The organism is Pseudomonas sp. TE9122 (assembly GCF_056278925.1).
On the sequence record NZ_JBWBQI010000001.1, the window covers coordinates 2,557,263 to 2,614,933 of the forward strand.

Genomic DNA, 57,671 nt, shown 5'->3' on the forward strand with positions numbered 1-57,671 from the left:
AGCGGACTGAGCAATTCGAGTCCGCTGCAGTTATGGGCCAAACCTGAGCTAATCGCCACCGCAGCCATCGCCTAAAACGCTGTAAGTGGCGACATGCCGCTGACCGTGGCTGTCTTCATAAACGACCTCCACCGGAACAATTCCGCAGGCGGCGCTGGTGTCGGTGATGCTGATGGTTTTGGCGATATCCAGCGGCACGCCAGTCTGTGCAGGTTCGGTGGCAGCGAACACGTTGCCGGCGAGGATGGCCAGGGTCAAAGCAATAAACGTTTTCATCGTGTGATCTCTCTATAAAGGGGAAGGAATTCAGGCCTGACGTTCAGTCAGCAATTGGCGCGCGGAATCGGCCATGACCGGCAGCGCTCCGGCGAGCATCAGGACGTCCTTGAGCACCAGGCGTCCGGCACCGGACAGATAGGGAAAGCCATGCTGACCATCGCCCAGCGCAGCGACCCAGGCTTCAGGCGTGGTAACCAGAAAGCTCAGGGTCACCAGCGGCGTAACGAACGCCAGCGCGCCACCGAGCAGGCCGGTGCGGCGGGAAAGCGGGTTGGACAGGACCAGCAGACCGATGAGAATTTCCACCACGCCAAGCCCGGTGGAAAAGCCGTAGGTGTTGTTCGCGGTCTGCCAGGCGCGCTTGTCGGCGTTCAGCTCGCCCTCATGGGTCAGGTGCGCCTTGTATTCCTGCGGGTGCTCGTAGAAGAACGACATCACCGGGCTGTTGGCGACGAAGGGCGTGATGCTGTCGGCTTCGTACGGGACGAATTTCAGCGCGCCGATCCACAGGAACACGATGGCGATGGCCACGCGCATCAGCGGGATACCGAGGCGATCGAGTTTGCCGAGCTGTTGTAGTCCGGCGTTGATTGAGGTGAACATGCGACGTCTCCAGATCAATGAAAGTGGAGTCAGTCTGCGGTGCTATCGAATCGCGCTTTTGTCGGTCATGCTCAACGTCTTGCTCAATCGTCTCAACTTTGGGGATTCCTTCGTGATGGGTGCCAATGAACTCGCTCGATAAGCTCATCAGCCTGGCCAACGTGCGCGGCAGTCTTGATCTGCGCTGCCAGTTCCAGGGCGACTGGGCGCGCGATCATCAACAGGAAGCCTTGGGCAAGGCGCCCTATCACGTCGTGCTCAAAGGTGAGTGCCGGGTAGAACTGGCCAGCGGACAACGCCTGGCGATGCGCGCCGGCGATATTCTGTTGTTGCCACGGGGCACGCCGCATGTGCTGCACAGCGGCGGTAAAGATGTAGCGCCAATGCTGCCAACGCTGATTCCCGGCGGGGTGTTGCCGATCTATCGGCTGGGTGGCGCGAGCGCCGATCTGGACATGCTTTGCGGTGGCTTTCATTACAACCGCGCATCGATGCTGTTCGCCGCCCTCCCCGATTACCTGTTGATTGCCAACGATGGCCTGCCGGTCGATCAGCCGCTGACCGCCCTGATTGCGCTGTTGCGCAGCGAAGCCGACAGCGAACAGCCGGGTGCACGGTTCCTCCTCGACTCACTGTCCCAAGCCTTGTTCACCTTGATTCTGCGGGCGCACCTGGCCCGTGCGGAGCAGGACAAAAGCACCCTGGCGCTGCTCGGCGACCAGCGCCTGGGCCGCACCTGTCAGGCGATACTGGCCGACCCGGCGCACGAATGGACCATCGAAGCCATGGCCGACACCGCGAACATGTCCCGCGCGACGTTCATGCGCACCTTCGCCCGGGTCGCTGGCGTGTCGCCGTGGGTGCTGCTGACTCAATTGCGCATGGAGCTGGCGTTCAGTCTGCTCAGCCATTCGCATCTGGGCCTGAATGACATTGCCGTGCAGGTCGGCTACCAGTCGCAAGCTGCATTCAGCAAGAAATTCAAGGAAATCTACGGCGAGGCCCCGGGCAAAGTCCGCCGCGCGATCTGATTGAATGGATCGTTTTGTATCAGCGTGTAGCATTTGCCGACACAGATACATACGCATGCGAAGTTCGGCCGTGCGCACACACAACTGACACATTTAGCGCGCTAAATACCACTGTCGCTTCCATTTCTACCTTAATCAATCGACAGGACATCACGATGAACAAAGTCTTCGCTACCCTCGCCCTTACCGCCGCCATGTTTGGTGCCACTGCCGCCTTCGCCGCCCCCGTTAAACCGACCGTGGTACTGGTGCACGGCGCCTTTGCCGATTCGAGCAGCTGGAACGGCGTGGTCAAGATTCTCGAGAAGGATGGCTATCCGGTGATCGCCGCCGCGAACCCGCTGCGCTCGGTCAAGGGTGATGCGCAATCGGTGGCGGATGTGCTGGCCAGCGTGAAAACCCCGGTGGTACTGGTCGGCCACTCCTACGGTGGCCCGGTGATCAGTGAAGCCGCTTACGGCAATGCCAATGTCAAAGCGCTGGTGTACGTCGCAGCTTTTGCACCGGAAAAGGGTGAAACCGCCGCTGAGCTGTCCGGGCGTTTCCCTGGCAGCACCCTTGGCCCGACCCTGTCGGCCCCGGTTGAGCTGGCCGATGGTGGCAAGGATTTGTACATCCAGCAGGACAAATTCCACGATCAGTTCGCTGCCGATGTGTCTCAGGCAGATGCGAAGTTGATGGCCGCCACGCAACGCCCGGTGACCGTCGCCGCGCTCAACGAAGCCGCCACCGAGCCTGCATGGAAAACCGTGCCGTCGTACTTCGTCTACGGTGACCAGGACAAGAACATCCCGGCGCAAGCCTTGGCGTTCATGGCCGAGCGCGCGCACTCCAAGCAGACCGTCGTGGTCAAAGGCGCTTCGCACGTGGTGATGGTGTCCAACCCGAAAGCCGTTGCCAGCCTGATCGAAACCGCTGCGGCCGGGAAGTGATCAAGCGCTGAGTTGAACCTTGAAGCCTTAGCCGTGAACCCTGTTCACGGCTTTCAGCGCTGGGTGGTGTTGCAGCCGCTCGCTGAGGAAATCGACAAACGTGCGCACCTTCGCCGGTACGCGCGGATGTTTCAGATAGACCAGTTGCACCGGTAACGCCGGCGGCTCAAAGGCCTCCAGCACCAATTCCAGTTCACCGGCCGCGACCTGGCTGGCGACTTGATAGGACAGCACCCGGGTAATGCCCCAACCGGAGCTGGCGATGTTGATCGCCGCCTGATTCGCTGTGACCACCAGACGCGGCTCGAAGCGAAAACTCAACGGGCCATCGGCATGGGCGAATTGCCAATCGCTGAGCAAATGACTGGCGGACGACATGACGATATTGGCGCAGCTCAGCTCGTTCGGATGTTGCGGTCGGCCATAGCGGGCGAAGTAATCGGGGGTGCCGCAGATCACCTGACGGACCTCGCCGACCTTGATTGCATGCTGATTGTTCTCGTGCAAATGGCCGATGCGCACGGCGACATCGATACCCTCTTCCGCCATATTCACCACGCGATCAACCAGCAAAGCCTTCAGATGCACCGAAGGAAACGCATCGACGTATTGCGCCAGCAACGGCGCGATGAACAACTCGCCAAACAATACCGACGCGGTCACGCTCAAGTGCCCGCACGGCACCCGGTAACTGCCGGCGGCCGCCTCTTCGGCTTCGTCGACGTCGCACAGAATTCTTCGGCAATCGTCCAGATAACGATGCCCGGCTTCGGTCAGGTGCAGGCTGCGCGTGGTGCGCGACAACAGACGCGTGCCGATGCGTTGTTCCAGCGCGGCAATGGCGCGGGTGACGCTGGGGGGCGAGGTGTTCAAACGCCGGGCCGCCGCCGCAAAGCCACCCTCCTCGGCCACGGCCAGGAACATGCGCATTTCCTGAAAACGATCCATAGCTGGGGACCTGTAAAAAACCTCGAAAACACAGTGAAATCATGTGGGAGCGAGCCTGCTCGCGAAAGCTTTCCGTCAGTCAACATCACCGTTGCATGACACACCGCTTTCGCGAGCAGGCTCGCTCCCACAGGGTTTGGTGTACACAGTTAAATTTGGGCAATGCTTCAACTCCCGCCAGTACGCCCGCACATTCGGATATTCCTCCAGCGAGACAGTGTCTTCCAATGCATGGATGGGACAGCTGACGCCAAACCCGTGGGAGCGAGCCTGCTCGCGAAGGCATTCTGTCAGTCAACATCACCGTTGAATGACCCACCGCTATCGCGGGCAAGCCTGCTCCCACAAGGTTTTTTGGCGTGTGCTGATATCAAGCGCTTTGCAGGCCCACCGCTGTGCGCTGCATGCCGACGAATTTCGGCAGCGCCTCGACCCGTTCCAGCCACGCCCGCACATTCGGATATTCGTCCAGCGAGACATTGCCTTCCGGTGCGTGGGCGACGTAAGTGTAGGCGGCCACATCGGCAACGGTTGCCTTGTCGCCGGCAAGGAATGCGCTGTTGGCCAACTCGTCTTCCATCACCTGCAACAACGCATGGGAACGCTTGATCGCATCAGCCGCGTCGTAACCGGCGCCGAATACCGTGATCAAGCGCGCAGTGGCCGGGCCGGAGCTGATCTGCCCGGCGGCCACCGATAACCAGCGTTGCACCTTGGCTTGCTCGACCGGATCGCTCGGCAGCCACTGGCCGTTGCCGTATTTGCTCGCCAGATAAACCAGAATGCCGTTGGAATCCGCGAGCACCGTGCCGTTGTCATCAATCACCGGCACCTGGCCGAAACGGTTGAGGGCGAGGAATTCAGGGGTTTTGTGTGCGCCCTTCATCAGGTCGACGAACACCAGTTCGGTCGGAACATTCAGCAGGGACAGCATCAACTCGACGCGATGCGAGTGGCCGGACAACGGATGGCGGTACAGTTTGACGGCTGACTGGGACATGACGTGCTCCTGGATTATTTGAGGTCGACCCGCTGATCGTGTCGATGGGTCTCATCCTGCTCCCCTGCCGCAAATCGCGGAATCCTCAGCAAATACAATCGAGCATTTCAGCCAGTGAAATAATCATTCTCGTCCTTAGGCGCGCGTAGGGATCATTTCACCGCGTGAAACAGTGGATTGCAGTTTCTGGCCATTCCCTCGCAACCGGCCGAGGGCGAACATGAGCCCACTTGAGCTTCAGCCCCTGGCGGCTCACCGGCCCGTTTGCACCCGAGGAGAATCGAAATGGACACAGCGTCGAAACCGCAGCCCTCGCCCTGGCATGAAGGTGAGCTGACCCTGCAACGTGCCGTCGGCGCGGTAGAAATGATGGTCGGTGTCGGCCAGCGGCAATTGGCCCGCGACTGGATGCCGGATCAGCACCGCGAGTTCTACGCGCAACTGCCCTTCGTCGTGCTCGGCTCCGTTGATGGCCAGGGCGACCCGTGGGCGACGCTGCGCACCGGTCAACCGGGGTTCATGGATTCGCCGTCACCACAGGTTCTGAAGATCAAACTTGACGCCCAGCCCAATGACCCGGCCAATCAAGGCCTGCAGCCCGGCGACGCGATCGGCATGCTCGGCATCGAGCTGCACACCCGTCGGCGCAATCGCATGAACGGCAATATCAGCCGCCGCGAGGACGACAGCCTCGAGATCAGCGTGACCCAGGCTTACGGCAACTGCCCGCGCTACATCAACCTGCGCCACTACGCGTTCGTCGACGAAACCACCGACACCGCGCTCGACCTGCCTGTCAGCGAACCCTTGGTGCGCGACATGATCACCGCCGCCGATTCGTTCTACGTGGCCACTTACGTGGTGCGCGACGGTGAGCGGCAAGTCGATGTGTCCCATCGCGGCGGCAAATCCGGTTTCGTCCATATTGACGAGGACGGCACCCTGACCATCCCGGATTTCTCCGGCAATCTGTTCTTCAACACCTTGGGCAACATCCTGCTCAACCCGCGCGCCGGGCTGACCTTCATCGATTTTGAAAGCGGCGATCTGTTGCAGATGACCGGTAGCGCGGAAGTGCTGCTCGATGATCCGCAAATCGCCGCGTTCCAGGGTGCCGAACGTCTGTGGCGCTTCAGGCCGCAGCGCATCGTTTACCGTCAGGCCGCGCTGCCGCTGCGCTGGGCCGAGCAGCCGCAAGGCGATTCGCCCAATTCGCAAATGACCGGCAGCTGGGAACAGACCCGCGAGCGTTTGCAGGCCGAGGCGCTGCGCAATCAATGGCGCGCGCTGCACGTCACGCGGGTGGTCGATGAGAGTCCGCAGATCCGTTCTTTTTACCTGCAAGCCAACGACGGCTTCGGCCTGCCGCGCTTCGAACCCGGCCAGCACTTGCCGATCAAGGTCTTGCTCGACGGCCAGGATGCCGCGTCGATCCGCACCTACAGCGTGTCCAGCGCGCCGTCGGACGAGTTTCTGCGTATCAGCGTCAAACGCGATGGCTCGGTGTCTTCGCATCTGCATGATCGGGTTCAGGCACTGGATTTGATCGAAGCCCGCGCGCCGCAAGGCGATTTCACCGTCGACGCCACCGAACGCCGGCCACTGGTGCTGTTGGCCGCAGGGGTTGGGGTGACGCCGTTGCTGTCGATGCTGCGCGAGGTGGTCTATCAGGGCAAACGCATCAGCCGCATGCGCCCGACCTGGGTCGTGCAAAGCAGTCGCACCGTCGAGGATCTGGCCTTTCGCGAAGAAATCGACGCCTTGGCTGCGCGCGCCGGTGACAAGGTCAAGGTTCTGCGCGTGGTCAGCCAGCCGCCGCTGGACGCGACAGCGCAGGGTTACGATCACGCCGGGCGCATCGACATCGCCTTGCTGAAAAGCCTGCTGCCGCTGGATGACTACGATTTCTACCTGTGCGGCCCGGGCAGTTTTACCCAGGCGCTGTACGACGGCCTGCGCAAAATGCGCATCCCGGACGATCGCATCCACGCCGAAACCTTCGGCCCGTCGACGCTGATCCGCGATGTCGAAATCAGCACCCCGGCGCCGCCGCAAGTACCGGTCGCCGAAGAACCGGTCAAGGTGTTGTTTGCCACGTCCGGCAAGGAAGCACGCTGGGAACCGGGCAGCGGCACCTTGCTCGAACTGGCCGAGGCGCGTGGCTTGAATCCGGAGTTCAGCTGTCGCGGCGGGTCCTGCGGCACCTGCAAAACCCGCCTTACCAGCGGCCAGGTGCATTACCTCACCCCGCCGGCCATGCGCCTGGCGGACGACGAAGTGCTGATCTGCTGCGCCGCCCCGGCGCAGGGCAGCGACACCCTGGTGCTGGATGTTTGAATTTTGAGGAGGTGTGCCATGAAGCCGTTTGCCGAAACCAGCGTCGTTTGGCCGCAAGAGAAAACCGGACTGTCCGCCAGCGAATGCGAACGCAGTTTTTTGCTGCCGCAACTGATGGGCTCGCTCGCCGGTGAAACCTGCGCGTTGACGGGCTCATTCAATCAACGTGAGCATCTGCCTTCGAGCCCGAACGGCTGGTTTTCCCGTGGGCTCAAGGCGTTGTTTGCTTAGGCTTTGCTAACAGCCGCCACCCTGCCCGCCGGCCCGTGCTGGCGGCTGGTGATCAATCCGACGAAGGAAATCAGCAGCGCCAAGCCAATGGTCGAGGTCACTTCCAAGCGGTGTTCAGGGGTGATCATCATCACCGCCAAAGCCGCGCAGATGAAGGCGATGACCAGCCAGGTGAGCCAGGGAAACAGCCACATGCGCAGGGTCATTTCGACCTTTTCCCGTTCCAGTCGGCGGCGCATGCGCAACTGCGAAATGGCGATCACCAGATACACCAGCAAGGCAATCGCGCCGGAGCTGGCGAGCAGGAACTGGAACAGCCCGGCCGGCATGAAATAGCTGAGCAAGGTAACGCCCGCACCAATCACCGTGCTGGCAATGACCGCCGCGCGTGGCACGCCGGCCGCCGAAGTCACCTTCAATGCCGGCGGCGCATCGCCGCGTCGGCCCAGCGAATAGAGCATGCGCGAGGAAATGTAGATCGAGGAGTTCATGCAACTGGCCACCGCGATCAACACGACCACGTCGACGAGGAATTTGGCGTTGGGGATGTTCATCAGTTCCAGTGCGCGCTGGTAGGAACCGACCGAGGCAAGTTGCGGGTCATTCCACGGCACCACGGAAATCACCACGAAGATCGACAGCAGATAGAAAATGCCGATGCGCCAGATCACCGAACGGGTGGCCTTGGCGATGTTCTGCGCCGGATTGTTCGATTCCGCAGCGGCAATGGTCACCGCTTCGGTGCCGATGAAACTGAACATGATGGTGATGAACGCGCCGACCACCGCCGACATGCCGTTCGGCGCAAAGCCGCCGTGCTCGGCCATCAGCGTGCTCAAGCCACTCGCTTCGCGCTCGGGAATCCAGCCCATCAGCACCGCAAAACCCAGGCCGATGAAACCGATGATCGCGATGACCTTGGCCATGGCGAACCAGAATTCGAACTCACCGTATTTCGACACGCTGAACAGGTTGGTGATCACCAGCAGCACGATCGACAGCAAGGCGAACAACCAGGCATCGACCTGGGGAAACCACTGATTGAGCACGTGACCGGCGGCCAGTGCTTCGATGGGAATCACCAGCACCCAGAACCACCAATACAGCCAGCCGATGGTGAACCCGGCCCAGCGGCCAATGGCTTGATCGGCGTAGGTGGAAAACGAGCCGGTGTCGGGATGCGCCACGGCCATTTCACCGAGCATGCGCATCACCAGCACGACCAGCAGACCGGAGAACAGATAAGCGAGCAGCACCGCAGGTCCTGCGGCGGCGATGGCGTGGCCTGAGCCAACGAAAAGTCCTGCGCCGATGATGCCGGCAATGGAAAGCATGGTGACGTGACGCGGTTTGAAACCTTGCGCCAACTGACCGTTGGAGTCCTTGGGGTTCAGGCTGTTCATGGGTTCTTATTGTTCTCATGATCGACGTTTGGGCCACTGACTGTGCGTCAGGCGATCATCATTTCCTTGAGTCGACTCAGGCGAAAGCAGCGACGCAGACGCTTTGCCGACGAAATGATGCTTCACCTTACGTGGCCCGACCGCCGCGCAACTAGCCTGAGTGCGGCATGCCGATGTCTGATTTCGACATGCCACTCTCAGGCCACTATGGGTCGGCGGCAACCGCTGCGGCAATTTACAGCGTGTAGGAAATCCCTACCTGCACGGTTCGCGGCGCGCCCGGGTAGGCGTAAACGTTGCCGAAGGCGCCTTCTTCGTAGTCGCGATCGAAGATGTTTTTCACATCGAGGTTGAGCCGCACTTTGTCGTTGACCTTGTAGAAGCTCAGCAGGTCGACCACGGTGTAACTGCCCATGGAAAACGCGGTGTTGGCGGTCTGCCCGGCGCGCTCGTCGACGTATTTCAGGCCGGTGCCAAGGCCAAGACCTTTGAGCGCGCCGTCCTGAAACTCGTACATGTTGAGCAGGCTGAAGCTGTTCTTCGGGATGTTCAGCAGTCGGGTGCCGGAGCGCAGCGTGTTGTCCTTGGTCACCTCGGCGTCGACGTAGGCGTAACCGCCGACCACTCGCCACTCAGGGGTGAGGTTGCCGGTGACGTTGACGTCGAAACCACGGCTGCGCACTTCGCCGGCGGCGACGCTGAAGGTCGAATCCACCGGGTCGGTGGTCAGCACGTTGCGTTTTTCGATCTGGTAGATCGCCGCGTCGACGCTCAACTGCTGATCCAGCGCTTCCCACTTCACGCCCATCTCGTAGGACTTGCCTTTCTCCGGGGCGAAACCGCCGCCTTCGCGGCTGGCGCCGGTGTTGGGCTTGAACGAGCGCGCGGTGTTGGCGTAGACCGCCAGGGTATCGGTCAAATCGTAGATGACGCCGATACGCGGGGTGACGGCGTTGTCGCTGGCCTGCCAGCTCTTGCCGCCGGGCACGTAGGTTTCGTAATCGTGCTCGAAGCGCTCGAAACGCGCGCCGGCCAGGACTTTGAGCTTGTCGGTCAGGGCGACCTGATCCTGCACGAACGCGGCGTAGGTCTTGAGGTTTTCTTTGTCGTGGGTCGGCGTGCGGGTCAGCGCCGGGCGTGGCTGGCCGTAAACCGGATTGAAGATGTCGATCGGGTAGGCACTGACCGCGCCGCTGGAGCGCTGGATGATCGACTTGTAGTCGTAATCTTCGTACTCGATGCCGGTGAGCAAGGTGTGCTGCAGACCGCCAGTGTCGAAATGCCCGGTGAGGTTGAGCTGGGTGTCCTTGTCGGTCCATTCCAGCTTGCGGTAGTTGAAGTTGCGCCCCAGCGTGCGGCCGTCAGCGGCAATGCCGTTGGCCTCGATCGCATTGCCCTTGAGCGAGCCGTCGAGCCACTGGAAACCACCGCCGAGGGTCCAGTCATCGTTGAGCATGTGCTCGAAACGCAACTGCGCCATGTTGTTGTCGTTGTGCAGCTTGCCGACGTCCTTCTCGCCAAAGAAGGTATCGCGCGAGGCGGTGCCGATCTGCGCCGGGTAGCGCGTGACGCCACGATCGAGCGGCGCGTTGTTGCGCATGAAGTCGCCTTCGAAAATCAGCTTGGTCGCATCGGTGGCCTGCCAGGTCAGCACCGGCGTGATGCCGTAGCGCTCGTTCTCGACATGATCGCGGAAGGTGTCACCGCCCTCGCCCACCACATTCAAGCGATAGGCCAGACGCCCTTCTTCGTCGAGTGGCCCGGAAGCGTCGAGGGTGCCGCGCTTCATGCCTTGGTCGTTCAACTGGCTGCCTAACGTAACGGTGCGCTCGGGCAACGGCTGTTTCGACACCACGTTGAAGGTACCGCCTGGGTCGCCACGGCCATAGAGCATGGTCGCCGGGCCGCGCAGCACTTCCAGACGCTCGATGGTGTTGGCGTCGGGCATGTTCGGGTAGCCACGGTTAATCGGGAAACCGTTGCGGTAGAACTCACCGGTGGTGAAACCGCGCACGGTGAAGGTGGTCAGGCCCTGCCCGCCGAAATTGTTCGCCCGACCGACGCCACCGGCGTAATCCAGCGCATCCTGCAAACGCGTGGCGCCGAGGTCTTCGACGGCGTCCTTGGTGACCACGCTGATTGACTGCGGGGTTTCATGAATCGAAGTGTCGGTGCGCGTGGCGCTGGCCGAACGCGTCGCGCGGTAGCCCTGCACCGGGCCGTCTGCCCGTTCGTAATCCGCTGTGCCGACTACGTCGGTGGCTTCCAGCTCAAGCGTTGAAGAAGTCGGTTCGGCTGACTCAGCCCACGAGGAAGAAGACAACGCCTGCAGCACACAAATGGAAAGCAGAGTTCGACGCATGAGGTAAAAACCTTTACGAATAGGCCAGAACGAAGGGCAAAACCGCCAGTGAAAACGTCGCGCATGGTATACGGTCGCATTAGTAATTGAAACGTATTCCTATTTGTCACATTGATCTGGATTGGTGAGCGAGATTCATCACTCCATCCTGAATCCGCGCATTATCAGTGGTGCGTCGATGGCCTAGGCTCGTAGAGATCCGACGTCAACCGATGGCTGCGCCGCGCTACGTGTGCGTCGCCAGCCTGTCTGGAAGGAATTTGCAGATGAAATTCGACACCCCGGCCGGCTCCAATCCGATCGACCAGCTGAAGGTGATCGGCCAACCTGCCGACCGCATCGACGGCAAGCTGAAAACCACCGGCACCGCCCCCTACGCCTACGAGCAAAACGCAGCGGTGCCGGACGCCGCCTACGGCTATATCGTCGGCGCCGGGATCGGCAAGGGGCGTATCGCCTCGATTGATTCGACGCAAGCGCGGGAAGCGTCCGGGGTGATTGCCATCGTCACTTACGAAAACGCCGGGGCATTGGCCAAAGGCGAGTTTTACGTAGCCAGGGCCTTGGCCGGGCCGCAGGTCGATCACTATCACCAGGCCGTGGCGATTGTCGTCGCAGACACCTTTGAACAGGCCCGCGCGGCCGCCGGCTTGCTCGACATCCGCTACGTGGCCGAAGCGGGTTCATTCGATCTGGCGGCGGCAAAAGACTCCGCCACTCCACCGCCACCGGCCGGTTTCGGCCCGCCGCCGCAAACCAGCGTCGGTGACTTCGAAGGCGCCTTCAACGCTGCGCCAGTGCAAATCGATCAGCACTACAGCACGCCTGACCAGGCCCACGCGATGATGGAACCGCACGCAACCATTGCCCGTTGGAGTGGCACGCAGTTGACCTTGTGGACATCGATCCAACAGATCAACTGGGGCGTGCGCGATCTGGCGAAAACCCTCGGCATCGCCAAGGAAGATGTGCGCCTGATCTCGCCGTATATCGGCGGTGGTTTCGGCGGTAAGGGCACGATTCTTTGCGACGCTGTGTTGGCATCCCTGGCCGCTCGACATGCCGGGCGACCGGTGAAAGTCGCGCTGCCGCGGCCGCTGATGTTCAACAACCTGACCCATCGTCCGGCGACGATTCAGCGCCTGCGCATCGGTGCCAACCGTGACGGCGTGATCACCGCGATCGGCCACGAGAGCTGGTCGGGCAATCTGCGCGGCGGACGCACCGAAGCGGCTACCGCGTCAACCCGATTGCTTTACGCCGGTGCCAATCGCATGACCCGTTTGAATCTCGCCGTGCTCGATCTCGCCGAGGGTTCGGCGATGCGCGCGCCGGGCGAGGCACCGGGGATGATGGCGCTGGAAATCGCCATGGATGAACTGGCCGAAAAGCTGCAGATGGATCCGCTGCAACTGCGCATCCTCAACGACTCGCAGGTCGATCCGGAGCAACCGGCGCGGCCGTTCTCCAAACGGCAGTTGGTGGAATGCCTGAACACTGGCGCCGAACGCTTTGGCTGGCGTCAGCGCAACCCTCAACCCGCTCAGCGCCGTGAGGATGGCTGGCTGATCGGCATCGGGCTGGCCTCGGCGATTCGCGGCGCACCGACCACCGCTTCGGCGGCACGCGTGCGTCTCGATCGTCAAGGCGTCATCACCGTGGAAACCGACATGACCGACATCGGCACCGGCAGTTACACCATCATCGCCCAGACCGCTGCCGAAATGATGGGCGTGCCGCTGGAGCGTGTCGTGGTGCACTTGGGCGATTCGCGGTTTCCGGAATCGTCGGGCTCCGGCGGCCAGTGGGGCGCCGCCTCCTCCACTGCCGGCGTGTATGCCGCGTGCGTGAAACTGCGTGAGGCCGCCGCTCGCGCCGTCGGGATTGACCCGCAGCAAGCCGAGTTTGTCGATGCACAGATTCGCGCAGGCTCGCAGCAGGTTGGCTTGGCTCAGGCCGCAGCCAATGGCGAGCTGACCGGCGAGGACCGCATGGAATACGGCGATCTGGCCGAACGTTTTGCCCAGCAGACTTTCGGCGCGCATTTCGCCGAGGTCGCGGTCAATGCGGCGACCGGCGAAATTCGCCTGCGTCGGCAACTGGCCGTGTGCGCCGCCGGGCGCATCCTCAACCCGAAAACTGCGCGCAGCCAGATCATCGGCGGCATGACCATGGGCGCCGGCGCGGCATTGATGGAAGAGCTGGCGGTGGATCATCGAATCGGCTTTTTCGTCAATCACGATCTGGCCGGATACGAGGTGCCGGTGCACGCCGACATTCCCCATCAGGAAGTGATCTTTCTCGATGAAGTCGACCCGTATGCCACCCCGCTGAAGGCCAAAGGCGTTGGCGAGTTGGGTATCAGCGGCGCGGCGGCGGCGATCGCCAATGCGATCTATAACGCTTGCGGCGTGCGGGTGCGCGATTATCCGATTACGCTGGATAAACTCATCGGCGAGTTGTCCTACCCGGTCTGAGACTGGATCACGCAGGATATCGCCCATGTACCCCACCACCCCCGATGGCCGCTATTTTGTGGTCAAGCAACAGCTATGGCGTTGCAGCAATCCATCGCTGCCAGCCGCCGAGCGTGAGGCATTTGTAGCCGAACTCATGTCAGCGCGGCGTTCGGTCAAAGAGGCAAAGCGTGCGGAGGATGCACAGGCGTTGAAGTCAGCGAGAGCTCGCGTCAACGAGGCCAAAGTCGCGCTGGGTGAACGCGGGCCGGTGTGGTGGGATGACGGCAGCCCGGACTACAACCGTTTCAAGGTGAGCAATACACCGTATGCGCAGTGGTTTGCCCAACTGCCTGAAGAGGACAGCAGTTCTGCCTGAGTTTTGAATGATCTCCAATCTCACCAATCAACACAGATCTCCTGTGGGAGCGAGCCTGCTCGCGAATGCATTGGGTCAGTTAAAGAAGATGTTGGATGTGCCGCCGCCATCGCGAGCAGGCTTGCTCCCACAGGGATCTGCGGCGAGGCTCAGACTCGCAACAACTGCCGGGTCATCGCCATTGAGGTCTCCAGCGACTGCCCGGTGCGCTGCAGTTTGTTCAGCAGACTCGCGCCGAGCCAGAGCTGATACAGCGTCTCTGCCAACTTCCGCGCATCGCCCTCGGGCAGGCTTTTGTCATTTTGGCCTTGTTCGATGCATTCGGTGATGCGCGCGACGATGCGTTCGGCGCCGTCGCGCAAGGTCAGGCGCATTGATTCGGACAGGTCGGCGACTTCGGCGCTGAGTTTCACCACCAGGCATTCATCGCCGTGGCCTTCGAGGGTGCAGCGGTTCTGCCAGCCCTGCCAGTAATCCATCAAACGCTCGAAAGCAGTCAGCCCCGGCAGCGTCAGGCGGCGCTCCATGTCGGCGAGGTAGTCGACGAAGTAATCCTCGAGCAGCGCCTGGCCATACAACTCCTTGGATTTGAAGTAGTGATAGAACGAGCCTTTGGGCACGCCGGCGGTCTGCAGGATCTCATTGAGGCCGACGCTGGTGAAGCCCTTCTCGGCCATCATCCGGTGGCCGGTGTCGAGCAAGTGTTGGCGGGTGTCGTCAAAGGTCGGCTTCATGGTGCGCAAAATTCCAGACAATAGACCAGTCGTATACTTTTCAGGACCGGGAGTTTGCCATAACCGACGAGCAAAAACATTTTCTGAAAAAATTACTAGACGACTGGTCTAATTGGAACCTATGCTGCGCCCCGAGACACAAATTCATGCGGTGCCGACGCTGAGCGAATTCCTCGCCCTGTGCCGATGCCTGACCAAACCAAGGGTGCTCTATGAAAATCTTGATGGTTCTGACTTCCCACGATCAACTCGGCAACACCGGCAAGAAAACCGGCTTCTGGCTGGAAGAGTTCGCCGCGCCCTACTACGCCTTCAAGGACGCCGGCGCCGACGTCACGCTGGTATCGCCTGCCGGCGGCCAGCCACCGCTCGATCCGAAAAGCGATGAGCCAAGCGCGCAGACTGCCGAAACCGATCGCTTCCGCGCTGATTCGGCTGCACAACAGGCACTCGCCACCACTGGCCGTTTGGCTGACGTGAAGGCCGAAGATTTCGACGCCGTGTTCTACCCAGGCGGCCACGGCCCGTTGTGGGATCTGGCCGAAGACAAGGCCTCGATTGCACTGATCGAAGCCTTCGACCGCGCCAACAAACCTCACGGTTTTGTCTGCCACGCACCCGGCGTGTTGCGTCATGTGGTGCGCGCTGACGGCCAGCCGATCGTCAAAGATCGCGACGTCACCGGTTTCACCAACGCCGAAGAAGCTGCTGTTGGTCTGACTGACGTGGTGCCGTTCCTCATCGAAGACGAATTCCAGCGTCTGGGCGGGCGCTATTCGAAAGTCGCCGATTGGCAGGTGCATGTGGTGGCTGACGGTCAACTGGTCACCGGCCAGAACCCGGCCAGCTCTGCCGCCGTTGCCGAAAAGCTGTTGAAGATGCTCGGCTGAATCCCTCGCTCTACCCCGATCAACGCCGCGTGCGTACCGCCCGGCGTTGTTTTTTTGCCCAGTCACTAGTCGACTGGTCTAATCAGATTCAAGGCTTACTCCATGAAAAACGCTTTCTTCACGCCTGCCAAATTGGGCGCACACACCCTGAAAAACCGCATCGTCCTGCCACCTCTCACCCGCCAGCGCAGCACGCAACCGGGCAATGTCGCCAACGAGTTGATGGCCGAGTATTACCAGCAGCGCGCCGGTGCCGGTTTGCTGGTCACCGAAGGCACGCAGATCGAACCGCGCGGCCAGGGTTATGCGTGGACGCCGGGCATTCACACGCCGGAGCAGATCGCCGGTTGGCGCAAAGTCACAGAGGCGGTGCACGCTGTGGATGGTGTGATCTTCGCCCAGCTCTGGCATGTCGGTCGGGTCTCGCACACGGCGTTGCAGCCTAATGGTGATGCGCCGGTGTCGGCCTCTGCGGTCGCTACGGACCGCGTCAGCGTGTTCATCGAAACCGCGCCAGGCGCCGGTGAACTGGTGCCGCCATCGGCGCCGCGCGCGTTGAGCACCGATGAAGTGCAGGAACTGATTCAGCTGTACATCCAGGCCGCGCGCAACGCGATGGATGCGGGTTTCGACGGCATCGAACTGCACTGCGCCAACGGTTATCTGGTCAACCAGTTCATCTCCGCCCACAGCAACCTGCGCACCGACCAGTACGGCGGCTCACTGGACAATCGCTTGCGCTTCTTGCACGAAGTGGTGGCCGGCGTCGCCGAATGCATCGGCAAGGACAAGGTCGGTGTGCGTTTCGCGCCGTTGTTCACTACAACCGATGAAGCGCGGACGTATCTGGGCCTGGTCGAGGAAGATCCGCACACAACTTACATTGCGGCGATCAAGATTCTTGAAGACGTCGGCATCGCCTACCTGTCGATCGCCGAAGCCGACTGGGACAACGCGCCAGCGATGCCGCAGACCTTTCGCCAGGCCGTGCGCGACACGTTCAGCGGCGCGATCATTTATGCCGGTCGCTACACCGCCAAAACCGGCGTGCAATTGCTTGAGTCGGGGCTGGCCGATCTCGTTGCGTTTGGCCGACCGTTCTTGGCCAACCCGGACCTGCCGGCGCGGATTGCCAATGACTGGCCGTTGAACCAATTGAATCCGGCGACGGTGTATGGCGGTGGTGCCGAGGGTTATATCGATTACCCGACCTACCCCGCCTAAGAACCCAAAACAAGTTCCTGTGGGAGCGAGCCTGCTCGCGAAGGCGGTGGGTCAGTCAGCACTTGTATTGACTGACAGGACGCTTTCGCGAGCAGGCTCGCTCCCACAATAGGATGTCAGTGGCCGCTAAAACCTATACATAACAAACAATCTGTATAACTATTGGAGTTCGAATCGTTCACCGGACTTAGCTCCATGCCCCCTGCCCACCGCTTGCTCCTGATCCTCGGCGACCAGCTGTCTTTCGACCTGGCCTCCCTGCAGCCACTCGATCCCCAGCAAGACCTGCTGCTGATGGTCGAGGTCATGGAGGAAGCGACTCACGTCGCCCATCATCCGCAAAAAATCGCCCTGATCTTCAGCGCCATGCGCCACTTTGCCGAGGCGTTGCGCGATAAAGGCTACCGCGTCCAATACGTCCGCCTCGACGACCCGGATAACAGCGGCTCTATCCCCGGCGAACTGCAGCGCTGGCAAACCCTCACCGGCGCCGAACAGATTCATATCACCGAATGCGGCGACTGGCGCCTTGAGCAGTCAATCAAAGATTCGGGCTTGCCCGTGCACTGGCATTCAGACAGCCGCTTCCTCTGCTCCCGCGAAGAGTTCTCCCATTGGGCCAGCGCCAAGAAACAGCTGCGCATGGAGTTTTTCTACCGCGAGATGCGGCGCAAGAGTCGGCTGCTGCTCAATGGCGACGGCACGCCGGTCGGGGGTGCGTGGAATTTCGATGCGGAGAATCGCAAAGCGCTGCCCAAACGCGCTAAACCGCCCTACCCGGCACGTTTCGCCAATGACGCAATCACCCAAGAGGTGCTGGCGTTGGTCGGCGAGCGCTTTGCCACGCATTACGGCACGCTGGATGACTTCAACTACCCGGTGACCCACGCCGATGCCCTGGCCTTGTGGCAATACTTTCTCGACTATGCGCTGGCCGGCTTCGGTGATTACCAGGACGCCATGGCCAGCGACGAACCGTTCCTGTTTCACGCGCGGATCAGTGCCGCGCTGAACATCGGCCTACTCGATTTGCGCCAGCTGTGCAGCGATGTCGAGGCGGCCTACTGGTCGGGGAGCATCGGCCTCAACGCTGCCGAAGGCTTCATTCGGCAACTGATCGGCTGGCGCGAATACGTGCGCGGTGTGTACTGGCTGAAGATGCCGGATTACGCCGAGGGCAATGTGTTTGGCAACACGCGCCCGCTGCCGGAGTTCTACTGGACCGGGCAGACACAGATGAACTGCATGCGCCAGGCCATCGGCCAAAGCCTGCAACATGCCTACGCCCACCACATCCAGCGGCTGATGGTCACCGGCAACTTTGCCTTGCTCGCCGGGATTGCGCCGAAGGAAATCTGTGAATGGTATCTGGCGATCTACATGGACGCCTTCGACTGGGTCGAACTGCCCAACACCCTGGGCATGGTCATGCATGCCGACGGCGGTTATCTCGGCTCCAAGCCTTACTGTGCCAGCGGCCAGTACATCAATCGGATGTCGGATTACTGCGGCGACTGCGCCTACAAGGTCAAGGAAAGCAGCGCGGACGATGCCTGCCCGTTTAACGCGCTGTACTGGCATTTCCTCATGCGCCACGGCGATATCCTGCGTGGCAATCAGCGCATGGGCATGATGTACAAGAACCTCGACCGCATGCCGCTGGCCAAGCAGGATGCGCTGTGGCAACGCGGGCAGATGCTGTTGGCGAAACTGGATAGCGGCGAAGCTTTCTAGTGCGCCTCAGGCCTGCCCGGCCATCCCGTTGCGCCCCGCCGCTTTGGCGCGGTACAGCGCCTGATCGGCGGTCTGGATCAACGCCGGCAGCGAATCCAGCTGAGCGCCCGTCCCTACCGCCATACCGATACTCACCGTGATCCGAGCAAACGGACTGCCCGGGTGGGCGATGTTCGCCTGCTGCAAACGCTCGAGCATCAGTTGCGCCACCACCGTCGCACCGGCGCTGTCGGTGGCCGGCATGATCACCGCCATTTCCTCGCCACCGTAGCGCGCGACCAGATCCGAGGGGCGGCGCACGCAGCCTTCAAGAATCTTGCTGACCGCTTGCAGGCAGGCATCGCCGGCGACGTGGCCCAAGGCATCGTTGAACAATTTGAAATGATCAATATCAATCATCAGCAAGGCCAGCGAAGTCCCGTCACGCTGCGCGCGCCGCGCTTCCACCGTCAGGGTTTCATCGAAACAGCGGCGGTTGGCCAGGCCGGTCAGCGCGTCCTTCAGCGCCAGTAATTCCAGCTGGCGATTGGACGCGAGCAATTGCTGCTGGGCATCGCGCAAGGCTTCTTCGGCCTCGGTGCGGCGGCGGATATCAAGGATCAGGAACCAGCCGATCAACCCGGTCAGCCCCAGCAGCCCGATCACCACCACCGCCGACAGCGCCGCTTCGATGCGCCACGCCGCCAGCGCTTCGTCCTTGCCCAGAGCCACGGTGGTGATCAGCGGCAGCGTTTCGCTTTTGCGGAACGCGTACAGCCGCTCGACACCGTCGAGGCTGGAGGTGTAGGAGGCAGTGCCGACCGAGCGGTCAACGAGGTATTTGGCGTAGATCGGCGATTTGGAGAAGTTGCGGCCCATGTCCTGCTCACGGAACGGGTAACGCACCAGCAGAGTGCCATCGGTGTACGACAGGCCGATCGCGCCGTCCTGGCCAACGTCGAGTTTGCCGAACACTCGCAGAAAGTTTTCCACCCCCAGCGTCACTGCTACAACGCCAGCGAACTGGCCACCGGCGTCATTGAAGCGCCGACTGATGGTCACCACCCATTCATGATTGGCACGGCTCTGGATCGGCGGGCCAATGAACGGCTCGCGGCTCCGGTTTTCACGGTGGTGAATGAAATAGGCGCGGTCGCTGCTGTTGGCGCCCTCCGGAATCGGCCGATTGGAGGACATCAGCCAATGCCCGTTCCGGTCATAGATGATGATGCCGCTGAGCTGTGGCATCAGCGGCTGCTGGCGGTCGATCAGGCTCTGGATGCGCTGAATCTGCGCCGGGCCGTTGCCCTCGGTTTCCAGACGCTCGACCAGCCCGAGCAAGAGCAGCGAGCTTTGCCGGACGATGCCTTCGGTGTAGGTGTTGAGCGCCTGGGTCAGGTTCAGGCCATGCACGTCGACCTCGGCCAGCGCACGCTCGCGCGAAGACCAGACTTTCCAGATCGTCAGCGAAGTCAGGGAACAGCCAATCACCAGCAGCAGGAGCATTACAAGGCGAGTATCACGCTTCACGTCAGTACCTTAAGGAAGTCCGGGATCCATTCCAGCCATCATTCGAACGTCGGCACTCACGGCGGCCACGTGTTCCGGGGCGCAAGCATACAAGCAGTGTGCAGCGGCTGCAGCAACAGAGTGTGCAGCGCTAAGCGGCAGGTGCGGCGGGTTTGAGGATTTCCACGAGAAAATCGATGAACACGTTGATCCGGCTCGAACCACGGTGGTTGGGCAAGTACAGCGCGTTGATGCAACTGCTGGCACTGCCGGGATTGACCTCGTAGTGCTCAAGCAAGCGCGTCAGGCGCCCGGCGGCGACGTCGTCGCGCACCAGCCAGTCGGCCAGCAGCGCCACCCCGCCATCGCCAATCGCCGCTTCGCGCAGAATGTCGGCGTTATTGCTCTGCAGTCGGCCCGCAACGTTGAGCTGAATCGGCTCTTCGTCGCCCTGAAAGGTCCAGTGGTGATGGCTGCCGCCGTAATCGAAACGCAGGCATTGGTGCTCTAGCAGATCCCGCGGATGTTCGAGCACGGCGCTGCGCGCCAGATAATCCGGGCTGGCGACAATCCAACGCTGAAACTGCCCGACGCGTTTGCTGACGATGTCTTCGCTGACCACCGTCGAGCCGAGCCGCACTGAAACGTCGATCTGCTCGCTGAGCAGATCGCTGACCTGATCGCTCAACGACAGGCTGATCTCCAGCCCCGGATGACGTTCGAGCAAGCGGCTCAGGTGCGGCGCGATCAGCCGGCGGCCAAACTCCACCGGCACGCTGATGCGCAAGCGACCCTGGGCATCACTGCCACGATCAGCGACCACCGCATCGGCTTCGTCGATGGCATCGAGAATCGCCACGGCCTTCTCGAAATAGGTTTGACCGGCGACGGTCACGCTGGTGTTGCGCGTGGTGCGATTGAGCAGACTGGCGCCCAACTCGTTTTCCAGCCCCGCCACTTGCCGTGTCACCGAAGACGTCGAAATCCCAAGCTTGCGCGCCGCCGAGGAATAGCCCCCGCAGCGCACGGTTTCAACAAACATCTTCAAGGCCAGCAACTTGTCCATAAGCGGGATCCGGTGGTGAGGGAACGCCGCTGATTGTGCATCAGTGCTCGCCACACGTCTTGTATCGTCGTGCTTGCCGGGCCTCATCGCGCCCTCAGCCATCAGCCTTGCGGCTCAGGAACAACGCCAGCGCCAACGCCGGCAACACCGCTACGGCGACGGCCGAGAGGTTCCAGCCGAAGTGTTCGTACAGCGGGCTGGCGACCAGTGAACCGAGGGCGCCGCCGACGAAGATGCTGGTCATGTACACCGCATTCAGGCGTGCGCGGCTGTGCGGGTCGAGGGCGTAGACCTCGCGCTGGCCGAGGACCATGTTCAACTGCACGGCAAAATCCAGCAGCACCGCACACACCACCAGCCACACGTAACGACTGCCCGGCAACGCGGCGATCAACAGTGACAGCGGCGCCAGCAGCAACGCCACCAAGGTACCGCGACGACCGTGCCCGGCATCGGCAAGACGCCCGGCAATCGGCGCAGCAATCGCACCCACCGCGCCGACCAACGCAAAGATCGCCACCTGCGCCTGGCTGAAACCGTGGTGACGCATCAGCTCAATCGGCGCGAGAGTCCAGAACAGGCTGAAACTGGCGAACAGCAAACCCTGATACAGCGAACGCTGGCGCAACACAGGAAAGCGTCGGGCCAAGGCAAACACCGAACCGATCAACGCGACATAGGTGGCTTTGTGCGTCGGCATCCGGCGCGGCAATGCCACAGCGGTAATCAGCGCGATTACCGCCATCAGTGCCGCCGCGCTGTAAAACACCCCGCGCCAGCCGAACACTTCAACCAACAGGCTCGACAGCGGCCGCGACAGCAGAATCCCCAGCAGCAAGCCGCTCATGATATTGCCGACCACGCGGCCCCGGCTGGCTTCCGGCGCCAAATGCGCAGCCAACGGCACGAGAATCTGCACCGCTACCGAGGTCAGGCCGATCAGCAAAGAGAGCAGCAGAAACAGCGACGGCGAATGGGTCAGGCCAGCGCACAGCAACGTCACGCTGGCGGCGAGGGTGAAACCGACTACCAGACGGCGGTTTTCCATCAGGTCGGCCAGCGGCACCAGCAGCAACAAGCCCAGCGCGTATCCGAACTGCGTCAGCGACACGATCAGGCTGGCATTGGCGCTGGACAGGCCGATCTGCGGCGCGATCAGTTCGACGATGGGTTGTGCGTAATACAGGTTGGCGACGACCGCGCCGCAGCAAAATGCCAGAAACGCGACCATCAGGCCGGAGAGTGAAGCAGGCTGTTCGGCGGGGGCCGCAACGGCAGGGTTGCCCGTAAGCATGGTGACACCTCGTTGAGTTCGGGAAAGTTGTGCCAAGGCTACGGTGAGCCGGCGGGGGCGAGAATCCGTGCCACTGGCAACGCACTGATGCGCGGCGCGCAACGTTGCTTGTGGCGCAACGCGCTGTTGCGCGGGCCGGTGATTCTCCGCTGCAAGGGTCTTCTCTACGCTTTGGCCCTGGCGCAGACGTCCGCATCGGCGCCCTTCCCCCGGCTGCTACAAGGAGCGTTCCGATGACCCGTACTTCACCCGTCCTGCCACTGTCCGCCGCGTTTTTCTGCCGACCATGAACAGCCATTTGCTCAAATCCAGAACCCTGTGGATCAGCGTCGGCGTGCTCGTGGTGATCGGTCTGATCGTCGCCGTCGCGCTGATGTGGCGCCCGGCGATCGCGCCAATCAAACGCCCGACGTCATTCGATACTGCGCAGTTGCAACGCGGCGCACGAGTGGTCGAGGCCGGTGACTGCGCGGTGTGCCATACCCGCCCCGGCGGCGAATACCTGGCCGGCGGGCTGCCGCTGGTGACGCCGTTCGGCACGCTGTACAGCACCAACATCACCCCGGATGCGCAGACCGGCATCGGCGAATGGTCACTGCCGGCCTTCGAGCGGGCGATGCGCGAAGGCATTGCCCGCGACGGCCACTTTCTCTACCCGGCCTTTCCCTACGTGCACTACCGACGCATGAGTGCAGCAGACATCGCCGACGCTTACGCCTACTTGATGAGCGGCCCCGCCGTACATGCGCCCGCCAAGCAGAACCAGATGAATTTCCCGATGAACATCCGCCCGCTGGTGTCGTTCTGGAACCTGCTGTTTCTGCATGGCGAGCCACTGACGCCGCTGGCCGAACACAGCGCGACATGGAATCGCGGACGCTATCTGGTCGACGGCCCGGGCCACTGCGCCGGCTGCCATTCGCCGCTGAACCTGATTGGCGCGGAGAAATCCTCGGAGTATCTGCAGGGCGGCAGCGTCGATGGCTGGGAAGCGCCGGCCCTGGTCGGCCTCGGGCAGCGCGCCAATCCGTGGAGTCGCGAGCAATTGGTCGGCTACCTGCGCGCCGACGTGGTCAATGGCCACGGCACGCCCGCCGGCCCGATGCGCCCGGTCAGCCTGAGTCTGGCGCGCTTGCCGGCCAGCGGAGCCGAGGCGATTGCCGACTACCTGCTGAGCCTGCAAAACCCGCACGCGGTGAGCGAAACCACCGCGCAAAGGTCGCCGAGCAGTCCAGCGGATCACAGCAGCGGCGCCCTGCTCTTCAGCAGCGCCTGTGCCGGATGTCACGCACCCGCCGCGCCGATGCGCGAAATCGACGGCCGCCCCGGCCTGCAAGGCACTTCGGCGCTGCAAGCGGCCAGCCCGCGCAACTTTCTCAAGACCGTGCTTGAAGGCGTGCCCGCCATTCCCGGCGCGCCCGGCCCGGTGATGCCGCCGTTCGCCGCCAGCCTCGACAACGCCCAGCTCGGCGCCCTCGCCGCGTATCTGCGCGAGCAAGCCAGACCCGATCAGCCATGGGCCGACCTTTCTTCCACTATTGAAGCGTTACGTCAGGAGACGAAATGAGCCAGATCACTCTCACCGTCAATGGAGCCGCCCAACCGTTGGAGCTGGAGCCGGACATGCCGCTGCTGTATGCGCTGCGCAACCACTTGAACCTCAACGGCGCCAAGTACGGCTGTGGCCTGGGCCAGTGCGGCGCGTGCACGGTGATCGTCGACGACCAGCCGGTGTTCGCCTGCCTCACACCCTGCGCAGGCCTTGAGGGGAAAAAGATCCGCACCGTGGAGAGCCTCGGCAGCGCAGAAAAACCCGGCCCGTTGCAAACGGCATTCATCGACAAGCAAGCGGCGCAATGCGGTTACTGCATTGCCGGCATGCTGATGCGCGCGCAGGCGTTGCTCGAACGTGATCCGCACCCGGACGAACAAACCATCCGCGAACACATGGCCGGCAATCTGTGCCGTTGCGGCACGCACTTGCGCATTATCGAGGCGATCAAACAGGTGGCCGGGCATAGCGGGAGCCTGACATGAGCGAAGCAAACGGCTTGAACCCCAGCCGCCGGGCCTTCCTGCGTGGCGGCGCACTGCTGATGGCCTTCACCCTGATGCCGGTAGCGCGGCGTGTCTTGGCCGACACCGAAGTCGACACCCTCGGCACCGTAGTGCTGGCCCCCGACCTGCCCGGCAGCCTGCGCACCAACCCTTACCTGGACGCGTGGATTCGCATCGGCGCCGACGGCATCACCGTGTACACCGGCAAAGTCGAACTGGGCACTGGAGTGAAAACCGCTTTGCTGCAAATCGCTGCCGAGCGTTTGCAGGTGCCGGCCAGCGCCGTCAACTTGCTCACCGCCGACACCGCGCTGACGCCCAACGAAGGCTACACCGCCGGCAGCCACAGCATTTTCGACAGCGGCACCGCGCTGTACAACGCCGCCGCGCAAGTGCGCGAAATGCTCGTCGAGGCCGCCGCGCGCAGCTGGCAAGTCGACGCTGCGCAACTGAGCACTCGCGACGGAATCATCGAAGGGCCGACTGGTCAGCGCATGGCTTATGCCGACGCGGTCAAGCATGTCGATGTGCACCAATACGCCAAGGCGCAATCACCGACGATGGCGGCGGCCGACTTCAAACTGATCGGCCACAACCTGCCGCGCCTGGACATTCCGGCCAAGGTCAGCGGCGGCGCGGCATTCGTGCAGGACATGCGCCTGCCGGGCATGCTGCACGCGCGTGTCATCCGCCCGCCGCGTCCCGGCTGCACGCTTCAGGCGTTCGATACGGCATCGATTGAAGCGCTCAGCGGCGTGGTCAAAGTGATCCGCGACGGCAACTATCTGGCGGTGGTCGCTCGTGATGAGTGGCAAGCGATCAAGGCCATGCGCAGCGGCATGGAAAGTGCCAAGTGGAGCGGCGGCGAGGCGATTCCCGAAGCCGCCGGGATTCACGATTTGCTCAAGCAATTGCCCTCCAAGCGCTATCCGATCAGCAACACCGACAATCCCGGCGGCGCGACCGAAACGCGCTTCAAGGCGCGGGTCACCAAGCAGTATTTGATGCACGGCTCTATCGGCCCGTCCTGTGCGGTGGCCTGGTTTAACGATGGCGTGCTCACGGTGTGGACCCACACCCAGGGCGTCTATCCACTGCGCGCCGGTATCGCCGAAATGCTGCGTCTGCCGCCGGAGCGTGTGCGCTGCATTCATACCGAAGGCTCGGGTTGCTACGGCCACAACGGCGCCGATGATGCCGCCGCCGATGCCGCGCTGATCGCGATGCGCCTGCCGGGCACGCCGGTGCGCGTGCAATGGATGCGCGAGCAGGAAAATCTCTGGGAGCCGTACAGTTCGGCGATGGTCACCGAAGTCGATGCCGGCCTCAGTCAGGGCCGTTTGCAGGACTGGAACTACGAGCTGTGGACCACGCCGCACAACGAACGCATCGTCAATGCCGGGCGTTTGCTGCCGGCACGTCTATTGGCCAGCCCCTTCGCCTCGGCGCCGTCGGTGCCAATCGCTCAGCCCGAAGGTGACGGTGATCGCAACGCGGTGCCGCTGTATGAACTGGGCGCGACGCGGATCAACATGAATTTCGTCACCACCATGCCGTTCCGCACTTCGGCCATGCGCTCGCTGGGTGCGCACATCAACATCTTCGCCATTGAGGCGGGTATCGATGAGTTGGCGATCAAGGCTGGCCTTGATCCGGTGGCGTTGCGTCTGGCGCATCTGCGCGACCCGCGTGCCCGTGCCGTGATCGAGCGCGTGCGTGATGAAATCGGCTGGCCACACAAGAGCAACGAGCCCGGCGCGGGGATCGGTTTCGCCTTCGCCCGCTACAAAAACATCATGGGTTACTGCGCCCTCGCGGTGAAACTGCGGGTGCATCCGCAGACCGGCGAAATTCGCGTCGATCATGTGGTCACGGCGGTCGACGTCGGCCAGATCGTCAGCCCCGATGGCCTGCGCAATCAGGTCGAGGGCGGCATTGTCCAGTCGGCCAGCTGGACGCTCTACGAACAAGTCGCCTACGACGCCGGCGGCATTCGCAGCTACGACTGGAGCGGTTATCCGATTCTGCGTTTCACCCAATTGCCAAAAAAAGTCGACGTGCATTTGCTCGATCAACCGGGCGAACCCTTCCTCGGTGCTGCCGAAATCGTCCAAGGGCCGATGGCTGCTGCGCTCGGCAACGCGGTCAGCAATGCCACCGGTCGGCGCTGGCTGAACCTGCCGCTGACCCGCTCGACCCAACCCGCCTGAACCGCGCCCGCGTTCATCACCGATGAGCGCGGGTGCCGTTGCGTTGCGCGCAAAACTGCGTAGCGCCGGCCACGGATTATCAGCCCCGCCACCCCCGGTTAAGTTAAGTGCACAGCGCGCGGCAGCTGGCTGCCGCGCTTGAACCCTACTCATCGAAATCCGGAGCTACCCATGACCCGTCGCCTGTTCCAACCCATCGCCCTCGGCCCTTACACCCTTGCCCACCGCGTGGCGATGGCGCCCCTGACCCGCTCACGCGCCGGCCAGCCGGGCGATGTGCCGACTGCAATGAACGCCGAGTACTACCGCCAACGCGCCAGTGCCGCGCTGATCATCACCGAGGCCACGCAGATCTCCCAACAGGGCCAGGGCTATGCGTGGACGCCGGGGATCTACACCGATGCGCAAGTCCAGGCGTGGCGCGAAGTCAGCACGGCGGTGCACGCAGCGAACGGTCTGATCTTCATGCAGCTGTGGCACGTCGGCCGGGTTTCCCACCCGAGTTTCCAGCCTGACGCCGGTTTGCCGGTGGCGCCAAGTGCCCTGCCAGTGCCGGGCAAGACCTTTATCGTCGATGAACAAGGCAACGGCGTGTGGGGTGATGTGCCGGTACCGCGCGCCCTCGAAACTGCGGAAATCGCCGACATCGTCGAAGACTACCGCCGCGCTGCGCGTAACGCGTTGAACGCCGGCATGGACGGCGTGGAAATCCATGCCGGCAACGGTTATCTGCTCGATCAGTTTCTCAACAGCAACAGCAACCAGCGCGACGACGCCTATGGCGGCAGCGTAGAAAACCGCGCGCGCTTCCTGCTCGAAGTGGTCGCCGCCGTGGCTGATGAAGTCGGTGCCGAGCGCGTCGGCGTACGACTGACGCCGATGGGTCGCTTCATGGGCATGGGCGATGACACGCCCGAAGCGACCTTCGGTTATCTGGTCGAAGCGCTCAACCAGTGGAATCTGGCCTACCTGCACCTGGTCGAGCCGGCCATGGTCGGCACGGTCAAGGACGAAAACTTTGATCCGCGCTGGGACGCGATCATTGCCCAGTTGCGCCAGACCTGGAACGGCGTGCTGATCCTCGCTGGCGGTTACGACGCCGAGTCCGCCGAACAGGCGCTGAACGCCGATCGCGCCGACATCATTGCCTTTGGCCGGCCATTTTTGGCCAACCCGGATCTGCCCCGTCGGTTGCACGATGGCCTTGAGCTGAACACACCGGATCCGAGCAGTTTCTTCGGCGGCGATCAGCGTGGTTATGTCGATTATCCGTTTCACGCTTGAGTTTCTAAGGCGAAGTGCTGGCGTTCGGCTTTGGTATCGCGCCGGATTCACCCCTCACCCCAGCCCTCTCCCCAGGGAGAGGGAGCTGATCTATGGAGCATTCAGAACCGGAGTTCGACCCGATATCAGCGTCTGGCGTAAATCGCCCAAACAACTCGGTCAGTCCCCTCTCCCTCTGGAAGAGAGTTAGGGTGAGGGGCTTTTGGTTCAGCGGTGTTGCGGGTTTTCTTCGGGCGCCTCGATGACTGGCAACGACGCCGTCATCGAAGCGTGACACACCGTCAGAATCTCATCGGCCAGCGCCGAGTCATCCGGGCAGGCCCGCGACAGCATGATCGCCCCGACCGCGCGGGCCAGCAGGTCGATCATCCGGGTTTGGCCCTCACCTTGCGGTGCATCCGCTGCCTTCGGGTATTTCTCGCCGAGCGTCTGTAACGTGCGCTCGATGCCTTCAGCGAACGCCGCTTTCACGTCCCCGGACTGCCGCGCCGCATCGCCGCACAACGCCGCCATCGTGCAACCGGTGGAACGGCCGTCGCGATGGTCGCGCGACACGTACACGTCGATGAAATCCTGCACGCTCATGCTTTCGGCGGCGGCCGTGGACTGCGCCAGGCTATTGGCCGAGGCTTCGGCCATCAGGTCGGCCTTGGAGCCGAAGTGTTTGTAGAAACCGCCGTGAGTAAAACCGGCGGCCGCCATCAGGTCAGCCACGCCGACCCCGTCATAACCGCGTTCGCGGAACATCACTGATGCCGTTTCGACAATGTGCTCGCGATTGGCCTGAGCCTGAGCTTTGGATACGCGCATGTTGAATCCTCCAGCGCTGAAAAATCATGGCTCGATGATACATAGATGTTAGCCATAATCAAAACCGTTGACAGTTTAGATTTGGATCATCATCCTAAAAGCCCGCAATCAGTCTTCACCTGAAAAAGAGCCAACACCATGACTACTCGCCCTACTGTTCTGATCACTGGCGCCTCCACCGGCATAGGCGCCGTCTACGCCGCACGTTTCGCCCAGCGCGGGCACGATCTGCTGCTGGTCGCCCGTGACCAGTCGCGCCTGGACACCCTTGCTGCCGGTTTGCGCGCTGAACACAACGTCCATGTCGAAGTGCTACAGGCCGACCTGACGCAACTGAGCGATCTGCAAACCGTCGAGGCGCGTCTGCGTGACGACGCGCGCATCGGCATTCTCGTCAACAATGCCGGCGCAGCGCAGTCCGGCACCTTCATCGAGCAGAGCACCGACAGCGTGGCGCAACTGGTCGCGCTTAACACCACCGCGTTGGTGCGGCTGGCTAGCGCCATCGCCCCGCGCTTGGCCAAGGCCGGCGACGGCGCGATCATCAACATCGGCTCGGTGGTGGGCCTGGCGCCGGAGTTCGGCATGTCGGTGTATGGCGCGACCAAGGCGTTCGTGCTGTTCCTCTCTCAAGGCCTGAGCCTGGAACTGTCGCCACAAGGCGTGTATGTGCAAGCGGTCCTGCCCGCCGCCACCCGCACGGAAATCTGGGACCGCGCCGGTATCGACATCAACACCCTCACCGACATCATGGAAGTCGGCGACATGGTCGATGCAGCGCTGGTCGGCTTCGACCGTCGCGAAGTCGTGACCATCCCGCCGCTGCACGAGGGCGAGCGCTGGGATGCCCTGCAAACCGCGCGGCAGGGCCTGTTGGGGGAGATCCGCCAGTCGGCTGTTGCGCAACGTTATCTGACTCAGGCCTGACCTCATTCAAACCCGCCGCTATGCCGGCGGTTTCTACCGACAAGAGCATCCGCAATGAAGGCATTTTTCATCGAGCGCTACGGCAAGCAGAACGGCCGGATTGGCGACCTACCCGAACCGCTGGTTGGCGCTCACGACGTGCTGATCGAAGTGCGCGCGAGTAGCGTCAACCCGCTGGATCTGAAGATTCGCAGCGGCGAATTCAAGATGATCCTGCCCTATCAAATGCCTTTGATATTGGGCAACGATGTCGGCGGTGTGGTGCTCAGCACCGGTGCGGCGGTCAAGCGTTTCAAGCCGGGCGATGAGGTTTATGCGCGGGCGCCTGAAAACAGGATTGGCACGTTTGCCGAACGCATCGCTGTCGACGAACAAGCGGTCGCGTTGAAACCCGCCAATCTCGCCATGACCGAGGCGGCCTGCATGCCGCTGGTGGCGTTGACGGCGTGGCAGGCACTGGTCGAAGTCGCCAACGTGCAAAAAGGCCAGAAGGTACTGATTCACGCCGGCTCCGGTGGCGTTGGCACGGTCGCCATTCAACTGGCCAAACACCTCGGCGCTTTTGTTGCGACTACGACCAGCACGGCGAATGTCGCGTGGGTCAAAGCGCTGGGCGCTGATGTGGTGATTGATTACAAACAGCAGGATTTCGCCATTGAGCTGCGCGACTACGACGTGGTGCTCAACAGCCTCGGCGGCGATGTGCTGGAAAAATCGTTGAGGGTGTTGAAACCGGGCGGGCAACTGATTTCCCTGTCAGGGCCGCCGACTGCGCAGTTCGCTCAGGAGCAGGGTTTGTCGTGGCTGCTCGGGGTGGTCATACGTCTGCTCAGCAGTGGTATTCGGCGCAAGGCGCGCAAGCGTGGGGTGGGTTATTCGTTTCTGTTCATGCGTGCCGACGGCATCCAGTTGCAGAAAATCACTGCGTTGATTGAGGCCGGGGTGATCAAACCGGTGATCGATCGTACTTTTCCGTTCGATCAGATAGCTGACGCCTTGCACTACGTAGAAAAAGGCCGGGCAAAGGGCAAGGTTGCCATCGCGGCCAACCTCAAAAGCCCCTCACCCTAGCCCTCTCCCAGAGGGAGAGGGAACTGACCGAGCTGAATGCGCGAGTAACGCCGACCTGAAATACCGAGGCGAACACAGGTCTCAAAAAGCCCACGAATCGGCTCCCTCTGCCAGAGGGAGAGAGGACTGACCGAGTTGAATGCGCGAGTTACACCGACCTGAGATACCGAGGCGAACACAGGTCTCAAAAAGCCCACAAATCGGCTCCCTCTCCCAGAGGGAGAGAGGACTGACCGAGTTGAATGCGCGAGTTACACCGATCTGAGATACCGAGGCGAACACAGGTCTCAAAAAGCCCACGAATCGGCTCCCTCTCCCAGAGGGAGAGAGGACTGACCGAGTTGAATGCGCGAGTTACACCGACCTGAGATACCGAGGCGAACACAGGTCTCAAAAAGCCCACAAATCAGCTCCCTCTCCTCGGGGAGAGGGCTGGGCGGGCGGCGTTCCGATGAGGGGTGAATCCAGCGCGGTATCCAAGCATGTGCATTGCAATACCACGCTCAATCCGCCCCTCCTGCTGAAACCTCGAGAAACCCCTCTCAACTTGCGTTTTGCTAATCCTGCACCACGCTTGATTCACAGAAGTGCACGTTTTCATGGCAAAACTGCGGTTAACTGAATGGTTAGTTACCGCTATAATCCCGCGCTTCATTCAAACGGGACTTTCAATGTGAACCACAGTCAACGCGTCTCAGGCGTTTCAACGTTCATTCTGGTCGGCCTTGGCGTGATCATCGCCCTGCTCGGTCTGGCGCTCGCGGCCGGCGGTGTGAAGCTGGTCAGCCTGGGCGGTTCCTGGTACTTCCTGGTCGGCGGTCTGGCGATGACCGTTTCCGGCGTGCTGATCGCACTGAAGAAAACCGCAGGCGCCTGGTTGTTCGCCGCGTTTCTCGTGGCCACCGCGATCTGGGCCGTGGCTGACGCCGGGCTGGTGTTCTGGCCGGTGTTCTCGCGGCTGTTCATGTTCAGCGCCATCGGCATGGTCGTCGCGCTGGTCTACCCGCTGCTGGCGCGCGCCAATGGCCGCGTGGCCGGTCGTGGCGCGTATGCCGTGGCCGCTGTGCTGGCGGTCGGTGTGGCCGTTGCGGCGGGCAACATGTTTGTCGCTCACCCTACGGTTGCCGCCACTGGCACTGGCCCGGGCCTGACTCCGGTCGAGCCGGCCAAGGCGCAGAAAGACTGGGCGCACTACGGCAACACCGAAGGTGGCAGCCGCTTCGCCGCGCTCGACCAGATCAACCGCAACAACGTCGACAAGTTGAAAGTCGCGTGGACCTACCACACCGGGGACGTCGCCGAGAGCGATGGCAACGGCGCCGAAGACCAGCTCACCCCGCTGCAGGTCGGCAACAAAGTATTCATCTGCACCCCACACAACAACCTGATCGCCCTTGATGCCGACACCGGCAAAGAGCTTTGGAAGAATGCGATCAACGCGCAATCGAAAGTCTGGCAGCGCTGCCGTGGCATGGCCTATTTCGACGCCACCGCGACCATCGCTCAGCCGAGCAACTCTTCGATCATCGAAGCCAAACCGGCGCCGGCTGCCAACTGCCAGCGTCGTCTGCTGACCAATACCATCGATGCTCGCCTGATCGCGGTCGACGCTGACACTGGCGAGTTCTGCCAGGGTTTCGGCAACAACGGCCAGGTCGATCTGAAGGCCGGTCTGGGTGATGTTCCGGACAGCTACTATCAGTTGTCGTCCGCACCATTGATGGCTGGCACCACCGTAGTGGTTGGCGGTCGTGTTGCCGATAACGTGCAGAGCGACATGCCGGGCGGTGTGATTCGTGGTTTTGACGTGATCACCGGCGCCATGCGTTGGGCGTTCGACCCGGGCAACCCGCAGGACCGCAACACGCCGGCCGACGGCAAAACCTACGTGCGCAGCACGCCGAACAGCTGGGCGCCGATGTCCTACGACGCGGCTACCAACACGGTGTTCCTGCCGATGGGCAGCTCGTCCACCGACATCTATGGTGTCGAGCGCAGCGAACTGGACCACAAGTACGGCGCCTCGATCCTCGCGCTGGACGCCAGCACCGGTGAAGAACGCTGGGTGTTCCAGACCGTGCACAACGATCTGTGGGACTTCGACCTGCCGATGCAGCCGAGCCTGATCGATTTCGACAAGGACGGCCAAAGCGTTCCGGCGCTGGTCATCGGCACCAAGGCCGGGCAGATCTATGTGCTCGACCGCGCCACCGGCAAGCCGCTGACCGAAGTCAAGGAAGTACCGGTGAAAGCCGCGAACATCCCTAACGAGCCGTACTCGCCGACTCAGCCGAAATCCGTGGGCATGCCGCAGATCGGCGCGCAGCACCTGACCGAATCGGACATGTGGGGCGCCACGCCGTACGACCAGTTGCTCTGCCGCATCGACTTCAAGAGCATGCGCTACGACGGCCTGTACACCGCGCCGGGTACCGACAAATCGCTGAGCTTCCCGGGTTCGCTGGGTGGCATGAACTGGGGCAGCATCTCCACTGACCCGGTGCACGGTTTCATCTTCGTCAACGACATGCGCCTGGGTCTGTGGATCCAGATGATCCCGTCGCAGAACAAAGGCCAGGCCGCTGGCGGTGGCGAAGCGCTGAACACCGGCATGGGCGCTGTTCCGCTCAAAGGCACGCCGTACGCGGTGAACAAGAACCGCTTCCTGTCGGTGGCCGGCATTCCGTGCCAGGCGCCGCCGTTCGGCACCTTGACCGCGATCGACATGAAGACCCAGAAAGTCGCGTGGCAGGTTCCGGTCGGCACCGTTGAAGACACCGGTCCCCTGGGCATCCGCATGCACCTGCCGATCAAGATCGGTCTCCCCACCCTCGGCGGCACCCTGTCGACCCAGGGAGGCCTGATCTTCATTGCCGGCACCCAGGACTTCTACCTGCGCGCCTTCAACAGCGGCAACGGCGAAGAAGTCTGGAAAGCCCGTCTGCCGGTCGGCAGTCAGGGCGGCCCGATGACGTACGTTTCGCCGAAGACCGGCAAGCAGTACATCGTCGTCACCGCTGGCGGCGCACGCCAGTCGACCGATCGTGGCGATTACGTGATGGCTTACGCCCTGCCGTAACTCGCTGCCGCACAACCAACCTCCCCCAAGCGCGCGGTGCCCCAAAGCACCGCGTCGCCGTTTTATTGCGTTAAAGATTTCAGCAGGAAGGATTCACATGTCATCGGCTGTTCGCTTTTCTCGTACCAAGCTTTCCACTGGCCTGTTGCTGGGTCTGAGCTGCACCACTGCCCTACCCGCGCTGGCCGCCAGCGACTCCGATCTGCTGACCCGCAGCACCCTGACAGGTGACTGGGGCGGCTTGCGTCATCAACTCGATGAAGACGGCATCAAGTTCACTGGCGATTACAGCGGCGAAACCGCCTACAACGCCGACGGCGGCCTGCACCGTTCGGCGCGCTACTCGCAGAACATCAAACTCGGCGTGCAGTTTGATCTGAGCAAACTCTACGGCGTCGACAACGCCGGCAAAGTGCAACTGACCATCAACGACCGGCGCGGTAACAGCGCTTCGGAAGATCTGGTCGGCAACCGCCTGCCGATTCAGGAAAACTACGGCGGCCTGTACACGCGCCTGACGGAACTGAGTTACGAGCGCAGCCTGTTCACCCCGGCGCTGAACGTGAAGCTCGGCTACATGGCCATGGGCAACGACCTCGGCGGTCTGGATAGCGGCATTCTGTGCAACTTCATGAACGCCGGTTTCTGCGGTCACCCGCTGAACATGTCCGGCGGCAGCGGCTGGACCAACTACCCCAACGCGCGTCTGGGCGTGCGGGTCAAATACGACCTGTCGCCGTCCTGGCAGCTGCGTGTGGCAGCGTTCAACGTCGATCCAGAAAGCAACGGCAATTCCAGCCGCGCCTGGCATCTGGGGCCGAAGCACACCACCGGCACCGTCGTGCCGATCGAGCTGGTGTACAAGCACGCCGGCGAGCTGCCGGGTGAGTACAAGCTCGGCTATTACTACGACAGCTCCGACGTCAAACGCATCGGCAGCGACGATGAAGTGTCCGGTCGTGGCGGACATTATTTGTTGATCGATCAGGCCGTATGGCGCTCGTCGACCTCCGAGGGCCGCAGCCTGCATGCGTTCGGTCAGTATTCGGCGGCCAGTGAAGCGGCCTCGCCGTTCAGCAAGTGGTACGGCACCGGCGTGGTTTTGTACAAACCGTTCGAAGGCCGCCCGCGTGACACCGTGGCGCTGGGCTATGGCCGCGCCGTGCCGAACCCGCGCAGCCGCGATGTGCAACAGGATGCCGCGCTGGCCAATGGTGCTGCGTTTCCGAACCTCGATAGCGCCGAGCAGTTGATCGAGTTGGGCTACGGCTACCAGGCCACCCCATGGCTGACGCTGCGCCCGAACCTGCAATACATCATCGAACCGGGCGCGTTCTCCGGGCAGGACATCGATAATGCGCTGGTGGTGGGTTTGCAGGTGAAGGCTGCGCTATAAGCCTTGTAATGGATGTCATGGCGTCATCGCTGGCAAGCCAGCTCCCACAGGGTTTGACGGCGGACACAAAATCCCGGCAACACCCAAAACTCTTGTGGGAGCTGGCTTGCCAGCGATAGCGGTGGGTCAGGCAATACAGCTCCAACAAGGCTCGGAGTTGCACCTCCCCCACCTGTCGAAATTAATTCCAGCCCATCGGTGAATTATTTCGTGTCCGCATGTATCTGAGCCAGAAGAGCCGGCGCCATCATGGAGATGGCATCGCAGCGGTAATCTGGATCAGCGAGCGGGAACAGCGCAATGAAATCACGCAAGAACACCGTCAAACCGATCGGTTTGAAAGACATCACCATTGTCGACGACGCCAAGATGCGCAAGGCGATTACCGCCGCCGCACTGGGCAACGCCATGGAATGGTTCGACTTTGGCGTCTACGGCTTTGTCGCCTATGTGCTCGGCAAGGTCTTCTTCCCCGGCGCCGATCCCGGCGTGCAAATGATCGCCGCGCTGGCGACCTTCTCCGTGCCGTTCCTGATCCGTCCACTGGGCGGTTTGTTCTTCGGTGCGCTCGGCGACAAGTACGGACGGCAGAAAGTCCTCGCCGCGACCATCGTCATCATGTCCCTGAGCACCTTTGCCATCGGCCTGATTCCGTCCTATGCCTCGATCGGCATCTGGGCGCCGATCCTGCTGTTGCTGGCGAAAATGGCCCAAGGCTTCTCGGTCGGTGGTGAATACACCGGCGCCTCGATCTTCGTCGCTGAATACGCGCCGGACCGCAAACGCGGCTTCCTCGGCAGCTGGCTGGATTTCGGCTCGATCGCCGGTTTCGTTTTCGGCGCCGGCGTGGTGGTGCTGATTTCGACCATCCTCGGTGAACAGCGCTTCGAAGAATGGGGCTGGCGGATTCCGTTCTTCCTCGCCCTGCCGCTGGGCATGATCGGCCTGTATCTGCGCCACGCCCTGGAAGAAACCCCGGCGTTCCAGCAGCACGTGGAAAAACTCGAACAAGGCGACCGCGAAGGCCTCGCCGGTGGCCCGAAAGTGTCGTTCAAGGAGGTCGCGACCAAACACTGGCGCAGCCTGATGACCTGCATCGGTGTGGTGGCGGCGACCAACGTCACCTATTACATGCTGCTCACATACATGCCGAGTTACCTGACGCACAACCTGCACTACAGCGAAAACCACGGTGTACTGATCATCATCGCGATCATGGTCGGCATGCTCTTCGTGCAGCCGCTGATCGGTTTCATCAGCGACAAGATCGGCCGCAAGCCTTTCATCGTCGTCGGCAGCATTGGCCTGTTCATCTTCGCCATTCCGGCGTTCATGCTGATCAACAGCGGCAGCATCGCCCTGATCTTCTCCGGCCTGCTGATCCTCGCGGTGCTGCTCAACTTCTTCATCGGCGTGATGGCCTCGACCCTGCCGGCGATGTTCCCCACGCACATCCGCTACAGCGCGCTGGCCAGTGCCTTTAACGTCTCGGTGCTGATCGCCGGTTTGACCCCGACTGCCGTGGCCTGGCTGGTGGAAAGCACCAACGATCTGTACATGCCTGCGTATTACCTGATGGTCATCGCCGTGGTCGGTCTGGTCACTGGTGTGACCATGAAGGAAACCGCCAACAAGCCCCTGCGCGGCGCGGCCCCGGCGGCTTCCGATCTCGAAGAGGCCAAGGAACTGTTGCAGGAACACCACGACAACATCGAGCAGAAAATCGAAGACATTGATGCCGAGATCGCCGAGTTGGAGGCCAAGCGCAAAGTGCTGGTCCAGCAGCATCCGCGCATCAATGAATGATCCGCTAGACGCAGAAAAAATCGGTGGGGCCATCACCCCGCCGATTACTCGAAGCGCGGCTTGGTGTTAAATAGGCGCCAGTCCCGACCTTGTCGCTTCAAGCCGTGCCACGAGAACCGCTATGAAAACCCCTGCCCAGAACATCCACGCTCAACAGGTGACCCCATGATCGAAGTCACCGAAGTCTCCATCGCCCAACTGCGCGCCGCCCTCGAATCCGGCCAGACCACTGCCGTGGAGCTGGTGCAGGCCTATCTGGCACGCATTGATGCCTACGATGGCGCCGACACCCCGACGGCACTCAACGCCGTCGTCGTGCGCAACCCCGAAGCACTGAACGAAGCCCGCGCCTCCGATGCCCGCCGTGCCAAAGGTGAGACCCTCGGCCCGCTCGATGGCATCCCCTACACCGCCAAAGACAGCTATCTGGTCAAGGGCCTGACCGCCGCTTCCGGCAGTCCGGCGTTCGCCGATCTGGTCGCCCATCGCGACGCCTTCACCATCGAGCGCCTGCGCGCTGCCGGGGCGATCTGCCTGGGCAAGACCAACATGCCGCCGATGGCTAATGGCGGCATGCAACGCGGCGTCTATGGCCGCGCTGAAAGCCCGTACAACGCCGCTTACCTCACTGCACCGTTCGCCTCCGGCTCGTCCAACGGTGCCGGCACCGCTACCGCTGCGAGTTTCGCTGCGTTCGGCCTGGCTGAGGAAACCTGGTCGAGCGGCCGTGGCCCTGCGTCGAACAACGGCCTGTGCGCCTACACCCCGTCGCGCGGGGTGATTTCAGTGCGCGGCAACTGGCCGTTGACCCCGACTATGGACGTCGTCGTGCCGTTCGCGCGAACCATGGCCGACCTGCTCGAAGTGCTCGACGTGGTCGTCGCCGAAGACCCGGACACCCGTGGCGACCTCTGGCGCTTGCAGCCGTGGGTGCCGATCCCGCGCGTCAGCGAAGTGCGCCCGGCTGCCTACAGCGAACTGGCCGCCGATGCCAAAGCCCTGGCCGGCAAACGCTTCGCCATCCCGCGCATGTACATCAACGCCGACCCGGACGCCGGCACCAGCGAAGCCCCCGGCATTGGCGGCCCGACCGGCCAGCGCATCAACACCCGCGCGTCTGTGATCGACTTGTGGCAGCAGGCACGTCAGGCCCTTGAGGCCGCTGGCGCCGAAGTCATCGAAACCGACTTCCCGCTGGTCTCCAACTGCGAAGGCGACCGCCCTGGCGCGCCAACCGTGTTCACCCGTGGGCTGGTGTCGAAAGAATTCCTCCACCATGAACTGTGGGATCTGACTGCCTGGGCATTCGACGACTTCCTGCAAGCCAATGGCGACCCGAAACTCAATCGTCTGGTTGACGTCGACGGGCCGAAGATCTTCCCGCACGACCCGGGCACCCTGCCCAACCGCGAAGGCGATCTGGCCGCCGGCATGGACGAATACGTGCGCATGGCCGAGCGCGGCATCACGCCGTGGAATGAAATCCCAACCGTGCCTGATGGCTTGCGTGGTCTGGAGCAGACCCGACGCATCGACCTCGAAGACTGGATGGACAGCCTCGGCCTCGACGCAGTGCTGTTCCCCACCGTCGCCGACGTCGGCCCGGCGGATGCGGATGTGAACCCGACCTCGGCGGATATCGCCTGGAGCAACGGCGTCTGGGTGGCCAACGGCAACCTTGCGATCCGCCACCTCGGCGTCCCGACCGTCACCGTGCCCATGGGCGTGATGGCCGACATCGGCATGCCCGTCGGCCTGACCTTCGCCGGCCGCGCGTACGACGACTCGAACCTGCTGCGCTTGGCCGCCGCCTTCGAATCCACCGGCAGCAAACGCCAGATCCCACCGCGTACACCGCCGCTGGCTTAATGCACTGTGTCAGCTCCCACACACCCTGTGGGAGCTTGCTTGCCAGCGATGGCGGCCTGACAGCCGCCACATTTCCACCTGACTACCCCGACTCAAGCTGTGGGAGCGAGCCTGCTCGCGAAAGCGCTGTGTCAGTCAGCATTTTCGTTAACTGACACTCCGCATTCGCGAGCAGGCTCGCTCCCACAAGGTTCTGTGTGAAGGCTGCCAACTCAGCACACCGGCCCAATCCTTTCCAGGCCGATCCGCCGATCATCAGCGCCATCCTGATGACCACCGGCCCTGACCATGATCAACCGCGCGCCCTCCCGCCTCACCCTGCTTGCCATGCTCTGCGGTCTGACCGGCACCGCCCATGCCAGCGGCTTTTTCGACGACGCCAAAAGCGATGTCTTGCTACGCAACTTCTACCTCAGCAACGACTACCGCTCGCCCACGCCCTCCGGAAAAAACTACAAACAGGAATGGGCACAGGGCTTTATCGGTAACTTCTCATCCGGTTTCACCAACGGCACAGTCGGTTTCGGTATCGATGCCCACGCCTTCGCCGGCCTGAAACTCGACGGCGGCAAGGGCCATTCCGGCACCGGCCTGTTACCGGTCGACAGCGATGGTCGCAGCGAAAACAACTATTCCAGCGCTGGCGGTGCGTTCAAGCTCAAGGTCTCGCGCACCACTTTGGCCTTCGGCGAAATGACCGTGGAAACCCCGGTCTTCGACACTTCCGACAAACGCCTGCAACCGGAATACGCCACAGGCTTTTTGCTCAACAGCGCCGAGTTCGACAACGTCAATCTGGTCGCCGGGCACTTCACCGCGTTCAAGAATCAGGATAGCTCTTCCGGCCAAGGCGACTTCTACGGTTACGGCGCCAACACCGAAGCAGGCGGCATCAGTTTCGTCGGCGCCGACCTGTTCGGCAGCAGCCCGGTCGGCGGCGCACTCTACGCCTCAGAACTGAGCGACACCTGGCACCAGTATTACGGCAACCTGCATTTTAAACAGTCCGGCGTGCTGCTCGACGCCAACCTCTACCACACCCGCGACACCGGCCGCGCAGTGGCCGGCGAGATCGATAACACCGCCCTTAGCCTCTCCGGCAAATACAGCTTCGGCCCGCATGCGGTGATGCTCGGCTGGCAGCGGATCAATGGCGACACGCCGTTCGATTTCGTCGGCGGCGACTCGATCTACCTCGCCAACTCGATCAAATACGCCGACTTCAACGGCGCCAACGAACGCTCCTGGCAAGCCCGCTACGACCTCGACCTCGGCGCTTTCGGCATCCCCGGCCTGAACTTCATGACCCGCTACGTCAGCGGCAGCCACATCGACGGTACGCACGCGCCCAAGGGCGGCGCCTACAACCCGTTCGACACCGACAGCGGCGACTATCAACCGCAACAAGGCAGCGGCGGCAAACACTGGGAACGCGATATCGACCTGAAGTATGTCGTGCAATCCGGCGCCGCGAAGGATCTGTCGGTGCAGCTGTCGCACGTCACCCACCGCGCCAACGAGGCGCAGGCTGGTGATGATATTGACCGGATTTACGTGGTCGTTCAGTACCCGTTGGGTTTTTGAGGTAACACGATCAACCCGCCCACAGGTTCCTGCGTCGGCCACAAACCATGAGTTTGCTCCTTGAGATCAAAATCAAATGATTTCAGCGTACCGCAGCGCCTACAGCGGCTAGCCAAGTGCCATCACCTCGTTTATTCTGCGCCCCCGCATAAAAAGCCAAGCCAGGAAGGCATTGATTGACCTTCCTGTTTGTAGTCAATCAACGCAAGCAGATTCAGGGATGTACATGTTTCAGCTATTCAAACTCGGAGCGGCCGTCGTGCTCGCCGCGACGCTCAGCGGCTGCATTACCGAAAGCGCTTCCTGGGTCAGCGAACCCTTGCAACCCAAGGCAAGCGAGCCAGTCAGTTATCTCGTTGGCTCAATCGGGCCGCAATCACTCAAGCAATCAGCCGCTGACAACCAGCGAATCTTTTTCCGCAAACGCGGTTCCGAATACGGTGCGGCCGGCGTCTGGAAAATGGCCGGCGCTTACTCCACGCCGCAGGATGTTCAGGACGGTGTCGGCGCAGCGAGCGTATTCGTGCTTCCCCTGAAGCCGGGCGATTACGAGTTCTATGATTTCCAGTTCTTTTCCGCACGTTATCAACCTGGGCTAGGCACTGTTTTCACCTCGAGAGAGGCGCGGGAGAAATTCAACCTGCCGATGCGCCTGGAACCCGGCAAGGCCTATTACATCGGCGAGTTCCGTTCGCTCTGCCTGACAGCCGGTTTCTGCGCGTTCCGCTGGAGTGATCAGAACGCCCGCGATGCGCTGATTGCGCAACGTCTGGCGCCAGGATTGCCAACGCTGCAACCGCTGAATCTCGACCTGAACAGTGCTCAGCCCTACATCTTCACCGGCCCCATCCCGGGTATTGCCGTGGACGCCAAACCATGAAAAAAATCATCGCCCTCACCGCCGCCGCTCTGTTGACCGGTTGCGCGGCGACCAACACCTTGCCCGAGCGCACGCTTACGGACGCTCAGGATTATCTGCAGCCGATTCACGTTATGGTCGATGACCCGGAAAACGGCTCCAGCCTGCGCAACCACCTGCGTCAGACCGGTGTGTTCCGCACCATCGAAACCGGCAGCGGTAAAGCTGACGAGTACAACGTGCAGGTCAAACTCAATGTGGAACGTCACCTGCCGCCGTTTCCGGTGATTCTGCTGAGCACCGCGACGTTGTTCTTGCTGCCGCTGTCGAACGAATTCGATACGCAAACCGAATTCACCGTGTACCAGGGTGACAAGCGACTGAAGCAATACACCTATCGCAACATCACTCAAAAATACGTCTGGCTACTGGATCAGGGCGGCGAGATGCGCGAACAGAACCTCGGCCGCATCGCCCGCGCCTTCGCGCAGGATGTGCAGCAGGACCGGCTGATCCCGGCAGTCGCGCAATGAACCGCGCGATGATAAAAGTCGCCGGCCTGCTCTGTGCCTCACTGATGCTGGGCGGCTGCGCCAACACCTTGCAGCCGCTCGATTACCATGCCGATCAGGCCTACGTGCCGGTCACGCTCGGCATGGGGCCGGCGTATACGCGCATCGACGAGCAGCATCAGCGCGAAACCGTCAGCGTCCTGAAAAAGACCGGCGCGTTCTCGATGCTCGACGGCGGTTACACCCGCAACGGCTACAGCCTGTTGATCACCGAACCCAGCGACGGCAAGGTCAACTGGCTGGCGCTGGTCAACATCTTCACCCTGTTCACCTTTCCGATGCCCTACCACTACCAGGACAACCTGCGCGGCTCGGTCTTCAAGGATGGCCAACTGCTCAAAACCTACAACTACTCGCGCGAAGGCTGGAGCGTGATGACGTGGTATGTGCCGATTCCCGGGGTCGAGAACAAACGGCAGATGCTCGATCAGTTGTTGGTTGAAATGGACCGGGACAAGTTGATTCCGTATCAGCCATAAGGTTGGGTTTTGGGCTGGTGCGGTGGACTGCGGCGCAATGAATTGCAATGTGGGAGCGAGCCTGCTCGCGAAGAGGCCATCAGGTTCGGCGCAATTCTTTGATTTAAACGAAGCTGTTTAAAAGACACCTGCGGATACGGTCTCAAGGCTACAAATCCTTGCGCCGTTGCCTACAGCTACGCCAGAATCCGCCGGCTTGTGCGCCTTGGGGGCGGGTTCTATTGTGGTGCGGTCGCTGACGAATCAGCGATCGGGTTTAGCGATCCGACTCATTACAGACGCACCAATGCCCAGTCTCAATTGCATTTTTCGATCTGCACTTGATGTCATGGTGGCTGTGCGTGGGAGACCTTCGGGTCTACCCGGGGTTTCTGTGACCCGGATCGCTAACCTGCGTACAGCCGCCACCTTTACTTGTTTAGCGATGAGCCGTGGCGGCTAAATCAACCACGGAGTCTCACCATGATCAAACCAACACCCAACCCACCCGAAACCGATCCCACCTCCCCCTACGAATCCCTCGACTCCAAAAAACTCCACGAAGCCGCCGATCGCGCCCTCGACCACTACCTCTGCCCGCCCGGCTCCACCCCGCCACCCTTCAGCCCCCGCGCCATGTACGCCGTCACCGCCGACACCAAAAACGAAGACTTGCTGGCCAATGCCTGCGAAACCCTCGCCTCCGCCAAAACCATCGCCCAGGAATTCGCCGGACTGGTCAAGCCATCGCAGCGCCGGACGCTGATGGGGATTGCGCAACTGATCATGCTCGGGGAACTGGCGGTGAATCGGGTGCTGGATAATCTGGAATTGCCGGGGTAATGCGGGCCGGCTGAGTTATGCGATGCCCGTGCCGGCCTCTTCGCGAGCAGGCTCGCTCCCACATTGATCCTGGTCGGACGCAAACTTTGCGACCACTGAAGGAACCTGTGGTAGCGAGCCTGCAAGCGATCACAAAGGGGAAGGATTATTTAACCCGATGGATGTGCTCGGGCAGCAGATTCGGTTGCGGGTCTGAAAATGCAGCCTGCGGCAGTTCGAGTGATATACGCATGAGCTGCCGAAGGCTGTGATTCGTTCTTGTAACGGCTAGGCTCATACTCGTTAGCGCACCATTAGTATGATAATTTGCGCAAAGTTCGCCATCCGCAAAGGGCCCGATCATGGCTACCGTACGCAAAACCATAACCGTGACTGACCAGCAAGACCATTGGATCAAAGCTCAAATAGAAGCGGGACATTACACCAACGACAGCGAATATATCCGCGATTTGATCCGTCGAGAGCAAGAGCGAAACGCTGAACTGGAAACCGTCCGCGCAGCCCTTCGAGAAGGAGAATCCAGTGGTGCCCCCCGGCCATTCGATGCTGATGCTTTCAAAAAGAGAATGTTGAGAGCACATGGCTGAATACCGACTTCCCCCGCCGCCGAAGTGGATCTTGAGGCTATCTGGGCCTATACAGCTCAACAATGGGGTTTGGATCAGGCCAATCGCTACATCGACATCCTGACTGCGTCTTTCGAGCAGTTGGCTGATCGTCCCAAAACAGCACCCGCATGCGACGCGATCCGCCCCGGTTACCGACGCTGCAGCGTGGAGAGTCACGTGATTTATTTTCGAATCACCGCCTATGGGATCGCGATAATCAGAATTTTGCATGACCGGATGGAAGCGCAGCGTAATCTCTAACCTTCTCGTATCACCGAAAATCAAAAGATCGCAGCCTTCGGCAGCTCCTACAAATCGATGTAAGAGCTGCCGAAGGCTGCGATCTTTGCTTTTGGGAGACTGGCGGAAGACAGCCGGAGTCGAACCTGCCCGGGAACGGATGCCGTCCCCAACCGGGTTTGAAGCCCGGCCGCGCCACCGGGCGCGATTGTCTTCCTGAACTCAGGGTGCGCAAGCGTCAGCCAGCGCGTTGTCGGGGCGGATCTGGCGGGATTCGCCGAGGCGGCGAGTCAGGCCGAGTCGGTCGAAATATTCCAGATACTGAATACAGCGTTTGCGTCCCAAGCCTAGCGCATCACGGAAAGTTGTCACCTCAATCGCTGGATTTTCTTCGGCGAGTTTCAGCAGCAGCGCCGCCATTTGCCGCAGGACGATGTCGCTGATGAACAGGTCGCGCACCACTTGGTGCATCAGGCCCAGCCGTGCGAGTTTGCGCAGCAGCAGGCGGACACTGGCGTCGTCTTCGCCGAGCATTTTCGCGGCGTCGCGTACCCACGGTGGGTCGAAACCGGCCTGTTCGAACAACGGCTGTAATTGCTGCCAGAGGATTTCGTCGTCGGCATTCAGGCGCACCTGATGGTCGGGCAGGTGCAGCCAGGGGCCGCTGGCGAGGATGGAGCCGGCGTTGAGCAGTTCTTCGAGCAGGCTGATGAACGTCGAGCGTTCCAGTGCCAGCGCGCTGAAGCGGCGCAGGCGATCGCGGTCCGGCCCCATCTGGTCGGGTTCCTGTTCGTGGAATCGCGCCAGTTGCTCGAGCAAGGTGAATTTCAACTGGCCCCAGCGCTGCACGTTGAACAGCAGCGGGCCTTGGCGGGTGTCGATCAGGCGGATGTTTTCCGCCAGCGTCCACTGCGCGCGCGGGCGGTTGAACTGGCGTTCGAGGCGTTGCGGGTCGAAGCCGCCGGGGCTGTGGTTGAGCAGTGTCGGCAGGGCCTGTTCGAGGCTGACGCTAAGGGCAAGGGTTTGCAGTTGCGCAAGGCGTTCCGGGCTGCGGCGTTGGCGCGCCGGAGCGAATGGGTCGAGCACAACACCGCCGCCCAATGTGCGCTGGGCGCTGGCGTCGCGCAGGATCAATCGATCGCCTTTCACTGCGTGCACCGGCGCGTTGATCAGCAGTTGCGCGAACATGCGCTCGCCGGGGCTCAGGCGCGGGCCTTGCAGCAAGGCGACGCGGGCGATGACATCTTGGGTGCCGAGGTGCAGATGCATCGGGTGGAAGTGTTCGAAGGTGCGCTCGCCCGGCAACAGATGAAAGTCGATGTCGACGCGCTGGGTCGGGGCATGCAGCCAGTCCGCCAGCAGCCATTGGCCACGGTGGATCTGCGTCAGTTCCAGACGTTCGCCGCTGAGGTTCAGCGCCACGCGCTGGCCGGCGAAGGCCTGTTCGGCGGCCTGGTTTTGCGCGTGCAGGCCACGGATGCGAACCGATTTGCCGGCAGGCGCCAGAACCAGTTTTTCGCCGACCGCAACCGTGCCCGACAGCGCGGTGCCCGTGACCACGATCCCCGCACCCGCGACGCTGAAAGCCCGATCAATCGCCAGACGAAAGCCGCCTTCGCAACCGCGCGCCTGCACCTCGTTGTGTGACTGCAATAACGCCGCGCGCAACTCATCGACGCCCTGCCCGTTCAAGCTCGACACGGTAAAAATCGGCGCATCAGCAAATGGTCCGGGCGCGAGCAGGTCCAGGACCTGGCGCTGCACCTCTTCCACCCTGCCCGCGCCCGCCCGGTCGCATTTAGTGATCGCCACCAGCGCGCGGGGAATGCCGAGCAGTTCGATGATCGCCAGATGCTCTCGCGTCTGTAGCATCACGCCGTCGTCGGCCGCTACCACCAGCAACACCAGATCGATGCCCTGCGCACCAGCGAGCATGTTGTGGGTGAATTTTTCGTGGCCGGGCACGTCGATGAAGCCGGTCAGCCCGGAGCCCGCTGCGAGTTCGGCGTAGAGATAACCGAGATCGATGGTCATGCCGCGTTCGCGCTCCTGCGGGCGGCGGTCGCCGGTTTGCCCGGTCAGCGCCTGCAACAGCGAAGTCTTGCCGTGGTCGATGTGCCCCGCCGTGCCGACGATCACCGGTCGACCTGCAATTGCGGCAACTGCGCCAGCCACGCTGGCTCATCGTCGAGCTGGCGTAGATCCAGCCACAGCGCATCGTCGCCGATTCGCCCGAGCACCGGGATCGGCAAACCGCGCAACGCTGCTTCGAGATTGAGCAGATACCGCCCGCGCCAGCGCTTGGACACTTGCGGGCGGCAACACAGCGCTGCACTCGGCAAGCGCGCCACCGGTTGGCTGCCGCTGCCGATCATGCCCAACGCCTCGACTGCACTGACCTGCCAGACCTCGCCCAACACATCGGCGAGCAACGGTTGCAAACGCAGAGCCTGAGCATGAATCTCGGCCTGCGGCCGGGTCAGCAGACGCAGGCTCGGCAGACGCTCGGCGAGGCGATCCGGATCGCGGTACAGACCGAGCACCGCTTCCAGCGCGGCCAAGGTCAATTTATCGACCCGCAGTGCGCGCTTCAGTGGATTCTTCTTGATCTTCGCGATCAGTTCTTTGCGCCCGACGATCAACCCGGCCTGCGGCCCGCCGAGCAATTTGTCGCCGCTGAAGGTGACGATGTCGGCGCCATCGAGCAGCGCCTGCCGCACGGTCGGTTCCGCCGGCAGCCCCCAGCGCGTCAGGTCGAGCAGACTGCCGCTGCCCAGATCTTCCAGCAACGGCAAGCCATGAGCGTGCGCCAGTTCAGCCAACTCGGCGGTCGCCACTCGCGCGGTGAAGCCTTCGATGCTGTAATTGCTGGCATGCACGCGCATGATCAAACCGCTGCGCGGACCGATTGCCGCTTGGTAATCCCGGGCATGGGTGCGGTTGGTGGTGCCGACTTCGTGCAGGCGCACGCCGGCCCGGGCCATGATGTCGGGGATGCGGAAAGCGCCGCCGATTTCGATCAGCTCGCCACGGGAGATGATGCCTTCCTTGCGCGCGCCGAGGCTGTTGAGCGTGAGCAGCACGGCAGCGGCATTGTTGTTGACCACGGTGACGGCTTCGGCGCCGGTCAGTTCGCGGATCAGGCCTTCGATCAGGTCGTCCCGATCACCGCGCTTGCCGCTGCCCAGATCGAATTCGAGATTGAGCGGATAGCGTGCGGCGGTTTGCACTGCTTCGATGGCTTCTTCGGGCAGCAAGGCGCGACCGAGATTGGTGTGCAGCACCGTGCCGGTCAGGTTGAACACCCGGCGCACCTGACTGCGCTGCTGTTGCGCCAAGCGTTCACCGACGCGGCCGGCGAGCACTTCGGGGCCGATTTCCACGGCCGCCAATTGCCCGCTCAACACGTCAGGCCTTAGCTCATCGAGCAACTGACGCAGGCCAGTCAGCAACGAATCCCGGCCGTAACGTTCGGCCAACGGCGCGCACGCCGGATGACGCAACAACCCATCAATGGACGGCAACCGCAGGGCAACGCTGGAAGACATCAGCCACTCCTGATTTCACTGAAACAATCCCTTTTGGGAGCGAGCTTGCTCCCAAAAGGGTTTCAGAAGTGTAGACGCACTGCCGGAGCTAGCCTGCTCGCGAAAGCGGTGTGTCAGTCAGTGTGGATGTGGCTGACCTGACGCCTTCGCGAGCAGGCTCGCTCCCACAGAGAAACCCGGGGCTGACCGGGCTTTGTGATTCGGCACATAGACTTGTGGGAGCTGGCTTGCCAGCGATTGCGGTGGGTCCGTCAAAGAAGGTGGTGGAGGTGCCGACCAATCGCTGGCAAGCCAGCTCCCACAGGGATTCGGGGTGGAATGAACATTGTTGGTCACCACAAAAACCTGTGGGAGCGAGCCTGCTCGCGAAAACGGTGTGTCAGTCAATGTGGATGTGGCTGACCTGACGCCTTCGCGAGCAGGCTCGCTCCCACAGAGAAATCCGGGGCTGACCGGGCTTTGTGATTCGGCACATAGACTTGTGGGAGCTGGCTTGCCAGCGATTGCGGTGGGTCCGTCAAAGAAGGTGGTGGATGTGCCGACCAATCGCTGGCAAGCCAGCTCCCACAGGGATTCGGGGTGGAATGAACATTGTTGGTCACCACAAAAACCTGTGGGAGCGAGCCTGCTCGCGAAAACGGTGTGTCAGTCAATGTGGATGTGGCTGACCTGACGCCTTCGCGAGCAGGCTCGCTCCCACAGAGAAATCCGGGGCTGACCGGGCTTTGTGATTCGGCACATAGACTTGTGGGAGCTGGCTTGCCAGCGATTGCGGTGGGTCCGTCAAAGAAGACGGTGGATGTGCCGATTGAATCGCTGGCAAGCTGAACTGGTCAAGTAATATTGGACACCAGTTAGGGTTTTTCAGGCCGCCATTTTCTCCATGGCGACCGGTGACCGGTAGTTGTTGTAGCTATGGAGTCTGGTGTTGTTGTAGCGCATTAGGTAGCGCTGCAAATCAACCCGTGCTTCGTACTCGGAGCGGTACCCCGCTTCAGGTACCCACTCCGATTTCAGACTTCCAAAGAAACGCTCCATCGGTGCGTTGTCCCAACACTCTCCCTTGCGACTCATGCTCTGCCTCAGCCCGTGCGCTAGCAGCTCATTCCTGAATTTATGGCTGGTGTACTGGCAGCCTTGATCGGAGTGAAACAGCACGTCTTTAGGTCTGCCTCGCAACTCAACGGCCATTCGTAAGGCCTCACAGGTCAGTTCCGCATCCGAGATCATTGAAAACGCCCAACCCACCAGTCGGCGGGCGAAGAGATCCAAAACCGCAGCGAAATACATCCACCGGGTGCCGACCTTGATATACGTGACATCGGCGCACCACACCTCATTGATTGATGTGACATCGAACTGGCGCTTGAGCACGTGCGGTGCGACCAAAGCCTCTACGCCTGATGATTTGTATTTATGGCGCCGGCGCTGACGGCTAGTCACTCCGGCTTCACGCATCAAACTACGAGCCATGTACCGCCCGACTCGATGTCCTTTGGCCTGTAGTTCCCGGGAAAGGGTGCGTGCCCCGGCCGATGCTCTCGATTCCTTATGATGCTCAACCAGCATGGCTTTGAGTTTCTCCCGCTCAGGACTCACCTTGCCTTGGCGCTGACGCCAGGCATAAAAGCTGCTGCGGCAAACATCAAACACACGGCAACAGTCGTTAACGCCGTATAGCTCTGCCAGCTCATTGATCAATGAGAATGATCTTTGGCGTCCAATAGCAGCAGAGCACTGGCTTTTTTTAGGATTTCAATATCCCGGTCTTTTTGCCTGAGCAAGGCTTTGAGTTCTTGAATCTCTCGGTGGTCAGCTGTAATCGCTTTGGCCCCCACCGGCGTTGTACCCAGGCGCTCTTTGCGAACCTGGGCGACCCAGCGACGCAACGCGGTAGGGCCGATGTCTAGACTGGCACAGACTTCGGGAACCGATATCCCCTCGTCCAATACCATGCCGACAGCCTTGAGTTTGAATTCAATTGAATAAGAGTTACGCATATCCGAACACCTCAGATTTGGACGCCATCATAGCGCCTGATTGAAGTGTCCAAAATCATTAGGCCAGTTCAAGCCAGCTCCCACAGGGATTCGGGGCGGAATGAACATTGTTGGTCACCACAAAACCTGTGGGAGCGAACCTGCTCGCGAATGTGGTGTGTCAGTCAGTGTGGATGTGGCTGACCTGACGCCTTCGCGAGCAGGCTCGCTCCCACAGAGAAATCCGGGGCTGACCGGGCTTTGTGATTCGGCACATAGACTTGTGGGAGCTGGCTTGCCAGCGTTTGCGGTGGGTCCGTCAAAGAAGGTGGTGGATGTGCCGACCAATCGCTGGCAAGCCAGCTCCCACAGGGATTCGGGGTGGAATGAACATTGTTGGTCACCACAAAAACCTGTGGGAGCACACCCCCTTCCACAGTTTTGCTCTCGTCATTCGTCCCCCGGCGCCAGCAACAGATTGGGCGCCAGACGCTGATAGCCGTCCTGGGCCAGACGCATGTCCAGCAGCAAACTGCCGAGATCCGCCGACAACGCCTCGGCTTCGGCGTCGTTCTCCAGATAGAGCAATTTCAGGTAGCTGTCGCAGCTCGGGCAGACTTCGGCGCGCAGCGGTGCCTGTTCGGCGCTGTGCCGGTCGTCTTCCTGGCTCAGATACTCAAGGCCCTTGCTCTGCTCGCAATACACGCACTTGACCCGCACCACATGCCATTCGCATGCGCACAGCGAACACACCAGATAGCGCAAACCGTTGTGCTTGCCGCGATGGCGAATCACCCCGGCCATGGCCGGCGAACCACAGGCCGGGCATTGGCTGAGGCTGTCGCCGGGCTTGAGTTGCAGTTGCGGCACGCTGAGCAGCCAGTGGCTCCAGGCGGTTTGCAGCGCGGCGCCGAGAAACGGCACCAGCGCCGCCGGCACCAGCGAATACTGCCCACTGACCAGCGCCACCGCCCACGCGCGCAGCTGGCCGGAACTGGCCCCGCGCAGAGTGTCCAGCGCGTCGATCACTGCAGGTTGATCCGCTGGCGCATAGCGCTGCAGCAAGGCGTCCAGCCACGGCTGCCAGGCATCTTCGCGCACCAAGGTATCTGCCGCGAATGGTGGCAGACCGTGTTGCTGACAGGCTTCGAAACGCTGCGCATCAAACGGCGCGGTGAGCGGCGGATCGTCGAAGACCTGCTGCTGCGCCCGGCACAATCCGGCCATCAGCCGCAGATAATCCGCCAACCCGTTGCCCTCGGCCAGACGCTCGAGGCGTTCAGCGCGCAGGGCAAACAGGTTACGTGGCGGCAGATACAGAAACGGCGGCGAACTGGCCGCCGCCTCGATTTCCCCAGGTTCAAGAATGCTTGGCAAAAGTCAGCCCTTTTTTGTCAGCGGTCGCTCGGGCACGTCCCGAGGCTGTTCGTCGCGGGTCACCTCGCGGTACCACAGTTCATGGTGTTTTCTCGCCCACGGCCGGCTGACCCAGCCATGCAACATGGCGTCGACCGAACCCTTGATCCACAAACCGGCGTAGATGTGCACGATGATGCTCAGCACCAGCACGAACCCGGCCAGCGCATGCAGCAGCATGGCCCAGCGGATCGTGGTGATGCCGAAGTACGCGCTGAACCACGCGCGCCAGATCACCAGCCCGGTGAACAGCAACGCGAGCATGCACAGCAGTAAAGTCCAGAACAGCAACTTCTGCCCGGCGTTGTATTTGCCTACCGGCGGCACGCTTTCTTCGTCGTTGACCATCACTCGGTTGATCCGCCGCAGCCACTGGCGATCATTGGCGATGAAGAAATTGGTGCGCCAGAAGCTGAACACCAGGCCGAGGAACAGCACAAACATGGCGATGCCCATGTACGGGTGCAGAATCCGCGTCCAGGTGCCGCCGCCGAACAGATTACTGAGCCAGAACAGCGACGGATGAAACAACGCCAGCCCGGACAACCCGGCCATGAAAAACAGGATCGCCACCAGCCAGTGATTGGTGCGCTGGTTGGCGCTGTAACGCAGGATCGTCTTGTTGCTCATGGCCGCTCCTCCCCGCGTGGATCGAAGGTGTGCACCGTCGGATCGACCACGTGCACCGAGTTGTCGGGTGGCGTCGGATGTTCATCCTCCTCGACGCGATTCGGCCCGATGCGCACGTAGTGGAAGAACCCGGCCAGCACCGCCGCACCCATCGCCAACAGGCCGAGGGGTTTGCTGATGCCTTTCCACAAGCCCACCAGCGGACTGATCGCCGGATGGTCCGGCAAACCTGCATAGATTTTTGGCGTGTCGGCGTGATGCAGCACGTACATCACGTGGGTGCCACCAACGCCTGCCGGGTCGTACAAACCGGCGTTTTCAAAGCCACGGCTTTTCAGGTCGACGATGCGTTCGGCGGCGTGTTCTTTCATGTCTTCCTTGGTGCCGAAGACGATCGCGCCGGTCGGGCAGGTTTTCACGCAGGCCGGCTCCAGCCCGACCGCCACCCGGTCGGAACACAGTGTGCATTTGTAGGCCTTGTGATCCTTCTGCGAAATGCGCGGAATGTTGAACGGGCAACCGGTGATGCAATAGCCACAACCGATGCAGTGGTCCTGATCGAAATCGACGATGCCGTTGGCATGCTGAATGATCGCCCCGGGGCTCGGGCACGCGGCCAGACAACCGGGCTCGGCGCAGTGCATACAGCCGTCCTTGCGGATCAGCCATTCGAGGTTGCCGGCGTCGGTTTCGTGCTCGGTGAAGCGCATCAGCGTCCACGAATCCGCCGTCAGGTCCTGCGGATTGTCGTAGGTGCCGTGGTTGTGGCCGACCTCGTCGCGCAGCTCGTTCCATTCCGAGCAGGCGACCTGGCAGGCCTTGCAACCGATGCACTTGGTCGTGTCGATCAGCTTGGCAACGCCCTGCTGAGTCCTTACCGACGGCGGCACGGTGGTGGTGGCCGAGCGGGCAATGATGTCTTGGCTGGCCATTTACAGTTTCTCCACGTTGACCAGGAATGACTTGGATTCCGGGGTCTGAGTGTTGCCATCGCCGAGGAACGGCACCAGGGTGTTGGTCAGGTAACCGTGGCGCGTCAGGCCGGTGAAACCCCAGTGCAGCGGGATGCCGATCTGATGCACGACCTGGCCGTTGACCTGCAGCGGCCGGATCCGTTTGGTCACCACCGCCACCGCTTCGATAAACCCGCGCTTGCAGCTGACACGCACGCGATCACCGGCAGCGATGCCCTTCTCGTTCGCCAGCACCTCACCGATTTCCACGAACTGCTCGGGCTGAGCAATCGCATTCAACTTGCAGTGTTTGCTCCAGAAGTGGAAGTGCTCGGTAAGCCGGTAGCTGGTGCCGGCGTACGGGAAGTCCTTGGCTTCGCCGAGGGTTTCCCAGACCGAATCGAAGATCCGCGCCGCCGGGTTGCTGGTGGCCTTCTTGTTTTGCGGGTGCAGCGGGTTGATGCCGATCGGCGTTTCGAACGGCTCGTAGTGCTCAGGGAATGGGCCTTCGTTCATCTTGTCGACGGCGAAGAACCGGGCCACGCCTTCGGGGTTCATGATGAACGGATTCATCCCGGCTTCCGGCGGCACGTCGGCCTTGTAGTCCGGCACATCGGTGCCGGTCCAGGTCTTGCCGTTCCACCACACCAGCCGCTTTTTCGGGTCCCACGGTTTGCCCGCCGGGTCCGCCGAGGCGCGGTTGTAGAGAATCCGCCGATTGGCCGGCCACGCCCACGCCCAGCCCTGATGCTGGTGCATGCCGAACGGGTCGGCGTTATCGCGCCGGGCCATCTGGTTGCCGGCCTCGGTCCAGCTGCCGGCGAAAATCCAGCAACCGGACGCGGTGCTGCCGTCATCCTTGAGCAAACCGAAGCCTGCCAGTTGCGTACCGGCCTTGACCGTGACGCCGCTGGCATCGGTGAAATCGCTGACAGCGGTGCCGTTGATTTCCCGCGCCAGTTCTTCCGGCGAAGGCTCGTCGGGGATCTTGTACGGCCACGAGAGTTTCAGCAGCGGATCAGGAAACTTGCCGCCTTCGGTCTGATAACGCTGGCGCAGGCGCAGGAACAGTTCGCTCATGATGCGAATGTCAGTCTGCGCTTCGCCGGGGCCGTCGGCGCCTTTCCAGTGCCATTGCAGCCAGCGGCTGCTGTTGACCAGCGAGCCGTCTTCCTCGGCAAAACAGGTGGTCGGCAGGCGAATGACTTCGGTCTGGATTTCGGCGGTTTTCACATCGTTGTACGGCCCGACGTTCTGCCAGAACTCCGAGGTCTCCGTGGCCAGCGGGTCCATTACCACCAGCCACTTGAGCTTGGCCAATGCGCCCATCACGCGGTTCTTGTCCGGTAACGCAGCGATCGGATTGAAGCCTTGGCAAAAGTAGCCGTTGACCTTGCCCTGGCTCATCAGATCGAACATTTTCAGCACGTCGTAGTTGGGGATGTCGAGCTTCGGCAAATGATCGAACAGCCAGTTGTTCTCGGCGGTGGCATTGGCGCCGTACCAGGATTTCATCAGGCTGACGTGGAATTTGCTGTAGTTCTGCCAGTACGAAAGCTGCCCCGGTCTGAGCGGAACCTGTGTGCGTTTGAAGATGAACTGGCCATAGTCCTGCTCGCTGTCGCTGGGCAGCGTGAGGTAGCCGGGCAAGGCGTTGGACAGCAGGCCGAGATCGGTCAGACCCTGGATGTTCGAGTGCCCGCGCAGCGCATTGACGCCACCGCCGGGCATGCCGACGTTGCCCAGCAGCAATTGCACCATCGCCGCGCTGCGAATGATCTGCGCGCCAATCGAGTGCTGCGTCCAGCCGAGCGCGTAGAGAATCGTCATGGTCTTGCCCGGTGTCGAGCAGGTGGCGATCTCTTCCCAGATTTTCTGCATCGCGTCGACCGGCATGCCGCAGATCTGGCTGGCCAGGTCGATGTTGTAGCGGCTGTAATGCTGCTTCATCAGTTGATAGACGCAGCGCGGGTCTTGCAGGGTCGGGTCGACGCGGACGAAACCGTCCTCGGCGAATTCGTAACCCCAGCCGGACTTGTCGGTATAGCTGCGTTTTTCCGCGTCATAGCCGCTGAACAGGCCGTCTTCGAAGCCATAGCCGGCTTTGACGATGAACGACACGTCGGTGTAATTGCGCACGTATTCGTGCTGGATCTTGTCCTCGGTCAGCAGGTAATTGATCAATCCGCCCATGAAGGCGATGTCGGTACCGGTGCGGATCGGCGCGTAATAGTCGGCCACCGAAGCGGTCCGGGTAAAACGCGGGTCAACCACGATCAGCCGCGCGGCGTTGTGCGCCTTGGCCTCGGTCACCCATTTGAAGCCGCACGGATGCGCTTCTGCTGCGTTGCCACCCATCACCAGGATCAGATTCGCGTTGGCGATATCGGTCCAGGTGTTGGTCATGGCACCACGGCCGTACGTCGGGGCAAGACTTGCCACCGTCGGGCCGTGTCAGACACGCGCCTGGTTATCGAACCCCAGCAGACCGAGGCTGCGAATCACCTTCTGAGTGATGTAGCCGGCTTCGTTGGATGCCGCCGATGCCGCGAGAAAACCGGTGGTCAGCCAGCGATTCACCGTTTGCCCGTTGGCATTTTTCTCGATGAAGTTGGCGTCGCGGTCGGCCTTCATCAGGTCGGCGATGCGATCGAGGGCTTCGTCCCAGCCGATGCGCGTCCATTCATTGCTGCCGGGCTTGCGCACTTGCGGGTACTGCAAGCGGCCGGGGCTGTGAATGAAGTCGAGCAGGCCCGCGCCTTTCGGGCACAGCGTGCCGCGATTGACCGGGTGGTCGGCATCGCCTTCGATGTGAATGATGTTTTGCGCCACGTTCTTGCCGGCATCGCCCTGGCTGTACATGATCAAACCGCAACCGACCGAGCAATACGGGCAGGTGTTGCGGGTTTCACGGGTGTGGGCGAGCTTGAAGTGACGCACCTGCTCGGCGAAGGCCGCCGTCGGGGCCATGCCCAACGCGCCCAGGCTTGAGCCTGCAAGGCCGATACCGGCGACCTTGAAGAACTGACGACGGCTGAGATCCATCGTGCACTCCTGATCAGGTGGAACCCGGTACTTGCGCCGGGCTTTATCTGGACAATCACGGTTGCGACGCCTTGACGCCGACTTTTTCACTGTAGACAAAGACCTTGCCGATTGTGTGAAAACCGACCGTCGGGTGTCTGGCCCGGATTTCCAGCCAGTGCACACCCCCCCTGTGGGAGCGAGCCTGCTCGCGAAAGCGCTGGGTCATCCAACTCGATGCTGCCTGACCCGACGTATTCGCGAGCAGGCTCGCTCCCACACAGGTCGCGTTGCGCATAGAATGTCCGGCAGAACCAAACCCGCCTCGACGAGACCGCGCATGACTTTCGATTTTGATCAGCTGTTCGACCGCCACCACACTGGCAGTACCAAGTGGAGCCGCTACCCGGCCGATGTGTTGCCGATGTGGGTCGCTGACATGGATTTCGCCGCGCCGCCGGTCATCGTTCAAGCCTTGCAACAGCGCCTGCTGCACCCGCTGCTCGGTTACAGCGTGGCCCAGGACAACCTGCGTGAAGCCATCGTCGCCGACCTGTGGAACAAGTATTCATGGCAGGTGAAACCGCAGGAGCTGATTTTCCTGCCGGGCGTGGAATCGGGCTTCAACATGGCGCTCAAGGCCCTGGTCCAGGCGCAGCAGAATGTCGTCGTGCAAGTACCGAACTATCCGCCGCTGCGCCATGCGCCGGGGCACTGGGGCCTGAACAAGGTCGAACTGCAATTCGAAGCCCAGGCCGATGGCACTTACGCCACGCCATTGGACGCACTGCGCGAGTCACTGAAAGGCGGCGGCGCCCTGCTGTTGAGCAACCCGCACAACCCGATCGGCAAGGTCTTCGACCGCGAAGAATTGCAGGCAGTCGCGGATATCTGTGCAGCGCAGGACGCGTGGATCATTTCCGACGAAATTCATGCCGAACTGTGCTTCGACGGCCGCGTACACATTCCCACCGCATCGCTGAGCACCGAGATTTCCAAACGCACGATCACCCTGATGTCGGCGAGCAAGGCCTACAACATCGCCGGTCTGAAGACCTCGTTCATGATCATTCAGGACGCCGCGCTGCGCGAACGCGTCAACCACGCCCGCTGCGGCATGGTCGACAGCGTCAACCCGCTGGGCATGGAAGCCACCCGCGTCGCCTACAGCGAAGCCGGGCCTTGGCTCGCGGAATTGAAAATCTACCTGCAGGCCAACCGCGACTGGCTGGTAGACGCGGTGCGCACGCGCCTGCCGGGCGTGACCATCAATGTGCCGCAGGGCACGTATCTGGCGTGGCTCGATTGCACCGCGCTGGACCTGCCGGATCCGCAGCGGTTCTTCCTCGAACAGGGCAAGGTCGGCCTGAGTGCCGGGCTCGATTTTGGCGACCGGCATCAGCAGTTCGTGCGCTTGAACTTCGGTTGCCCGAGGGCGTTGCTCGAAGAAGGGATTGCGCGGATGGAGCGGGCTTTGGCTAACCGCAATCTCTGATCCTGCCCCGAGATTCCCCTTTGTAAGTGATCCCCTGTGGGAGCGAGCCTGCTCGCGAAAGCGCAGTGTCAGTCGACATATTTATCGTCTGACAGACCGCTTTCGCGAGCAGGCTCGCTCCCACATTGGTTTTGCATCGCCAACCAGAATCCAGCGCAAATCCGATCGAACTCAAGGCAAAGCCACCGGGTCAACCCGGAACACTGGACTTGAAATCAGGAGACCCTGCGATGACTGACTATCCAAAACCACCCTTCCCGAAACAAGCCCAACCGGTGCCCGGCTCGCAACGCAAGATGGAACCGTATCCAGACTGCGGCGAGCAAAGTTACGTCGGTTCCGGCCGCCTCGCCGGCAAGATCGCGCTGATCACCGGTGCCGACAGCGGCATCGGTCGCGCGGTGGCGATTGCCTTCGCCCGTGAAGGCGCCGACGTCGCCGTGGCTTACCTGAATGAACACGAAGACGCCAAGGAAACCGCACGCTGGGTCGAGCAGGCCGGGCGTCAGTGCATCCTGCTGCCGGGCGATATCGCCGAGAAGGCTCAGTGCCAGGCGCTGG

The 57,671-nt window shown here is 61.8% G+C and carries 48 protein-coding genes, 1 tRNA gene and 1 pseudogene (2 of these 50 cut by a window edge); 29 read left to right on the top strand and 21 right to left on the bottom strand.

What is annotated here, in order from left to right:
* Positions 1 to 47: the final stretch of an MFS transporter gene (locus ACZ9BE_RS11610; protein ID WP_252876329.1), read on the top strand. The gene continues 1,195 nt to the left of window position 1, outside the view; only the last 47 of its 1,242 coding nucleotides appear in the window; its start codon lies beyond the left edge, outside the window; its stop codon occupies positions 45 to 47.
* Position 48: 1 nt separating this feature from the next.
* Here ACZ9BE_RS11610 and ACZ9BE_RS11615 read toward each other — a convergent pair whose 3' ends face one another.
* Positions 49 to 276 carry a DUF2790 domain-containing protein gene (locus ACZ9BE_RS11615; RefSeq protein ID WP_130901253.1) on the bottom strand — a complete coding sequence of 76 codons (228 nt, stop codon included), beginning with the start codon at positions 274 to 276 and terminating at the stop codon, positions 49 to 51.
* Positions 277 to 306: 30 nt separating this feature from the next.
* Complete coding sequence (gene rclC, locus ACZ9BE_RS11620; RefSeq protein ID WP_476249436.1) at positions 307 to 882, bottom strand: reactive chlorine resistance membrane protein RclC; 576 nt, start codon at positions 880 to 882, stop codon at positions 307 to 309.
* Positions 883 to 1,007: 125 nt separating this feature from the next.
* On the opposite strand from rclC, the gene ACZ9BE_RS11625 reads away from it, so the two are divergent.
* Complete coding sequence (locus ACZ9BE_RS11625) at positions 1,008 to 1,913, top strand: AraC family transcriptional regulator (protein WP_476249437.1); 906 nt, start codon at positions 1,008 to 1,010, stop codon at positions 1,911 to 1,913.
* A gap of 155 nt (positions 1,914 to 2,068) precedes the next feature.
* Positions 2,069 to 2,845, top strand: coding sequence for an alpha/beta fold hydrolase (locus ACZ9BE_RS11630; RefSeq protein WP_243243178.1), 777 nt, complete (start codon positions 2,069 to 2,071; stop codon positions 2,843 to 2,845).
* Between the two features lie 27 nt (positions 2,846 to 2,872).
* Here the strand turns inward: ACZ9BE_RS11630 and ACZ9BE_RS11635 are convergent, their stop codons facing one another.
* Complete coding sequence (locus tag ACZ9BE_RS11635) at positions 2,873 to 3,793, bottom strand: LysR family transcriptional regulator (RefSeq protein ID WP_476249438.1); 921 nt, start codon at positions 3,791 to 3,793, stop codon at positions 2,873 to 2,875.
* Between the two features lie 370 nt (positions 3,794 to 4,163).
* Complete coding sequence (locus tag ACZ9BE_RS11640) at positions 4,164 to 4,793, bottom strand: glutathione S-transferase family protein (RefSeq protein ID WP_056786106.1); 630 nt, start codon at positions 4,791 to 4,793, stop codon at positions 4,164 to 4,166.
* 285 nt (positions 4,794 to 5,078) lie between these two features.
* Between ACZ9BE_RS11640 and ACZ9BE_RS11645 the strand changes: the two genes are divergently transcribed.
* Complete coding sequence (locus ACZ9BE_RS11645) at positions 5,079 to 7,130, top strand: 2Fe-2S iron-sulfur cluster-binding protein (protein ID WP_476249439.1); 2,052 nt, start codon at positions 5,079 to 5,081, stop codon at positions 7,128 to 7,130.
* A gap of 18 nt (positions 7,131 to 7,148) precedes the next feature.
* Positions 7,149 to 7,361 carry a hypothetical protein gene (locus ACZ9BE_RS11650; protein WP_041480326.1) on the top strand — a complete coding sequence of 71 codons (213 nt, stop codon included), beginning with the start codon at positions 7,149 to 7,151 and terminating at the stop codon, positions 7,359 to 7,361.
* On the opposite strand, the gene gabP is transcribed toward ACZ9BE_RS11650, so the two are convergent.
* Complete coding sequence (gene gabP / locus ACZ9BE_RS11655) at positions 7,358 to 8,764, bottom strand: GABA permease (RefSeq protein ID WP_476249440.1); 1,407 nt, start codon at positions 8,762 to 8,764, stop codon at positions 7,358 to 7,360. The genes ACZ9BE_RS11650 and gabP overlap by 4 nt on opposite strands.
* Before the next feature lie 235 nt (positions 8,765 to 8,999).
* Entirely contained in the window at positions 9,000 to 11,126 is a 2,127-nt protein-coding gene (locus tag ACZ9BE_RS11660) for a TonB-dependent siderophore receptor (protein ID WP_476249441.1), read from the bottom strand.
* 266 nt (positions 11,127 to 11,392) lie between these two features.
* On the opposite strand from ACZ9BE_RS11660, the gene paoC reads away from it, so the two are divergent.
* Positions 11,393 to 13,603 (top strand): aldehyde oxidoreductase molybdenum-binding subunit PaoC, encoded by a 2,211-nt coding sequence (paoC, locus tag ACZ9BE_RS11665; RefSeq protein WP_476249442.1) that lies wholly within the window; start codon positions 11,393 to 11,395, stop codon positions 13,601 to 13,603.
* 25 nt (positions 13,604 to 13,628) lie between these two features.
* Complete coding sequence (locus ACZ9BE_RS11670) at positions 13,629 to 13,961, top strand: hypothetical protein (protein WP_476249443.1); 333 nt, start codon at positions 13,629 to 13,631, stop codon at positions 13,959 to 13,961.
* A 149-nt stretch (positions 13,962 to 14,110) separates the two neighbouring features.
* Here the strand turns inward: ACZ9BE_RS11670 and ACZ9BE_RS11675 are convergent, their stop codons facing one another.
* Complete coding sequence (locus ACZ9BE_RS11675; RefSeq protein WP_056786121.1) at positions 14,111 to 14,695, bottom strand: TetR/AcrR family transcriptional regulator; 585 nt, start codon at positions 14,693 to 14,695, stop codon at positions 14,111 to 14,113.
* A 212-nt stretch (positions 14,696 to 14,907) separates the two neighbouring features.
* Between ACZ9BE_RS11675 and ACZ9BE_RS11680 the strand changes: the two genes are divergently transcribed.
* The 3 genes from ACZ9BE_RS11680 to ACZ9BE_RS11690 all read left to right on the top strand — a co-directional run bounded on the left by ACZ9BE_RS11680 (position 14,908) and on the right by ACZ9BE_RS11690 (position 18,543).
* Positions 14,908 to 15,585 (top strand): type 1 glutamine amidotransferase domain-containing protein, encoded by a 678-nt coding sequence (locus ACZ9BE_RS11680; RefSeq protein WP_476249444.1) that lies wholly within the window; start codon positions 14,908 to 14,910, stop codon positions 15,583 to 15,585.
* A 102-nt stretch (positions 15,586 to 15,687) separates the two neighbouring features.
* The gene (locus ACZ9BE_RS11685; protein WP_476249445.1) at positions 15,688 to 16,809 is read left to right on the top strand and encodes an alkene reductase; all 1,122 of its coding nucleotides are present in this window, start codon (positions 15,688 to 15,690) and stop codon (positions 16,807 to 16,809) included.
* A 195-nt stretch (positions 16,810 to 17,004) separates the two neighbouring features.
* Complete coding sequence (locus ACZ9BE_RS11690; RefSeq protein WP_476249446.1) at positions 17,005 to 18,543, top strand: cryptochrome/photolyase family protein; 1,539 nt, start codon at positions 17,005 to 17,007, stop codon at positions 18,541 to 18,543.
* Between the two features lie 6 nt (positions 18,544 to 18,549).
* Here ACZ9BE_RS11690 and ACZ9BE_RS11695 read toward each other — a convergent pair whose 3' ends face one another.
* The 3 genes from ACZ9BE_RS11695 to ACZ9BE_RS11705 form a co-directional block, all read right to left on the bottom strand.
* Entirely contained in the window at positions 18,550 to 20,052 is a 1,503-nt protein-coding gene (locus ACZ9BE_RS11695) for a sensor domain-containing diguanylate cyclase (protein WP_256809843.1), read from the bottom strand.
* A gap of 130 nt (positions 20,053 to 20,182) precedes the next feature.
* Complete coding sequence (locus ACZ9BE_RS11700; RefSeq protein ID WP_460067780.1) at positions 20,183 to 21,097, bottom strand: LysR family transcriptional regulator; 915 nt, start codon at positions 21,095 to 21,097, stop codon at positions 20,183 to 20,185.
* A 94-nt stretch (positions 21,098 to 21,191) separates the two neighbouring features.
* Entirely contained in the window at positions 21,192 to 22,391 is a 1,200-nt protein-coding gene (locus ACZ9BE_RS11705) for an MFS transporter (RefSeq protein ID WP_476249447.1), read from the bottom strand.
* Between the two features lie 298 nt (positions 22,392 to 22,689).
* Between ACZ9BE_RS11705 and ACZ9BE_RS11710 the strand changes: the two genes are divergently transcribed.
* The 4 genes from ACZ9BE_RS11710 to ACZ9BE_RS11725 all read left to right on the top strand — a co-directional run bounded on the left by ACZ9BE_RS11710 (position 22,690) and on the right by ACZ9BE_RS11725 (position 27,943).
* Complete coding sequence (locus ACZ9BE_RS11710; RefSeq protein ID WP_476249448.1) at positions 22,690 to 23,958, top strand: c-type cytochrome; 1,269 nt, start codon at positions 22,690 to 22,692, stop codon at positions 23,956 to 23,958.
* Positions 23,955 to 24,428 carry a (2Fe-2S)-binding protein gene (locus ACZ9BE_RS11715; protein WP_476249449.1) on the top strand — a complete coding sequence of 158 codons (474 nt, stop codon included), beginning with the start codon at positions 23,955 to 23,957 and terminating at the stop codon, positions 24,426 to 24,428. Before ACZ9BE_RS11710 ends, ACZ9BE_RS11715 begins: the two co-directional genes overlap by 4 nt.
* The gene (locus tag ACZ9BE_RS11720) at positions 24,425 to 26,659 is read left to right on the top strand and encodes a xanthine dehydrogenase family protein molybdopterin-binding subunit (protein WP_476249450.1); all 2,235 of its coding nucleotides are present in this window, start codon (positions 24,425 to 24,427) and stop codon (positions 26,657 to 26,659) included. Before ACZ9BE_RS11715 ends, ACZ9BE_RS11720 begins: the two co-directional genes overlap by 4 nt.
* Positions 26,660 to 26,830: 171 nt before the next feature.
* Positions 26,831 to 27,943 (top strand): alkene reductase, encoded by a 1,113-nt coding sequence (locus ACZ9BE_RS11725; protein ID WP_056786154.1) that lies wholly within the window; start codon positions 26,831 to 26,833, stop codon positions 27,941 to 27,943.
* Positions 27,944 to 28,150: 207 nt separating this feature from the next.
* Here the strand turns inward: ACZ9BE_RS11725 and ACZ9BE_RS11730 are convergent, their stop codons facing one another.
* A complete protein-coding gene (locus ACZ9BE_RS11730; protein ID WP_476249451.1) occupies positions 28,151 to 28,753 on the bottom strand; it encodes a TetR/AcrR family transcriptional regulator in 603 nt (200 codons plus the stop codon).
* Positions 28,754 to 28,891: 138 nt separating this feature from the next.
* Here ACZ9BE_RS11730 and ACZ9BE_RS11735 point away from each other — a divergent pair, with 138 nt between their 5' ends.
* The 13 genes and pseudogenes from ACZ9BE_RS11735 (at position 28,892) to ACZ9BE_RS11795 (ending at position 44,086) form a co-directional block, all read left to right on the top strand.
* Positions 28,892 to 29,680, top strand: a complete 789-nt coding sequence (locus ACZ9BE_RS11735; RefSeq protein WP_476249452.1) for an SDR family NAD(P)-dependent oxidoreductase — start codon at positions 28,892 to 28,894, stop codon at positions 29,678 to 29,680.
* Between the two features lie 54 nt (positions 29,681 to 29,734).
* On the top strand, positions 29,735 to 30,751 hold the full coding sequence (locus ACZ9BE_RS11740) for an NADP-dependent oxidoreductase (RefSeq protein ID WP_476249453.1): 1,017 nt from the start codon (positions 29,735 to 29,737) through the stop codon (positions 30,749 to 30,751).
* Between the two features lie 673 nt (positions 30,752 to 31,424).
* Positions 31,425 to 33,830, top strand: a complete 2,406-nt coding sequence (locus ACZ9BE_RS11745) for a glucose/quinate/shikimate family membrane-bound PQQ-dependent dehydrogenase (RefSeq protein ID WP_476249454.1) — start codon at positions 31,425 to 31,427, stop codon at positions 33,828 to 33,830.
* Between the two features lie 97 nt (positions 33,831 to 33,927).
* Positions 33,928 to 35,226 carry a carbohydrate porin gene (locus tag ACZ9BE_RS11750; RefSeq protein ID WP_476249455.1) on the top strand — a complete coding sequence of 433 codons (1,299 nt, stop codon included), beginning with the start codon at positions 33,928 to 33,930 and terminating at the stop codon, positions 35,224 to 35,226.
* A 300-nt stretch (positions 35,227 to 35,526) separates the two neighbouring features.
* Positions 35,527 to 37,032 carry a glycine betaine/L-proline transporter ProP gene (gene proP, locus ACZ9BE_RS11755; protein ID WP_041480305.1) on the top strand — a complete coding sequence of 502 codons (1,506 nt, stop codon included), beginning with the start codon at positions 35,527 to 35,529 and terminating at the stop codon, positions 37,030 to 37,032.
* A gap of 165 nt (positions 37,033 to 37,197) precedes the next feature.
* On the top strand, positions 37,198 to 38,901 hold the full coding sequence (locus ACZ9BE_RS11760; RefSeq protein ID WP_110600492.1) for an amidase: 1,704 nt from the start codon (positions 37,198 to 37,200) through the stop codon (positions 38,899 to 38,901).
* 288 nt (positions 38,902 to 39,189) lie between these two features.
* Entirely contained in the window at positions 39,190 to 40,485 is a 1,296-nt protein-coding gene (locus ACZ9BE_RS11765; protein ID WP_476249456.1) for an OprD family porin, read from the top strand.
* Between the two features lie 172 nt (positions 40,486 to 40,657).
* Positions 40,658 to 41,365, top strand: a complete 708-nt coding sequence (locus ACZ9BE_RS11770; protein WP_476249457.1) for a hypothetical protein — start codon at positions 40,658 to 40,660, stop codon at positions 41,363 to 41,365.
* Positions 41,362 to 41,877: a hypothetical protein gene (locus ACZ9BE_RS11775; protein ID WP_024013038.1), complete on the top strand. Its 516-nt coding sequence runs from the start codon at positions 41,362 to 41,364 to the stop codon at positions 41,875 to 41,877. The genes ACZ9BE_RS11770 and ACZ9BE_RS11775 overlap by 4 nt, the downstream gene beginning before the upstream one ends.
* 8 nt (positions 41,878 to 41,885) lie before the next feature.
* Entirely contained in the window at positions 41,886 to 42,395 is a 510-nt protein-coding gene (locus tag ACZ9BE_RS11780; RefSeq protein ID WP_256584154.1) for a hypothetical protein, read from the top strand.
* A 462-nt stretch (positions 42,396 to 42,857) separates the two neighbouring features.
* Positions 42,858 to 43,217 carry a DUF6124 family protein gene (locus tag ACZ9BE_RS11785; protein WP_150635198.1) on the top strand — a complete coding sequence of 120 codons (360 nt, stop codon included), beginning with the start codon at positions 42,858 to 42,860 and terminating at the stop codon, positions 43,215 to 43,217.
* 341 nt (positions 43,218 to 43,558) lie between these two features.
* Entirely contained in the window at positions 43,559 to 43,804 is a 246-nt protein-coding gene (locus ACZ9BE_RS11790; protein ID WP_016770738.1) for a type II toxin-antitoxin system ParD family antitoxin, read from the top strand.
* Positions 43,797 to 44,086, top strand: a pseudogene (locus ACZ9BE_RS11795) (type II toxin-antitoxin system RelE/ParE family toxin). Before ACZ9BE_RS11790 ends, ACZ9BE_RS11795 begins: the two are co-directional and overlap by 8 nt.
* A gap of 100 nt (positions 44,087 to 44,186) precedes the next feature.
* Here ACZ9BE_RS11795 and ACZ9BE_RS11800 read toward each other — a convergent pair.
* From ACZ9BE_RS11800 to ACZ9BE_RS11845, 10 genes are all read right to left on the bottom strand, one after another.
* Positions 44,187 to 44,282 (bottom strand) — tRNA-Sec (locus tag ACZ9BE_RS11800).
* A gap of 5 nt (positions 44,283 to 44,287) precedes the next feature.
* Positions 44,288 to 46,204: a selenocysteine-specific translation elongation factor gene (gene selB / locus ACZ9BE_RS11805; RefSeq protein WP_476250137.1), complete on the bottom strand. Its 1,917-nt coding sequence runs from the start codon at positions 46,202 to 46,204 to the stop codon at positions 44,288 to 44,290.
* Positions 46,201 to 47,613, bottom strand: a complete 1,413-nt coding sequence (selA, locus tag ACZ9BE_RS11810) for an L-seryl-tRNA(Sec) selenium transferase (protein ID WP_476249458.1) — start codon at positions 47,611 to 47,613, stop codon at positions 46,201 to 46,203. The genes selB and selA overlap by 4 nt, the downstream gene beginning before the upstream one ends.
* A gap of 864 nt (positions 47,614 to 48,477) precedes the next feature.
* Complete coding sequence (locus tag ACZ9BE_RS11815; protein ID WP_041475818.1) at positions 48,478 to 49,314, bottom strand: IS3 family transposase; 837 nt, start codon at positions 49,312 to 49,314, stop codon at positions 48,478 to 48,480.
* Entirely contained in the window at positions 49,311 to 49,613 is a 303-nt protein-coding gene (locus tag ACZ9BE_RS11820; protein WP_252876575.1) for a transposase, read from the bottom strand. The genes ACZ9BE_RS11815 and ACZ9BE_RS11820 overlap by 4 nt, the downstream gene beginning before the upstream one ends.
* Positions 49,614 to 50,042: 429 nt before the next feature.
* Positions 50,043 to 50,969, bottom strand: coding sequence for a formate dehydrogenase accessory protein FdhE (gene fdhE / locus ACZ9BE_RS11825; RefSeq protein ID WP_476249459.1), 927 nt, complete (start codon positions 50,967 to 50,969; stop codon positions 50,043 to 50,045).
* Between the two features lie 3 nt (positions 50,970 to 50,972).
* A complete protein-coding gene (locus ACZ9BE_RS11830; protein WP_041480299.1) occupies positions 50,973 to 51,638 on the bottom strand; it encodes a formate dehydrogenase subunit gamma in 666 nt (221 codons plus the stop codon).
* Positions 51,635 to 52,570: a formate dehydrogenase subunit beta gene (fdxH, locus tag ACZ9BE_RS11835; RefSeq protein ID WP_353188567.1), complete on the bottom strand. Its 936-nt coding sequence runs from the start codon at positions 52,568 to 52,570 to the stop codon at positions 51,635 to 51,637. The genes ACZ9BE_RS11830 and fdxH overlap by 4 nt, the downstream gene beginning before the upstream one ends.
* Positions 52,571 to 55,636 carry a formate dehydrogenase-N subunit alpha gene (gene fdnG / locus ACZ9BE_RS11840; protein WP_315435092.1) on the bottom strand — a complete coding sequence of 1,022 codons (3,066 nt, stop codon included), beginning with the start codon at positions 55,634 to 55,636 and terminating at the stop codon, positions 52,571 to 52,573.
* Between the two features lie 55 nt (positions 55,637 to 55,691).
* Positions 55,692 to 55,913 (bottom strand): hypothetical protein, encoded by a 222-nt coding sequence (locus tag ACZ9BE_RS11845; protein WP_353188569.1) that lies wholly within the window; start codon positions 55,911 to 55,913, stop codon positions 55,692 to 55,694.
* A 42-nt stretch (positions 55,914 to 55,955) separates the two neighbouring features.
* On the opposite strand from ACZ9BE_RS11845, the gene ACZ9BE_RS11850 reads away from it, so the two are divergent.
* A complete protein-coding gene (locus ACZ9BE_RS11850) occupies positions 55,956 to 57,110 on the top strand; it encodes a MalY/PatB family protein (protein WP_476249460.1) in 1,155 nt (384 codons plus the stop codon).
* Between the two features lie 230 nt (positions 57,111 to 57,340).
* On the top strand, positions 57,341 to 57,671 hold the start of the coding sequence (locus ACZ9BE_RS11855; RefSeq protein WP_016774822.1) for a glucose 1-dehydrogenase. The gene runs 527 nt beyond the window's last position; only the first 331 of its 858 coding nucleotides appear in the window; it begins with the start codon at positions 57,341 to 57,343; its stop codon lies off the right edge, out of view.

What these genes read in the sequence shown, in the direction of transcription:
- ACZ9BE_RS11730 (WP_476249451.1), bottom strand. Translation starts at nt 28,753, where the DNA reads ATGCGCGTATCCAAAGCTCAGGCTCAGGCCAATCGCGAGCACATTGTC.
- gabP (WP_476249440.1), bottom strand. Translation starts at nt 8,764, where the DNA reads ATGAACAGCCTGAACCCCAAGGACTCCAACGGTCAGTTGGCGCAAGGT.
- ACZ9BE_RS11690 (WP_476249446.1), top strand. Translation starts at nt 17,005, where the DNA reads ATGCCCCCTGCCCACCGCTTGCTCCTGATCCTCGGCGACCAGCTGTCT.
- ACZ9BE_RS11780 (WP_256584154.1), top strand. Translation starts at nt 41,886, where the DNA reads ATGATAAAAGTCGCCGGCCTGCTCTGTGCCTCACTGATGCTGGGCGGC.
- ACZ9BE_RS11615 (WP_130901253.1), bottom strand. Translation starts at nt 276, where the DNA reads ATGAAAACGTTTATTGCTTTGACCCTGGCCATCCTCGCCGGCAACGTG.
- ACZ9BE_RS11775 (WP_024013038.1), top strand. Translation starts at nt 41,362, where the DNA reads ATGAAAAAAATCATCGCCCTCACCGCCGCCGCTCTGTTGACCGGTTGC.
- ACZ9BE_RS11640 (WP_056786106.1), bottom strand. Translation starts at nt 4,793, where the DNA reads ATGTCCCAGTCAGCCGTCAAACTGTACCGCCATCCGTTGTCCGGCCAC.
- selA (WP_476249458.1), bottom strand. Translation starts at nt 47,613, where the DNA reads ATGTCTTCCAGCGTTGCCCTGCGGTTGCCGTCCATTGATGGGTTGTTG.
- ACZ9BE_RS11635 (WP_476249438.1), bottom strand. Translation starts at nt 3,793, where the DNA reads ATGGATCGTTTTCAGGAAATGCGCATGTTCCTGGCCGTGGCCGAGGAG.
- ACZ9BE_RS11685 (WP_476249445.1), top strand. Translation starts at nt 15,688, where the DNA reads ATGAAAAACGCTTTCTTCACGCCTGCCAAATTGGGCGCACACACCCTG.
- ACZ9BE_RS11675 (WP_056786121.1), bottom strand. Translation starts at nt 14,695, where the DNA reads ATGAAGCCGACCTTTGACGACACCCGCCAACACTTGCTCGACACCGGC.
- ACZ9BE_RS11765 (WP_476249456.1), top strand. Translation starts at nt 39,190, where the DNA reads ATGATCAACCGCGCGCCCTCCCGCCTCACCCTGCTTGCCATGCTCTGC.
- ACZ9BE_RS11720 (WP_476249450.1), top strand. Translation starts at nt 24,425, where the DNA reads ATGAGCGAAGCAAACGGCTTGAACCCCAGCCGCCGGGCCTTCCTGCGT.
- ACZ9BE_RS11760 (WP_110600492.1), top strand. Translation starts at nt 37,198, where the DNA reads ATGATCGAAGTCACCGAAGTCTCCATCGCCCAACTGCGCGCCGCCCTC.
- ACZ9BE_RS11630 (WP_243243178.1), top strand. Translation starts at nt 2,069, where the DNA reads ATGAACAAAGTCTTCGCTACCCTCGCCCTTACCGCCGCCATGTTTGGT.
- ACZ9BE_RS11625 (WP_476249437.1), top strand. Translation starts at nt 1,008, where the DNA reads ATGAACTCGCTCGATAAGCTCATCAGCCTGGCCAACGTGCGCGGCAGT.
- paoC (WP_476249442.1), top strand. Translation starts at nt 11,393, where the DNA reads ATGAAATTCGACACCCCGGCCGGCTCCAATCCGATCGACCAGCTGAAG.
- ACZ9BE_RS11740 (WP_476249453.1), top strand. Translation starts at nt 29,735, where the DNA reads ATGAAGGCATTTTTCATCGAGCGCTACGGCAAGCAGAACGGCCGGATT.
- ACZ9BE_RS11650 (WP_041480326.1), top strand. Translation starts at nt 7,149, where the DNA reads ATGAAGCCGTTTGCCGAAACCAGCGTCGTTTGGCCGCAAGAGAAAACC.
- ACZ9BE_RS11660 (WP_476249441.1), bottom strand. Translation starts at nt 11,126, where the DNA reads ATGCGTCGAACTCTGCTTTCCATTTGTGTGCTGCAGGCGTTGTCTTCT.
- ACZ9BE_RS11670 (WP_476249443.1), top strand. Translation starts at nt 13,629, where the DNA reads ATGTACCCCACCACCCCCGATGGCCGCTATTTTGTGGTCAAGCAACAG.
- ACZ9BE_RS11715 (WP_476249449.1), top strand. Translation starts at nt 23,955, where the DNA reads ATGAGCCAGATCACTCTCACCGTCAATGGAGCCGCCCAACCGTTGGAG.
- ACZ9BE_RS11790 (WP_016770738.1), top strand. Translation starts at nt 43,559, where the DNA reads ATGGCTACCGTACGCAAAACCATAACCGTGACTGACCAGCAAGACCAT.
- proP (WP_041480305.1), top strand. Translation starts at nt 35,527, where the DNA reads ATGAAATCACGCAAGAACACCGTCAAACCGATCGGTTTGAAAGACATC.
- ACZ9BE_RS11820 (WP_252876575.1), bottom strand. Translation starts at nt 49,613, where the DNA reads ATGCGTAACTCTTATTCAATTGAATTCAAACTCAAGGCTGTCGGCATG.
- ACZ9BE_RS11725 (WP_056786154.1), top strand. Translation starts at nt 26,831, where the DNA reads ATGACCCGTCGCCTGTTCCAACCCATCGCCCTCGGCCCTTACACCCTT.
- ACZ9BE_RS11735 (WP_476249452.1), top strand. Translation starts at nt 28,892, where the DNA reads ATGACTACTCGCCCTACTGTTCTGATCACTGGCGCCTCCACCGGCATA.
- ACZ9BE_RS11850 (WP_476249460.1), top strand. Translation starts at nt 55,956, where the DNA reads ATGACTTTCGATTTTGATCAGCTGTTCGACCGCCACCACACTGGCAGT.
- ACZ9BE_RS11750 (WP_476249455.1), top strand. Translation starts at nt 33,928, where the DNA reads ATGTCATCGGCTGTTCGCTTTTCTCGTACCAAGCTTTCCACTGGCCTG.
- ACZ9BE_RS11705 (WP_476249447.1), bottom strand. Translation starts at nt 22,391, where the DNA reads ATGCTTACGGGCAACCCTGCCGTTGCGGCCCCCGCCGAACAGCCTGCT.
- ACZ9BE_RS11700 (WP_460067780.1), bottom strand. Translation starts at nt 21,097, where the DNA reads ATGGACAAGTTGCTGGCCTTGAAGATGTTTGTTGAAACCGTGCGCTGC.
- ACZ9BE_RS11830 (WP_041480299.1), bottom strand. Translation starts at nt 51,638, where the DNA reads ATGAGCAACAAGACGATCCTGCGTTACAGCGCCAACCAGCGCACCAAT.
- ACZ9BE_RS11785 (WP_150635198.1), top strand. Translation starts at nt 42,858, where the DNA reads ATGATCAAACCAACACCCAACCCACCCGAAACCGATCCCACCTCCCCC.
- fdxH (WP_353188567.1), bottom strand. Translation starts at nt 52,570, where the DNA reads ATGGCCAGCCAAGACATCATTGCCCGCTCGGCCACCACCACCGTGCCG.
- ACZ9BE_RS11845 (WP_353188569.1), bottom strand. Translation starts at nt 55,913, where the DNA reads ATGCGCAACGCGACCTGTGTGGGAGCGAGCCTGCTCGCGAATACGTCG.
- rclC (WP_476249436.1), bottom strand. Translation starts at nt 882, where the DNA reads ATGTTCACCTCAATCAACGCCGGACTACAACAGCTCGGCAAACTCGAT.
- ACZ9BE_RS11680 (WP_476249444.1), top strand. Translation starts at nt 14,908, where the DNA reads ATGAAAATCTTGATGGTTCTGACTTCCCACGATCAACTCGGCAACACC.
- ACZ9BE_RS11645 (WP_476249439.1), top strand. Translation starts at nt 5,079, where the DNA reads ATGGACACAGCGTCGAAACCGCAGCCCTCGCCCTGGCATGAAGGTGAG.